This is a genomic window from Geodermatophilus sp. SYSU D01119, assembly GCF_054049975.1.
The window spans coordinates 1-57,671 of sequence record NZ_JBJGYL010000015.1 but is presented as its reverse complement, the minus strand read 5'-3'; the positions used below and the strand labels follow the sequence as shown (position 1 = coordinate 57,671).

The window sequence follows — 57,671 nt, the reverse complement described above, 5'->3', positions numbered from 1 at the left end:
TCACCGAGACCTACGCCGCCGTCCGCCTCGGCGTGGAGACCCGCCGCTGGGCGGGCGTCCCGTTCTACCTGCGCACCGGCAAGCGGCTGCCGCGCCGGGTCACCGAGATCGCGCTGGTGTTCAAGCGGGCGCCGCACCTGCCCTTCGCCGACACCGACACCGAGGAGCTGGGCAACAACCAGCTCGTCGTGCGCGTGCAGCCCGACGAGGGCGTGACCCTCAAGTTCGGGTCGAAGGTGCCCGGCAGCGTGATGGAGGTCCGGGACGTGTCCATGGACTTCCTCTACGGCGAGCAGTTCACCGAGACCAGCCCCGAGGCCTACGAGCGGCTGCTGCTCGACGTCCTGCTGGGCGACGCCACGCTGTTCCCGCGCAACGCCGAGGTCGAGGCCTCCTGGGCGGTCATCGACCCGCTCGAGGAGTTCTGGGCCGGGACCACGCCGGAGCCCTACCGGGCCGGTGAGTGGGGGCCGCGCGCGGCCGACGACATGCTCGCCGCCGAGGGCCGCCGGTGGCGGCGTCCGTGAGCGGCACCCGACAGGAGGGAACCCCGTGACGACCCTGTGGGACACCACCGGCTCGGCCGTGGTCAAGGAGCTGGCCGCCCAGCGGCGGACCGGCGGCGCGGTGCTCTCCGGCGTCGCGCTGACCCTGGTCGTCGTCGCCGACGAGGCACGGGTCGCCGAGGCCGAGGAGGCCGCGGCCAACGCGTCCGAGCAGCACCCCTGCCGGATCCTGGTCGTGGTGCGCCGGCAGATCGACGCGCCGGTCCCCCGCCTGGACGCCGAGGTGACCATCGGCGGGCGGCTCGGCCCCGGCGAGGCCGTGGTCATGCGCATGTACGGCCGGCTCGCCCTGCACGCCGAGTCGGTGGTGCTGCCGCTGCTGGCCGCCGACGCCCCCGTCGTCACCTGGTGGCACACCGACCCGCCGTCGCGGCTGACCACCGACGCGCTCGCGGTCATCGCCGACCGGCGGATCACCGACAGCGGCTCGGCCACCGACCAGATCGCCGCGCTGCGCACCCGCGCGCACGACTACGCGCCCGGTGACACCGACCTGGCCTGGACCCGCGCCACCGGCTGGCGGGCGACGCTCACCTCGGCGCTGGACTCCGTCCACGGCCGCCGCAGCGACGCCGTCCGCGTGCTCGGCGGCCGGATCGAGGGCGACCCGGGTGCCGCCACCGCCCAGCTGCTGGCCGGGTGGATCGAGTCGCGCTCGGGCGCCCGGCTGGAGGTCGTGCAGTCCGCCCGCCACGCCGGCCCGAGCGGCGTCGACTCGGTGGTGCTGCAGCTCGACCAGGACGAGGAGGTGCGGGTGCACGCCGACCGCCGCGGCGGCGCGGTGATCAGCCAGCCCTACCGGCCCGACGCCACCATGGCCCTGCCCGAGCGTTCCCTGGGCGACCTGCTCGGCGAGGAGCTGCGGCGACTGGACCCGGACGAGCCCTACGCGGAGGCGCTGGAGGTCACCACGGGGGTCACCGGCCTGGCCGGCCGCGCCTCGGTGCGCTCGCACGTCTGGGTCGACCCGGCGGAGCCGCACGGCACCGCGGCGGCCACGGCGGACGTGGGCGCGGGCAGCCCGCACGGCGAGGCACCGACCGTCCCCGCCGACTCCGAGGGCGCCGACGAGGTGGCCGAGCACGGGGAGCACGACACCCCGGACCCGACCGCGCCGGAGAGCCAGCCGGAGCAGCCGGAGGCCGAGTCCGAGGCGGTCCGGTGACGCTCACCCCCGGCGACCGGATCGTCGAGCGGCTCGCGCAGACCACCGACGGCCCGGTGCCCGACGTCGTGGTGGAGCGCGATGCCGAGATGCTGGCGCGGGCCGCGGCGTCGGCGCTGGTGGCCCGGCTGGCCGCCGCCCAGGCGGTGCACGGGACGGCGTCGGTGGTGCTCACCGGCGGCGGCGTGGGAACCGCGGTGCTGCGGCACGTCGCGGAGCTGGCGCAGGAGCCCGCGCCCGGCCAGGACGTCGACTGGACCGCCGTCGACGTGTGGTGGGGCGACGAGCGCTTCGTCCCCGCCGACGACGACGAGCGCAACGAGAAGGGCGCCCGCGACGCGCTGCTCGACCGGGTCGGCGTGCCGGCCGGCCGGGTGCACGCGATGCCCGCCTCCGACGCCGGCTTCGCCGAGCCCGAGGAAGCGGCCGAGTGGTACGCCGGGACGCTGGCCGACGCCGCCCGGGACGCCGGCACCGACGGCCCGCTCCCCCGCTTCGACGTGCTGCTGCTGGGGATGGGGCCCGAGGGCCACGTGGCCTCGATCTTCCCCGGCTCCCCCGCCGCCTCCGACGAGCGGACGGTGGTGGCGGTGCGCGACTGCCCGAAGCCGCCGCCGACCCGGGTGAGCCTCGGCTTCCCCGCGATCACCGCGGCCGAGGAGGTCTGGCTCCTGGTGTCCGGGGAGGGCAAGGCCGGGGCGGTGGCGCGGGCGCTGGGCGGCGCCGACCGCAGCGAGGTCCCGGCCGCCGGGGCGCGCGGCCGGCAGGCCACCCGGTGGCTGCTCGACGCGGCCGCCGCCGGGCAGCTGCCCGGCGCCGGGGACTGACGGCACGGGCCCGGCACCGCCCGTGGGCGGTGCCGGGCCCGGGAGCTCAGGCGCCCCGGCGGGCCCGGAGCTTGGCGAGGGCCTCCTCGAGGAGGGCGTCGCCGTCGGCGTCGCTGCGCCGCTCGCGCACGTACGCGAGGTGGGTCTTGTAGGGCTCGGTGCGCGGCGCCGGGGGCGGCGACGCCGCGTCCTGGCCGGCCGGCAGGCCGCAACGCGGGCAGTCCCACAGCTCGGGCACCTCGGCGTCGGCGGCGAAGGCCACCCGCGTCTCGTGGCCCTGGCTGCACCAGTAGCCGATGCGGTGCCGCGGCGCTGCCTCGCCGCGCTCGGCCTCTCCCATCGGACCCGCACCGACCCGCGTACCCCGGATCGCGTTCCCACCAGCCACGAGCGCCCCCCTCAGGACCCAGCTGCACGCGGTGCGGGACGCACCGCCCGGGCAGTCTATGGCCTCGCGGGTGTTCTCTCGATCACGATTTCGCGGCGGGCGGGCAGGGGCCCGGGCTCACACCTTGAGCAGGATCCCCAGGGTCACGATGCAGACCACCCAGATGACACCGGTGAAGACCGTCAGGCGGTTGAGGTTCTTCTCGACCACCGAGGAGCCGGCCAGCTGGGAGGAGACGGCGCCGCCGAACATCGAGGACAGGCCGCCGCCCTTGCCCCGGTGCAGCAGGATCAGCACCACGAGCAGCACGCTGGTGAGGACCAGCAGCACGTTGAGGACGAGCTCGACCATGGCACCAGCGTAACCGGTGGCCTCCCGGCCTCCGGTCAGCGCACGCCGGCGGTGGCCAGGTCGTAGCCCACGTAGGGGCGCATGACGACGGCGTTGCGCAGCCGCTGGCCGGCCAGGAGCTGCACGCGGGACTCCACGAGCGGCACGTAGGCGCCGGTGGCGCGGGCGGCGGTGGCGACGTCGCGCCAGGCCGGAGCGGCCGCCGAGGGGTCGGCGGCGGAGCGGGCGGCGTCGACGGCGGCCGACAGCGCCGGGTCGGTGAGCCGCGCGTAGTTGGTGTTGCCGACCAGGCTCACCGAGCGGCCGTCGACCAGCGGCACGAGGAACGAGCCGGGGGTCGGGAAGTCGGCGGTCCAGGTGGCCAGCACGATGCCGAAGCCGTTGCGCGCCACGTTGTCGGGGCTGCCGACGTCGGTGGCGTAGAAGCTCGCCGCCGGCAGCGGGCGCACCTCGGCGGTGATGCCGACCTCGGCCAGCTGCGCCGAGACGGCCTCGGCCACCGCCACGCTCGCCTCCGCGTCGGGCACGGCGAGCACGGTGCTGAAGCCCTCGGGCTGACCGCAGGCGGCCAGCGCCTCGCGCGCGGCGTCCGGGTCGGGGCCCGGGTCCTCCTCCTCGGGGCCGTCGGGCAGCGCGGCCGGCCACAGCCGGGAGGTGCGCACGGTGCGCTCGGGGCCGCCGGCGACCTCCTGCACGGCGGTGCGGTCGACCGCGGCGGCCACTGCGGCCCGGCAGTTCGGGTCGTTCATGGGCACGACGTCGGTGGGCAGGGCCAGCAGCCGGACCGCGCCGCTGGTGACGTCGTCGACCCGGTCGGCGAGGGGGACCTCTCCCCCGGCCCCCTCGGCGAGCCGGGCGCCGGTGGCCGGGTGCACGCCGGAGCCGGAGACGTCGAGGTCCGCGGAGCCGGCGAGCAGCGCCTGGTCGCGCTCCAGGCTCGACAGCCCCGTGCGGACCACGACGCGGTCGGGCAGCGCGGTGCGCACCTCGTCGGTGGCCGGGTCCCACTGCGGGTTGCGGTCGAGCACGATGCCGGTCTCGGCGTCGACCGTGGTGATCGCGTACGGGCCGGAGGACACCGGGTCGGCGCCGTAGGCCGCGCCGGTGTCGTTCTCGATCGGCACCGGGCTGCTCGAGGGCAGCGCCAGCACGTACGGGAAGTCGGGGCGGGCGGTGCGCAGCCGGAAGACGATGGTGGCGTCGTCGGGGGTCTCGATCGCGGCCAGCGACAGCTTCGCCGGGTCCTCGTCCTGGTAGGGCCCGGCGTAGGGGTTCGCGGGGTCGTCGAGCAGCTCGACGGTGTAGGTGGGCCCGCCGACGATCACGTCGGAGGCGAAGGACCGCTCGATGCCGTACTTGACGTCGCGGGAGGTGATGGCCCGGCCGTTCTCGAACCGCGCGCCCTGCCGCAGGGTGAACGTCCAGGTCAGCCCGCCGTCGGGGGTGCTGCCGAGGTCGGTGGCGAGGTCGGGGGCGAGGTCGCCGGTGGCGCCGGGCTCGGAGGAGTAGGTGACCAGCGTGCGGGCGTAGAGCCGCATCAGGTTCCACACGCCCGGCCGGTAGGAGCGCTGCGGGTCGAGGCTGTCGATCTCCCCCGCGACCACGCGCAGGGTGCCGCCGCTCTCGTCCGACGGCGAGCGCACGTCCTGCACGCCGGCGTCGGGCCCGTCACCGAGGACGGGCACGCCGGTGTCGCCGTCGTCGCCCCGGCTGCAGCTGACGGCGATCGCGACCACGAGGGCGACGACCAGCGCCAGGCCGAGGACGCGGCCGGCGGTGCCGGTGAGCCACCCCGGCAGCCGGGAGGACCGGGGCGGTCGCTGCAGCGTGCTGCCCACCCACCCCACCCCCGCTCGGCCGCCGGGGCTGCTGCTCAGCTGCTCCCGGCGGCGGTCCGACAGATCCGCGCGAACTCGTCGGCGTCGAGGCTCGCGCCCCCGACGAGTGCACCGTCGACGTCCGGCCCGGCCAGGATCCCGGCCGTGTTGGCGGCCTTCACCGACCCGCCGTAGAGGATACGGACGACGGCGGCCGTGGCCGCTCCGAAACGCCCGTCGAGGCGCGACCGGAGTGCGCCGCACACCTCCTGGGCGTCGTCCGGGGTGGCGACCTCGCCGGTGCCGATGGCCCACACGGGCTCGTAGGCGACGACGACCCGCTCGACCTGCTCGGCGGTGAGCCCCTCGAGGGCCGCGTCGAGCTGGGCGGTGGTGTGCGGGACGTGCTGCCCGGCGCGGCGGACGTCGAGGCCCTCCCCCACGCACAGGATCGGCGTGAGGCCGTGCCGCAGCGCGGCCTGCACCTTGGCGGCCACCGCGGCGTCGTCCTCGCCGTGCAGCGCGCGCCGCTCGGAGTGGCCGACGACGACGAAGCCGCAGGCCAGCGCCGCGAGCATCGCGCCGCTGACCTCGCCGGTGTAGGCGCCGGAGTCGTGCGCCGAGAGGTCCTGCGCGCCGTAGCCGACCGCGAGCTGGTCGCCGTTGACCAGCGTCTGCACGCTGCGCAGCGCGGTGAACGGCGGGAGCACGACGACCTCGGCGTCGTCGAGCTCCTTCTCGGTGAGGCTGAAGACGAGCTTCTGCACCAGGCCGATGGCCTCCAGGTGCGTCATGTGCATCTTCCAGTTGCCCGCGATGAGCGGGCGGCGGCCCTCCCGGCGCGGGGCCGGCTGCTGCCGACGCGCCATCAGCCCTCGCCCCGGTCGGCGAGCACCGTGAGGCCCGGGAGCTCCCGGCCCTCGAGGTACTCCAGGGACGCGCCGCCGCCGGTGCTGATGTGCCCGTAGGCGGACTCGTCGAGGCCGAGCTGCCGGACGGCGGCCGCGGAGTCCCCGCCGCCGACCACCGACAGGCCGTCGACGGCGGCCACGGCCTCGGCCACGCCGCGTGTGCCGGCCTGGAAGGGCGCCAGCTCGAACACGCCCATGGGGCCGTTCCAGAACACCGTGCGGGCGTCGGCGAGCTCGCGGCCGAACGCCTCGACCGTGCGCGGGCCGACGTCGAGGCCCATCCGGTCGTCGGGGATGGCGTCCACCTCGACGACGGAGGTCTCGGCGTCGGCGCTGAACGCGCTGGCCGCGACGACGTCGACCGGCAGCACGATCCGGTCGCCGGCCTCGGCGAGCAGCCGCCGGCAGGTGTCGATCTGGTCGGCCTCCAGCAGCGAGGTGCCGACGCCGTGGCCCTGCGCGGCGAGGAAGGTGAAGCACATCCCGCCGCCGACGAGCAGCCGGTCGACCTTCGGCAGCAGCGCCTCGATGACCGCGAGCTTGTCGCTGACCTTGGAGCCGCCGAGCACGACCACGTAGGGCCGCTCGGGGTCGGTGGTCAGGCGGGTGAGCACCTCGAGCTCGGCGGCGACGAGCCGGCCGGCGACGTGCGGCAGCCGCAGCGCCACGTCGTACACCGACGCGTGCTTGCGGTGCACCGCGCCGAACGCGTCGTCGACGTAGACGTCGGCCAGGGCGGCGAGCCGGTCGGCCAGCGCGCCGCGCTCGGCGTCGTCCTTCGAGGTCTCCGCTGCCTCGAAGCGCACGTTCTCCAGCAGCAGGACGTCGCCGTCGCCGAGGGCGCCGGCGCGCGCGACGGCGTCGTCGCCGGCGACGTCGGCGGCCAGCGGGACCTCGGTGCCGAGCAGCTCGCCGAGCCGCGCGGCCACGGGGGCCAGCGAGTACTGCGGGTCGGGCGCGCCCTTGGGCCGGCCGAGGTGCGCCGCGACGACGACGCGGGCGCCGCCGTCGCGCAGCGCCTGCAGCGTCGGCAGGCTGGCCCGGATCCGCCCGTCGTCGGTGATCGCCCGGGTCTGCTTGTCGAGGGGCACGTTCAGGTCGGCGCGCACGAGCACGCGCCGACCCGAGACCCCCTCGGCGAGCAGGTCGTCGAGGGAGCGTGCCATCAGAGGGAGCGGCCCACGAGCTCGACGGAGTCGACCAGGCGGTTGGAGTAGCCCCACTCGTTGTCGTACCAGCCGAGCACCTTGGCCATCGGGCCGAAGACCTTGGTCAGCTTGCTGTCGTAGATGCAGCTGGCCGGGTCGGTGACGATGTCGGAGGAGACGATCGGCGCGTCGGTGTACTTGAGGATGCCGGCGAGCGGGCCCGCGGCGGCCTCGCGGTAGGCGGCGTCGATCTCGTCGGCCGGCACCTCGCGGGACAGCTGCACGGTGAGGTCGGTGGCCGAGCCGGTGGGCACCGGGACGCGGACGGCGTAGCCGTCGAGCTTGCCCTGCAGCTCCGGCAGCACCAGGCCGATGGCCTTCGCGGCGCCGGTGCTGGTGGGCACCATGTTGAGGGCGGCGGCGCGGGCGCGGCGCAGGTCCTTGTGCGGGCCGTCCTGCAGGTTCTGGTCGGCGGTGTAGGCGTGGATCGTGGTCATCAGGCCGCGCTCGATGCCGAAGCTGTCGTTGAGCACCTTGGCCAGCGGGGCCAGGCAGTTCGTGGTGCACGACGCGTTGCTGATGATCGTCTGGCTGCCGTCGTACTTCTCGTGGTTGACGCCCATGACGATGGTCAGGTCGTCGCCGGTGGCCGGTGCCGAGATCACGACCTTCTTCGCCCCGCCGGCGTCGACGTGCTTGCGCGCGTCGGCGGCCTTGGTGAAGAAGCCGGTGGACTCGACGACGACGTCGACGCCCAGGTCGCCCCAGGGCAGGTCGGCCGGGTCGCGCTCGGAGAGCACCTTCATGGTGCTGCCGCCGATCTTGATGCCCTCGCCGTCGGCGGCGACGTCCTCGCCGAGGACGCCCAGGATGCTGTCGTACTTGAGGAGGTGGGCCAGGACCTCGTTGCTGGTCAGGTCGTTGACCGCCACGATCTCGATGTCCTTGCCGCTGGCGGCCGCAGCCCGCCAGAAGTTGCGGCCGATCCGGCCGAACCCGTTGATCCCCACCCGTACCGTCACTGCTGACCTCCACGGATCCGCGGTGCCGTCCGGCACCGTCGCGTGCGTCGGCCGCGCGGCGCGCGGCTCCGTCGGCGACGACCCTATCGGCCGCGGCACGCAGGTGTCCGGACGAGTCTCAGCCTCCGGGAACGAGCTGCGCCCCGTCGTCCTGCGGGGTGGCGGGCGCGGGGACGAACGCGGCCGGGCCTGCGGCGACGACGCGGTCGCGGCCGGTGGCCTTGGCGGTGTACAGCGCCCGGTCGGCGGCCTCGAGCAGCGCGGCGGCACTCGCCCCGTCGGCGGGGCAGACGGCGACGCCGATGCTCACCGTGACGGTCAGCGGCCCGCCGTCGACGTCGTGCCGGGTCGCGGCCACCGTGCGGCGGATCCGCTCGGCGCGGGCGAGCGCCTGCTCCCGGCCGGCGCCGGGCAGCACGAGCACGAACTCCTCACCGCCGAGGCGGGCGGCGGTGTCGCCCTCGCGGACGGCGCCGGCGAGGATGCCGGCGAGGGCGGTGAGGACGACGTCGCCGGCGGCGTGGCCGAGGCGGTCGTTGACCCGCTTGAAGTGGTCGACGTCGACGACGAGGACCGACAGCTCGCCGGTGCGCGGGCGGGCGGCGAGCCCGGCGCCGAGCGCGCGATCGAGGTGGCGGCGGTTGTGCAGCCCGGTGAGCGGGTCGCGGACGGCCTCCTCGGCCAGCTCCGCGCGCAGCCGCTCGATGACCTCGACCTGCTCGGCGAGCCGCTGGTTGAGCCGCTCGACGGCGGCCTGGCGCTCCTGCTGCTCGCTGACGTCGCGGACGACGAGGATGCGGCCGAGCGGGCGCCCGCGCGGGTCGCTGACGGCGGAGTCGCGGACGTCGAGCCACACGCCCGGGCGGACCTCGGCGACGCGGTGGCCGTCGCGGCGCTCGGTGCTGTCCAGCACGGCGACCGTGGCGGGGCCGGCGACGGCGCCGAGCTCGAGCCCGATCACCTCGCCGGCGAGGTGGGGGCGCAGCAGGCGCAGCATGCGGTCGGCGGCCGGGTTGACGTCGATGAGCACCCCGGCGGGGTCGACCACGAGCACCGCGTCGGGGACCGTGTCGACGACCTGGTCGCGGGCGACGGGAACCAGGCGCAGCAGGCCGCCGCGGAAGATGGCCCAGCAGTCGACGAGCCCGGTGACCAGGAAGAACAGCGGGGTGACGTCGGTGCCGACGCCGTCGAGCTGCGAGCCGACGGCCACCACGTTGCCGACGGTGGACAGGACGGCCGAGCCGAGCAGGATGGCGACCTGACGCCTCAGGACCCCGGTGACGCGGCGGAAACAGCGGACCAGGTGTGTGTAGGCGACGGCGACGAGGACGTAGGAGTAGGCGGTGTGGGCCAGGAACAGCGGCCCGAAGGTCACCCGGGACTCGCCGGCGCCGTCGCCCGCGCCCAGGTCGGCCATCACGAGGTCCCGGGTGTCGGGCAGCGCCGCGGCGACGACCAGGCACAGCGGCTCGACGGCGAGCAGCAGCGCCGTGCGGCGGGCCGGCCGCCAGGAGGGATCGGCGACGGTCCGGGCGAGCACCCAGGTGCCGACGACGACCAGGCCGACGGAGGCCAGCAGGACCGGCGGGTAGAGGCGCTGGGCGGTCTCGGTGCCGAGCGAGTAGACCAGCGCGTCGGCGGTCGACCAGGTGGCGACCCCGGACATCGTGACCGCGAGCGCGGTGGCCGCAGGTGTGCGGGAGCGCCGGCGCCAGGCCAGCAGACCGGTGCACGTGGCGACCAGCGCCGCGCAGGCGAAGACCAGCGCCCACCACTCCGCCGTCATCACGCGCTCCTCGTCCCGCAGGCGGGCGTGGGTCGCCTGCCGCTGGTCCGGGCATCGGCGCGGGACCCCTGGAACTGGAGGAGCCCCCCACCCGGACGGGTGAGGGGCTCCTCCGGTGCGCTGCCGGTGGGCCGGCCGCTGCGCTACTGGGCGAGCATGTCGTCGGTGACGACCGACTCCGTGTCGGGGATGCCGAGGTCCTTGGCCCGCTTGTCGGCCATCGCCAGCAGGCGCCGGATGCGGCCCGCGACGGCGTCCTTGGTCATCGGCGGGTCGGCCCGCTGGCCGAGCTCCTCGAGCGAGGCCTGGCCGTGCTCGAGGCGCAGCCGGCCCGCGACCAGCAGGTGCTCGGGGGCGTCGTCGGCGAGGATCTCCAGCGCCCGCTCGACCCGCGCGCTGGCCGCGACCGCCGCCCGCGCCGAGCGGCGCAGGTTGGCGTCGTCGAAGTTGGCCAGCCGGTTGGCGGTGGCCCGGACCTCGCGGCGCATCCGCCGCTCCTCCCAGGCCAGCACCGCGTCGTGGGCGCCCATGCGGGTGAGCAGCGCGCTGATCGCGTCGCCGTCGCGGACGACGACCCGGTCGGCCCCGCGGACCTCGCGGGCCTTGGCGGCGATGCCGAGCCGGCGGGCGGCGCCGACCAGCGCCATCGCGGCCTCCGGGCCGGGGCAGGTGACCTCGAGCGAGGACGAGCGCCCCGGCTCGGTGAGCGAGCCGTGCGCGAGGAACGCGCCGCGCCAGGCGGCCTCGGCGTCGTTGATGCTGCCCGACACCACCGACGGCGGCAGGCCGCGCACCGGCCGGCCGCGCTGGTCGACCAGCCCGGTCTGGCGGGCCAGGCCCTCGCCGTGCTTGGCGATGCGGACCAGGTAGCGCACCCCGCGGCGGATGTTGCCGCCGGCGAGCACGCTGACCCCGCTGGTGTAGCCGTACACCTCGCTGATGTCGCGGCGCAGGCGGCGGGCGACCGAGCCGGTGTCCAGCTCCGCCTCGATCACCACCCGGCCGCCCACGATGTGCAGCCCCCCGGAGAAGCGCAGCAGGGCCGTCACCTCGGCCTTGCGCTCGGAGGTGCGCGTGCACTCCACCCGCGACAGCTCGTCCTTGACCATGGCCGTCATCGCCATGACGACCACCCCCTCTGCTGCGGCGCCATCCTCGGCGTCACCTCTCCCCCTCGAACGGTCCGGGTCCATCCGGTCCCGGCGCACCGGCCGGGACCCCTACCCCGTCCCCCGCGACGACCACCGGTGCCAGCGCTGCCGCCAGCCGTGCGGGGTCGTGGCGGGGTGCGCCGCCGGGCTCGGCGACCGGGGCCAGCACGAGCTCGGCGCCGCACGCGCGCGCCGCAGACAGGAGACCACAGCGGTCAACCACCGAGTCAACATCCGCGATCACGGTGTGCAGCGCCACTCCGCCGAGATGCGCCTGCAGCACGCGCAGGTGCTCCTCCGGCGAGAAGCCGTCGGTCTCCCCCACCTGCGGCTCCAGGTTGAGCACGACCACCACGCGGGCGCTGCTGGCCGCCAGGGCGGCCCGCAGCCGCGGCACGAGCAGGTGCGGCAGCACGGAGGTGTACCAGGAGCCGGGGCCCAGCGACACGACGTCGGCCGCGGCGATGGCGGCGAGCACGTCGGGGTGCACCGGCGGGTCGGGCGGGGAGACGAGGATGTCGCGCACCCGGCCCGGCGTGCCGGCGATCGCCGCCTGCCCGCGGATGGTGCGGGTGCGCGCGGGGTCGTCGGGGTCGACGGTCTCCACCCGCGCGACGAGGTCCAGCGGCACGTCGGCCATCGGCAGCACCCGCCCGCGGGCGCCGAGCAGCTCGCAGACGGTGTCGAGGGCGCGCACGGTGTCGCCGCCGTGCAGCTCGACCAGGCCGGTGAGCACGAGGTTGCCGACGGGGTGGCCGGCGAGCACGCCGGTGCCGCCGAGGCGGTGCTGCAGCAGCCGGGCCATCTCGGCGCGGTCGTCGTCGGCCAGGGCCGCCAGCGCCATGCGCAGGTCGCCGGGCGGCAGCACGGGCATCTCGCGGCGGATGCGGCCGGAGGAGCCGCCGTCGTCGGCGACGGTCACGACGGCGGTGAGCTCGGGGGTGATCCGGCGCCAGGCGGCGAGCGCCGCCGCCAGGCCGTGGCCGCCGCCGAAGGCGACGACCCGGGGGCCGCCGGGCCCGGGCGCCGTGTCGCCGGCGCCCACTACTCGCGGCCCAGGTCGCGGTGGCGCGCGACCGCGTCGATGCCGTCGGCGGCCAGCCGGCGGGCGAACTCCTCGGCGATGGCGACGCTGCGGTGCTTGCCGCCGGTACAGCCGACCGCCAGCGTCAGGTAGCGCTTGCCCTCGCGCCGGTAGCCGGGGATGAGCAGGCGCAGCACCTCGGTGTAGCGGTCGAGGAACGGCCCGGCGTCGGACTGGCCGAGCACGTAGTCGCGCACGTCCGCGTCCTGGCCGGTGTGCGGGCGCAGCTCGGGCAGCCAGTGCGGGTTGGGCAGGAAGCGGGCGTCGACGACGAGGTCGGCGTCCAGCGGCAGGCCGTACTTGAAGCCGAAGCTCAGCACGGTCGCCGTCAGCGGCGGGGTGCGGCCCTCGCGGGCGAAGGCGTTCTCCAGCGTGGCCCGCAGCTGGTGGACGTTGAGGTCGCTGGTGTCCACCCACAGGTCGGCCTCGCCGGCGATGCCGGCGACCAGCGCCCGCTCGGCGGTGATGCCGTCGAGGATGCGGCCCGAGCCCTGCAGCGGGTGCTCGCGCCGGTTGGACTCGTAGCGCCGCACGAGCACCTCGTCGCGGGCGTGCACGTAGACCACGCGCGGCCGGTGGCCGGCCTCGGCGAGCACCCGGATGGCCTCCAGCAGGTCGCTGGAGAACGCCCGGCTGCGCACGTCGACGACGGCGGCGAAGCGACGGACGTCGCCGCGCGCGCCGAGCTCCACCATCGGCAGCAGCAGCGCGGGCGGCAGGTTGTCGACGACGTACCAGCCGAGGTCCTCCAGCACCCGGCCGGCGCTGTTCTTGCCGGCGCCGGACAGGCCGGTGACGACGACGACCTCGACCGGCGGCGTCTCGGTGCTCGCGGCGTCGAGGCCGGCGGGGACGTCGGCCTGCGGGCCGGCCTGGCCCTCGCGCGCCGCGGTATCGGCGGTGGGCGCCGAGGCGTCCGCCCCGGTCAGCTGCTCCTCGCTCACGAGGCGACCCGGCCCACCTCGGCGGTGGCGCCGGCCCCCGGGCCGGGGGTGCCCCGCTCCGCCGGGCCGGCCGGCGCCGTGGTGCTCTCCACGACGTCCTCGGCCGGCGCGGCGCCGTCGGCCCCCGCCCGGTCCCCCGCGGGCTCCGCCACCGCCGCGAGCACCGCCTCGGCGGTGCGCCGGCCGATGCCGGGCACGGCCATGAGCTCGTCGACCGTGGCCGCGCGCAGCCGCTTGAGCGACCCGAACTGCTTCATCAGCGCCTTCCGCCGCGTCTCCCCGAGACCCGGGACGTCGTCCAACAGCGAGACCAGCATGCTGACGGACCGCTTCTGCCGGTGGTAGGTGATCGCGAACCGGTGGGCCTCGTCGCGCACCCGCTGGAGCAGGTACAGCGCCTCGGAGGTGCGCGGCAGGATGACCGGGTCGGACTCGCCCGGCAGCCACACCTCCTCCATCCGCTTGGCCAGCCCGCACACGGCGACGTCGACGATGCCCAGCTCGTCCAGGGAGCGGGCCGCGGCGGCCACCTGCGGGGCGCCGCCGTCGACGACGAGCAGGTTGGGCGGGTAGGCGAACCGGCGCGGCCGGCCCTCCTCGGCGGCGACGCCCTGCTCGTCGCGGCGGTCGGCCTCCTCCTCGAGGTGCCGGGCGAAGCGGCGGCGGACCACCTCGGCCATGGCCGCGGTGTCGTCGGTGCCGTGCTTGACGGAGAACCGCCGGTAGTCGGACTTCTTCGCCAGCCCGTCCTCGAACACGACCATCGAGGCGACGACGTTGGTCTGCTGGACGTGGCTGACGTCGATGCACTCGATGCGCAGCGGCGCCTCGGGCAGCTCGAGTGCCTCCTGCAGCTCGCTGAGGGCGAGGGACCGCGCGGTGAGGTCGCTGGAGCGCTTGACCCGGTGCCGGGCGAAGGCCTCCTTCGCGTTGCGCTCGACGGTCTCGAGCAGGCTGCGCTTGTCGCCGCGCTGGGGCACCCGCAGCGACACCCGCGAGCCGCGCAGCTCGGTGAGCAGCTCCTCGTAGACGTCGGCGTCGTCGGGCAGCTCGGGCACGAGCACCTCCCGGGGCACCGACTCGCCGGCCTCGGTGGAGCCGGTCTGCTCGTCGACGCCGCCGTAGACCTGCAGGAGGAACTGCTCCACCAGCTCGCCGGTGGTGACCTCCTCGACCTTGTCGATGATCCAGCCGCGCTGGCCGCGCACCCGGCCGCCGCGGACGTGGAAGACCTGGACGGCGGCCTCGAGCTCGTCCTGGGCGAAGGCGACGACGTCGGCGTCGGTGCCGTCGCCGAGGACGACGGCCTGCTTCTCCATGGCCCGCTTGAGCGCGCCGAGGTCGTCGCGCAGCCGGGCGGCCCGCTCGTACTCCATCGCCTCGGCGGCCTCGGCCATCTCGCGCTCGAGGCGCTTGACCATGAGGTCGGTGCGGCCGGCCATGAAGTCGCAGAAGTCGTCGACGATCGCGCGGTGCTCCTCGGCGCTGACCCGGCCCACGCAGGGGGCGGCGCACTTGCCGATGTAGCCGAGCAGGCAGGGCCGGCCGATCTGCCCGGCGCGCTTGAAGACGCCGTTGGAGCAGGTGCGGGCGGGGAAGACGCGGGTGAGCGTGTCGAGGGTCTCGCGGATGGCCCAGGCGTGGGCGTAGGGGCCGAAGTAGCGGACGCCCTTCTTCTTCGGCCCGCGCATCACCTGCAGGCGCGGGTACTCCTCGTTCAGCGTCACGGCCAGCGACGGGTAGCTCTTGTCGTCGCGGTAGCGGACGTTGAAGCGGGGGTCGAACTCCTTGATCCAGTTGTACTCGAGCTGGAGGGCCTCGACCTCGGTGCCGACGACGGTCCACTCCACGCCGGCCGCCGTCGTGACCATCTGCCGGGTGCGCGGGTGCAGCCCGGCGACGTCGGCGAAGTAGCTGTTCAGCCGTTGCCGCAGGCTCTTGGCCTTGCCGACGTAGATGACCCGCCCGGTGGGGTCGCGGAACTTGTAGACCCCCGGGCTCTCCGGGATCGAGCCGACCGCCGGTCGGTAGGTGGACGGGTCGGGCACACCTCCACACTAGGTGGACACGCCGACGGTCTGCCGGGGAACTCCACCGGTGTGATTCGGCTCCTCCCGCTCAGGACACGCGGGCCTCGAGCCAGGCGAGCAGGTCGGCGGTCACCTCGTCGCGGTTGGTCTCGTTGAACACCTCGTGCCGGGCGTCGGGGTAGACGCGCAGGTCCACGGGCAGCCCGCGGTCGCGCAGCAGGCCGGCGAGCGCGACCACCTGGGCGGCGTCCTCGCCGCCCACCGGGTCGCGCTGCCCGGCCAGCAGCAGCACCGGCAGGCCGGCGGGCAGCTCGGCCACGGCCTCCTCGCTCGCCGCCCGGGCGGCCAGGGCGAACATCGCGGCGCCGTAGGCGTACGTGGGCGGCACGTCGTCGCCGCACAGCGGGTCGGCGAGGTAGGCGTCCACCTCGGCCGGGTCGCGGGTGAGCCAGTCGTAGGGGGTGCGGGCGGGCTCGAACGGCGCGTTGAAGGCGCCGAGGGCGTCCATCGGCTGCTCCCCCATCCCGGCGGCGACGGCGGCCTCGAGCTGCTCGGCCGCCGCGGCGAGGTGCGGTGCGACGCCGATCGGGCCACTGAGCACCAGGCCGTCGAGCTCCTCCTGCTCGCCGTCCTGCTCGGCCGAGGCCAGCGCCACGACCGACCCCAGCGAGTGGCCGAGCAGGAACCGCGGGACGCCCGGGTGGTCGGCGGCCAGCCGGCGGCCGAGGTCGCGGACGTCGTCGAGGACGGCGGCGCTGGTGGCCCCGGGCCCGAAGCCGCCCTTCCCGGTGGAGGCGGCGGTGAGCCCGTGGCCGCGCTGGTCGAGCGCGCCGACGGCGATGCCCCGGGCGGTGAGGGCGGCGGCGAGGCGCTCGTAGCGGCCGGCGTGCTCGGACAGGCCGTGGACGACCTGCAGCACGGCGCGGACCTCGCCGTCGGGGGTCCAGCGGCGCTCGGCGAGCCGGACGCCGTCGGCCGCCTCGACGTGGGTGGGTGCGGTCACGCACCGCACCCTGCCGCCCGGGCGGGCCGGGCGCCAGGGGACGGGTCAGCCGACGGGGCGTGACCGGTGCAGCGCGGGCAGGCGCACGGCGGCGACGGCGCGCTGTCCGAGGCGGACGACCCGTGCGGTGAGCGCGACCGCCGCCATCGCCCCGACACCGCCGGCCAGGACGGCCACCACGCCGGGCACCGCCCCGCCGGTGACGGCGAGGGCGCCGAGGGTCACCAGGCCGACGAGGACGAGCGTGGACGTCAGGCCGTGCCCGGACCGTGGCTGGCCGCAGTGCGCGAGGTCGGGGTCGCAGTCGGGCGTGAGCGCGCTCATGGGCGTCTCCCTCGTCGAGGCACCGCCACGCCGGACCGACGGCGTGACGTCCGTCACACGGACGATACGGCGCGGGGCCGGTTCCGCTCAAGTGGTGGTCGCGGGCGGGCCCTTCACGGCGAGGACCGGGCAGTCGACGGTGAGCAGGATCCGCTGCGCGGCGCTGCCCATGAGCAGCTTCCCGACGGCGCTGCGCCGGCGCAGCCCGATGACCAGCACCTCCGCGGCGGTCTCGGCGACGGCGTCGGCGAGCTCCTCGGCGACGTCGCGGCCGATCGGCTGGCGCAGCTCGAACGGGACGCCGGAGACGGTGAGCTCGTCGTGCAGCCGGCGCAGTGGGTCGCCCTGCAGGTACTCCTCGTCGACGAGGGCGTCGCCGCGGCTGCTGTTGACCACCACCAGCCGCGCGCCGCGCCGCTCCGCCTCGGCGAGGGCGTGGTCGAGCGCGGCCCGCCCGCGCGGGGTGGGGACGTGGCCCACCACGACCACCGGCTGCTGCTGGGTCACCGTTCCTCCTCACCGGGGCCCGCGCCGACGCTCTCGCGGTGACGCAGGCCCTCCCCCGCCTGGACCTCCTCCGGGGTGGCCCGCCGGCCGCGCACCGCCCGCAGCACGATCGGCACGACGAGGGCCACCAGCGACAGGCCGAGCACGATGCGGCTGAACCAGGTGTCGAGCAGCACGCCCAGGTCGCCGCTGCTGATGGCCAGCGCGCGCCGCAGGTTCGTCTCGGCGACCGGGCCGAGGATCAGCCCGACGATCGCCGGCGCGACCGGCCACCCGTAGCGGCGCATGGCGAAGCCGAGCAGGCCGAGCACCAGCAGCAGCACCAGGTCGAGCGGGTCGGCGTTGACCGCGTAGCAGCCGAGCGAGGCGAACAGCAGGATCCCGGCGTAGAGGTAGGGCCGCGGGACGCGCAGCAGCTGCACCCACACCCGCGCGAGCGGCAGGTTGAGCACCAGCAGCATGAGGTTGCCGACGAGCAGCGCGGCGATGAGCGTCCAGACGAGGGTGGACTCGGTGGACAGCAGCGTGGGCCCCGGCTGGATGCCGTAGCTCTGGAACGCGACCAGGATGATCGCCGCGGTGGCCGAGGTGGGCAGGCCGAGGGTGAGCAGCGGCACCAGCACGCCCGCGGCCGCGGCGTTGTTGGCCGCCTCCGGCCCGGCGACGCCCTCGATGGCGCCGCGGCCGAACTCCTCGGGGTGCTTGGTGAGCTTCCGCTCGGTGGCGTAGGAGAGGAACGTCGGGATCTCGGCGCCGCCGGCGGGCAGCGCGCCCAGCGGGAAGCCCAGCGCCGTGCCGCGCAGCCACGGGCCCACCGAGCGGCGCAGGTCGCGGCGGGTGAACCACGGCCCGGAGGCGGCCATCACCTGCACCGGCCCGCGGCGCAGCCGGGACGCCACGTACAGCGCCTCCCCCACGGCGAACAGCGCGACGGCGACCACGACGACGTCGATGCCGTCTGCGAGTTGCGGGATGCCGAGGGTGAACCGCTCCTGCCCGGTGAGCACGTCGGTGCCGACGAGGCCGAGGTACAGGCCGACGCCGAGGGAGGCCAGCCCGCGCAGCGGCGAGGAGCCGAGCACGGTGGCCACCGCGACGAAGGCCAGCACGGTGAGGGCGAAGTAGTCGGCGGCGGTGATGCCGATGACCAGGTCGACGACGGTCGGCGCGACGAGGGCCAGCAGCAGCGTGGCGATCGTGCCGGCGACGAACGAGCCGAGTGCGGCGGTGGCCAGCGCCGCGGCCCCGCGGCCGGACTTGGCCATCGCGTTGCCCTCGAGCGCGGTCATGATCGAGCTGGACTCGCCGGGGGTGTTGAGCAGGATCGACGTCGTCGACCCGCCGTACATGCCGCCGTAGTAGATGCCGGCGAACAGGATGAGCGCCGCCGTCGGCTCGAGCGCGTAGGTGATCGGCAGCAGCAGCGCGACGGTCATGGCCGGGCCGATGCCGGGGAGCACGCCGACCGCCGTCCCGAGCACCACGCCCAGGAGGGCGAAGAGCAGGTTGACCGGGGCGAGGGCGTCGGCGAGACCGCCGGCCAGGTCGCCGAGGGCCCCCATCAGAACCAGTCCGTCGCGAGCTCGAGGAGGATCCCGCCGGGGAGCGCGACGTCGAGCGCCTTGACGAACACGAGCCAGACGACGACCGACAGCACCCCGCCGGTGAGCAGCGGCCGGACGACGCCGCGGGCACCGAGCGCCCAGGCCACCAGCGCGAACATCAGCGTCACCGCGAGCGGCCAGCCGATGACGTTGATGAGCAGCGCGTGGGCGAGGAAGGCGACGGCGACGACGCCGACGTTCGCCCACGACGTCGGGGCGTCGGGGTCGACGTCCTCGCTCTCGTCGGAGGGCCCGCGGTCGCCGCGCAGGACCCGGAACCCGAGGGCCAGCGCGGTGGCCAGCACGACGCAGCCGACCAGGTAGGGGAAGAAGCGCGGGCCGATGGTGTTCGCCGAGCCCGGGACGGCGATGTTCGCGGCGTCGAGCAGCAGGTAGAGACCCAGGGCGCCGAGCAGCACCACCATGGCCAGCTCGCCGCGGCTGATCCCGGTGCGCGGGCGCGGCGGGTGCCGGTGCTCGGCCGCGGCGTGCGAGCCGGTGGCGTCGGTGGTCGAGACGTCCGGGTCGGGCGACACACTCACCGGACCAGCCCGATCTCGCGCAGGATCGCCAGCACCCGCTGCTCCTCCTCGGCGAGGAACTCGCCGTACTCGTCGCCGGTCAGCAGCAGGTCCTCCCAGCCGTTGTCCTCCAGCGCCTGCGCCCACTCCTCGGTGTCGTGGGTGTCCTGGACGAGGGCGATGAGGTCCTCGCGGGCGCCCGCGGACATGCCGGGCCGGGCCATGAGGCCGCGCCAGTTGTCGACCTCGACGTCGAAGCCGGACTCGACCAGCGTGGGGACGTCGGGCACCTGCTGGGAGCGCTCGGCCGTCGACACCGCGAGGCCGACCAGGTCGCCGTTGCGCACCTGCTCGCCGTAGTCGGCGGTGCCGGAGATGCCGGCGGCCACCTGCCCGCCGAGGAGGGCGGCCAGCGACTCGCCGCCGCCGGAGTAGGCGATGTAGTTGACCTGGGCGGGGTCGATGCCGGCGGCCCGGGCCAGCAGGCCGGCGAGGATCTGGTCGGTGCCGCCGGCCGAGCCGCCGGCGATCGGGGTGCCGGCCGGGTCGGCCGCCCAGGCCTCCACGAAGCCCTGGATGTCGGTGTAGGGCGCGTCGGGCGGCGCCACGATCAGCTCGGTCTCGCCGATGAGCCGGGCGATCGGCGTGACGTCGGTGAGGCGGGTGGCGGAGTCGTTGGTGTCGACGGCGCCCACCATGACCAGGCCCATCATCATGAGCAGCGCGTCGTCGGTCTCCCGTGACAGCTGCCCGAGGCCGATGGTCCCGCCTGCGCCCTCCACGTTGAACACCTGCACGTTGCGGGCCAGGCCGCTGCTCTGGATGACCCGCTGCAGCACGCGGGCGGTGGTGTCCCAGCCGCCGCCGGGGCTGGCCGGCGCCATGAGCCGCAGCCGGGACAGGTCACCGGGCTGCACCACCGTGCCCGCGCAGCCGCCCAGCGCCCCGGTGGCCGCCGCCAGCGCCGGGGCGGCCACCGCCCCGGCGAGGAACGACCTCCGGCTGAGCGGCACGGCGGCCTCCCCTCGGGGCGGTGGCGTCGGTCACACCGGACGCTAGACCCGGCCGAACTCCCGGTCCAACGCGAGGTTGAGCGCGAGGACGCGCACGTGCGGCGCCCCGATGACGCCCAGGTCGCGGCCGGCGGTGGCGTCGTCGACCAGCGCCCGCACCTCCTCCTCCGGGACGCCGCGCGCCTCGGCGACCCGCCGCACCTGGATCGCGGCGTACTCCGGCGAGATGTCGGGGTCGAGGCCGGAGGCGGAGGCGGTCAGGGCGTCGGGCGGCACGTCGGCCGGGTCGACGCCCTCGAACGCGGCCACCGCGGCGCGCCGCTCCCGCACCTGCGCGACCAGCTCGGGCGCGTTCGGGCCGAGGTTGGACCCGCCGGAGGCGGCGCCGTCGTACCCGGACGCCGAGGGACGGGTCCGGAAGTACTGCGGCAGCGGGTCGCCGTCGGCGTCGGTGGTCGCCTGCCCCACGAGCGCGGAGCCGACGACCTCGCCGTCGACGGTCACGAGCGACCCGCCGGCGCGGCCGGGGGCGACCAGCTGCGCGAGGCCGGTGACGAGCAGGGGGTAGGCCAGGCCGAGGACGACCGTGGCGACGAGCAGGGCACGGACGGCGGCCAGCAGCTGGCGGCCGGAGCGGAGCCGGGAGACGGAGCGGGCGGACATCAGGCGATCCCGGGGAGGAGGGAGACGAGCAGGTCGACGAGCTTGATCCCGGCGAACGGGGCGACCACGCCGCCGACGCCGTAGACCAGCAGGTTGCGGCGCAGGACCGCCTCGGCCGAGGCCGGCCGGTACCGGACGCCGCGCAGCGCCAGCGGCACGAGCGCGACGATGACGAGCGCGTTGAACACGACGGCGGAGAGGATCGCCGACTCCGGCGAGGCCAGCCGCATGACGTTGAGCGCGTCGAGGCCCGGGAAGGTCCCCGCGAACATCGCCGGGATGATCGCGAAGTACTTCGCCAGGTCGTTGGCGATGGAGAACGTGGTCAGCGAGCCGCGGGTGATGAGCAGCTGCTTGCCGATCTCGACGATCTCGACGAGCTTCGTCGGGTCGGAGTCGAGGTCGACCATGTTGCCGGCCTCCTTGGCCGCCGTCGTCCCGGTGTTCATCGCGACGCCGACGTCGGCCTGGGCGAGCGCGGGGGCGTCGTTGGTGCCGTCGCCGGTCATCGCGACCAGCCGGCCGCCCTCCTGCTCCCGCTTGATCAGGGCCAGCTTGTCCTCGGGGGTGGCCTCGGCGAGGACGTCGTCGATGCCGGCCTCCTCGGCGATCGCCCGGGCGGTGCGCTCGTTGTCGCCGGTGACCATCACCGTGCGGATCCCCATCCGGCGCAGCTCGGCGAACCGCTCGCGCATGCCGTCCTTGACGACGTCCTTGAGGTGGATGACGCCGAGCACGCGGGCGCCGCCGGGGCGGTCCTCGGCCAGGACGAGCGGGGTGCCGCCGGAGGCGGAGACGCCGTCGACGACCTCGCCGACCTCGGGCGGCACGACGCCGCCGAGCGCGCGCACCCACCCGGTCACCGCGCCGGCCGCGCCCTTGCGCAGCTGCCGGCCGCCGGGGAGGTCCACGCCGCTCATCCGGGTCTGCGCGGTGAACGGCACGAACACCGCGCCCGGCAGGTCGTCGCGGCCGGGCAGCCCGTACCGGGTCCCTGCCAGGAGGGGCGCCGCCAGGACGACGACGCTGCGGCCCTCGGGGGTCTCGTCGGCCAGCGAGGCGAGCCGGGCGGCGTCGGCCATGTCCTGCTCGGACACCCCGCGCACGGGGACGAACTCCGCCGCCTGCCGGTTGCCGAGCGTGATGGTGCCGGTCTTGTCGAGCAGCAGGGTGTTCACGTCGCCGGCGGCCTCGACCGCGCGCCCGCTCATCGCCAGCACGTTGCGCTGCACCAGCCGGTCCATGCCGGCGATGCCGATGGCCGACAGCAGCGCCCCGATCGTCGTCGGGATCAGGCAGACGACGAGCGCGATGAGCACCGTGACCGACTGCCCGGCGCCGGACCACAGCGCCAGCGGCTGCAGGGTGACGACGGCGAGCAGGAAGGCGATGGTCAGCGCGCTGAGCAGGACGTCGAGCGCGATCTCGTTCGGCGTCCGCTGCCGCTGCGCGCCCTCGACCAGGGCGATCATCCGGTCGACGAAGGTCTCCCCCGGCCGGCTGGTGATCTCCACGACGATCCGGTCCGACAGCACCGTGGTGCCGCCGGTGACCGCCGAGCGGTCGCCGCCGGACTCGCGGATGACCGGCGCGGACTCGCCGGTGATGGCCGACTCGTCGACGCTGGCGATCCCCTCGACGACGTCGCCGTCGCCGGGGACGACCTGCCCCGCGGTGACGACCACGCGCATGCCGGGACGCAGGTCGGCCGCGGCCACCTCCGTGCCGTCGAGCAGGTGCGCGACGGCGGTGGTGCGGGCCCGGCGCAGCGTGGCCGCCTGGGCCTTGCCGCGGCCCTCGGCGACCGCCTCGGCGCCGTTGGCGAACAGCACGGTGAGCCACAGCCACGCGGCGACCAGCCAGCCGAACACCGAGGGGTCGGCGACGGCCAGGACGGTGGAGAACACCGAGCCGACCCACACGACGAACACGACGGGCTGGCGCACGAGGGCCCGCGGGTCCAGCTTGCGCAGCGCCCCGGCCAGGGCGGGTCCCCACGCGATCCGGGAGCGCCGCGGCGGCCGCGGGCCGGGGGGCGAGACCGGCGCGCGGTCCGGTGCGGTGTCCGTGAGTGCGCCGGTCATGACAGTCCTTCTGCGAGGGGCCCCAGGGACAGGGCGGGGAAGTAGGTGAGGCCCACGACCACGAGCACGGTGACGGCGAGCAGGCCGACGAACAGCGGTTTGTGCGTCGGCAGCGTCCCGGCGGTGACCGGGGTGCGGCCCTGGGCGGCGAGCCGGCCGGCCAGCGCGAGGACGAGGAGGATCGGCAGGAAGCGGCCGAACGCCATCGCCAGGCCCAGGGCGGTGTCGTAGAAGGGCGTGTTCGCCGACAGCCCGGCGAACGCCGAGCCGTTGTTGTTGCCGGCCGAGGTGAAGGCGTAGAGGACCTCGGTGAGGCCGTGCGGCCCGGTGTTGAGCATCCCGGCGCGGCCGGCGTCGGCGCCCATGGCGACGGCGGTGCCGACGAGCACGACCGCCGGCGTGACGAGGACGTGGAGCGAGGCGAGGGTCATCTCGCGGCGGCCGAGCTCCTTGCCGAGGTACTCCGGCGTGCGCCCGACCATGAGCCCGGCGACGAACACCGCGACGACGGCGAGCACGAGCATGCCGTAGAGGCCCGAACCGACCCCGCCGGGCGCGATCTCGCCCAGCATCATGTTGAACAGCACCAGCCCGCCGCCGGCCGGCGTGTACGAGTCGTGCATCGAGTTGACCGCGCCGGTGGAGGTCAGCGTGGTGGCCGCGCCGAACAGCGCGGACAGCGGCCCGCCGAAGCGCACCTCCTGCCCCTCGGCGGCGGCACCCGCCAGCTGCAGGGCCGCGCCACCCGCTCGGGCCTGCGCCCAGCTGGTGAGGGCGACCGAGGTGGCGGCGAGCCCGCCCATGACGCCCAGGATCGCGAGCCCCTGCCTGCGGTCGCCGACCATCCGGCCGAAGGTGCGCGGCAGCGCGAAGGGGATCAGCAGGATCAGGAACACCTGGAAGTGGGAGATCCAGGCGCTCGGGCCCTCGAAGGGGTGCGCGGAGTTGGCGTTGTAGAAGCCGCCACCGTTGGTGCCGAGCTCCTTGATGACCTCCTGGGAGGCGACCGGGCCGCCGGGGAGGTACTGGGTCGCGCCGGCGAGCGTCGTCGCCTCGGTGCCCGCCGACAGGTTCTGCACGACCCCGCCGAGCACGAGCACCAGCGCGCCCACCACCGACAGGGGCAGCAGCACGCGGCCGATCGCGCGGGTGATGTCGACCCAGGCGTTGCCGAGCCGGTCGGTGCGGGTGCGGGCGAAGCCGCGGACCAGGGCGACCGCGACGGCGATGCCCACGGCGGCCGACACGAAGTTCTGCACCGCCAGCCCGGCCATCTGGACCAGATGGCCCATGGTCGACTCGCCGGAGTAGCCCTGCCAGTTCGTGTTGGTCACGAAGCTGACCGCGGTGTTCCACGCCGACGACGGCTCGACCGCCGCTCTCCCGTTGTCCAGCGGGAGCAGCGCCTGCAGCCGCTGCAGGCCGTAGAGGAGGAGCACGCCCACGGCGGAGAAGGTCAGCACGCTGCGCGCGTACACGGGCCAGCGCTGCTCGCCGGCGGGGTCCACCCCCACCGCCCGGTACACCAGCCGCTCGGCCCGCCCGTGCGTCTCGCTGGTGAACGCCCGGGCCATCCAGTCGCCCAGGGGCCGGTACGTCACCGCCAGGGCCGCGACCAGCAGCGCCACCTGCAGCCAGCCGGCCGCCGTGTCCCCGAGGAGCGGAGCGCTCATCAGAACCGCTCCGGGAAGAGCAGGGCGGCGAGCAGGTAGAGGACCAGCCCGGCCGCCACGGCCAGGCCGATCCAGACCTCCACCCCGGCCCCGGTCACCTGCGCTCCAGTCCGCGCAGCGTCAGCGCCAGCAGGCCGAAGACGGCCAGTGTCAGCGCGATGTAGAGCACGTCGCCCACGACGTCGATCCCTCGATCCGGTCCGAGCGGACGACCCGTCGTCGTCCGCACCGGGCGGCGACGCTAGGAGCGCGCCGGAGGGGGACCGCCGTTCCTTGACGGCTCCTTGACGGCCGGGCCCGCGGACCTTGACGGGTTCCTGACGGGCCCGGCCGGCGGGCCTCAGGCGCCGGGCGGCGGCGTCATCTGCGCGATGCGCACGGAGTTGCCGAACGGGTCGCGCAGGCCGAAGTCGATGCCGTACGGCTGCACCACCGGCTCCTCGGGCAGGTCGACGCCCCGCTCCTTGAGCGTGGCGTGGGTCTTGTGCGCGTCGTCGGTGGTGAAGAACAGGTGCCCGCCGCCGGCGCCCTTGGTGACCAGGTCGCGCACGGTCTCGGCGATCTCCGGGCTGACCGACGGCGGGGCGGGCAGCTCGAGCAGCACGGCGTGGCCGGGGTCGCTGGGCAGCGCGACGGTGAGGAAGCGCATCGGCCCGAACCGCTGGTCGGTCTGCACCTGGAAGCCGAGCTTGCCGACGTAGAAGTCCAGCGCCTGGTCCTGGTCGAGGACGTAGAGGGAGGTGATCGAGATGGTGTTCAGCATGCGCGAGACGCTAGGGGCGGGCGTCGTCGCCGGGCTTCTCCGGAACTGCTGTCCTCTCGCTCGGCTTCCCGCTCGGGCGCAGCCAGCGCATGCCGAAGCAGCTCGGCACCGGCGCCAGCGGGCCGCGCCGCCGGTACACGCTCGGCGGCTCCCCCACGACCTCCGCGAACACCCGGCTGAACGTGCCGAGGCTGGCGAAGCCGACGGCCATGCAGACGTCGGTGACGCTGCGGTCGGTGGTGCGCAGCAGGAACATCGCCCGCTCGACGCGGCGCCGCTGCAGGTAGCGGTTGGGCGTCTCGCCGAAGGTGGCCTTGAACGTGCGGATGAAGTGCGCCTCGGTCACGTGCGCGATCCGCGCCAGGGTGGGGACGTCGAGCGGTTCGGCGTAGCAGCGGTCCATCTCGTCGCGCGCCCGCAGCATCCGCCGGTTGGAGTCCTCGCTCGCCCGGGTCACGCGGGGCAGCATCCCAGGGTCTTGACGCGTTCCTGACGCCGCGCGGCGCCACCCGGCGCCCGAGGAGGGTGATCATGGGCGGCGTGGGTCGCGGGACGTTGCGGGTCTACCTCGGCGCGGCGCCCGGCGTGGGCAAGACCTTCGCCGTGCTCGGCGAGGCGCACCGCCGGGCCGCGCGCGGTGCCGACGTCGTCGTCGGGCTGGTCGAGACGCACGGCCGGCCGCGCACCGCCGAGCAGCTCGAGGGGCTGGAGGTGCTGCCCCGGCGGCAGGTGGCACACCGCGGCGTCGTGCTCGAGGAGCTCGACGTCGACGCGGTGCTCGCCCGCCGTCCGGGGGTGGTCGTCGTCGACGAGCTGGCGCACACCAACGCGCCCGGCTCGCGGCACGAGAAGCGCTGGCAGGACGTCGAGGAGCTGCTGGCCGCCGGGATCGGCGTGCTGAGCACGGTGAACGTGCAGCACCTGGAGAGCCTCACCGACGTCGTCGCGTCCATCACCGGCGTCGTGCAGCAGGAGACGGTGCCCGACGAGGTGGTGCGCCGGGCCGACCAGGTGGAGCTGGTCGACATGTCCCCGGAGGCGCTGCGGCGGCGCATGGCGCACGGCAACGTCTACCCGGCCGAGCGGGTCGACGCGGCGCTCGGCAACTACTTCCGGGTCGGCAACCTGACGGCGCTGCGGGAGCTCGCGCTGCTCTGGCTGGCTGACCGGGTCGACGAGGGCCTGCGCCGCTACCGCGCCGAGCACGCCATCGACGCCGTGTGGGAGGCCCGCGAGCGGGTCGTCGTCGCGCTCACCGGCGGGCCGGAGAGCGAGACGCTGGTGCGCCGGGCCGCGCGGGTGGCGCGCCGCTCGGGCGGGGAGCTGCTCGCCGTGCACGTCGTCGCCACCGACGGGCTCGCCGGCGCCTCCCCGACGGCGCTGCGCGGGCTGCGGGAGCTCACCGAGAGCCTCGGCGGCAGCTGGCACCAGGTGGTCGGCGACGACGTGGCGGCGGCGCTGCTGGAGTTCGCCCGCGGTGCCGACGCCACGCAGCTCGTCGTCGGCACCTCGCGGCGCTCGCGGTGGGCGCGGGCGCTGCGCCGCGGCATCGGCGGGTCGGTGGTCACCGACGCCGGCGACATCGACGTCCACATCGTCCCCCACGCCGCCGCCGGGTCCCGCGGCTGGCGACTGCCGCCGTTGACCGGGGCGCTCACCGCGCGCCGCCGGTGGCTGGGCGCGGCGCTGGCCCTGCTGGGCGTGCCGGCCCTGACCGCGCTGTGCCTGGCCGCCGGGGCCGCGGTGTCCCTGCCGCTGGTGCTGCTCGCCTTCCTGCTGCTGGTGCTGGCGGTGGCCCTGGTCGGCGGGCTGTGGCCGGCCCTGGCCGCGGCGGTGCTCGGCGGGCTCGCGGAGAACTGGTTCTTCGTCTCCCCCACCGGCCGGCTGACCGTCTCCAGCCCCGACGACGTGCTCGCCCTCGGCGGCGGCCTCGTCGTCGCGGTCGCGGTGGCCACGGTCGTGGACCGCTCCGCGCGGCGGGCGACGGCGGCGGCGCGCTCCCGCGCGGAGACGGCGATGCTCGCGTCGCTGTCGCGGGCGGTGCTGGAGGGCGACGGCGACCTGCCCTCGCTGCTCGAGCGGATCCGCGAGGGCTTCGGGCTGGCGTCGGTGACGATGGTCGAGCGGGGCTCGGTGGTGGGCACCTGCGGCCGGCCGGAGGGGACCGCCGTCGACGAGGTCGCCGTCACCGACGGGCTCGTGCTGCGCTGGTGCGGGCGGGTACTGCCCGCGGCCGACCGGCGGCTGCTGGTCGCCGTCGCCGAGCAGGCGGCGGTGGCGCTGCAGCAGGGCCGGCTCGCCGCGCAGGCGGCCGAGGCCGACCGGCTGGCAGCGGGCGACGGGATGCGCCGGGCGCTGCTCACCGCGGTGAGCCACGACCTGCGGACGCCGCTCGCGGGGATCAAGGCGGCGTCGTCGGCGCTGCGCAGCGGGCTGGCGCTCACCGACGACGACCGCGCGGAGCTGGTGGAGACGGTGGACGAGTCGGCCGACCGGCTGACCGCGCTCGTCGACGACCTGCTCGACATGAGCCGCCTGCAGGCCGGCGTGGTGAGCCCGGCGCTCTCGCCGACCGACCTGCCCGCCGTCGTCGCCCGCGCGCTGGACGAGCTGGAGGACCGGTCTCGGGTGACCTGCGGGTGGCCGGCCGACCTGCCGCCCGCGCTCGCCGACCCCGGGCTGCTCGAGCGGGTGGTGGCCAACCTGGCCGGGAACGCGGTGCGGCACGCCCCGACCGGGCCGGTGACCCTGCGCGCCGACGCGCTCGGCGACCGGGTGGAGCTGCGCGTCGCCGACCGCGGGCCCGGCGTGCCGGCGGCCGACCGGGAGCGGGTGTTCGCGCCGTTCCAGCGACTGGGCGACTCCCCGCGCGGGCAGGGCGTGGGCCTCGGCCTCGCCGTCGCCCGGGGGCTGACCGAGGCGATGGGCGGCACGCTGGTCGCCGAGGACACCCCCGGCGGCGGGCTGACGATGGTGGTGTCGCTGCCGGCGGCTGCCGTCCCCCTGCCGGCGCCGGTCCCCGCGTGAGCCGCGTGCTCGTCGTCGACGACGACCCCCAGCTCGCGCGCGCCCTGCGGATCACCCTGCGCGCGGCCGGCCACGAGGTGGTGCTGGCCTCCGACGGCGCGGCGGCGCTGCGGGAGGCGGCGTCGGTGCACCCCGACGTCGTCGTGCTGGACCTGGGGCTGCCCGACCTCGACGGCACCGAGGTGCTGGCCGGCCTGCGGCCGTGGTTCGCCGGGCCGGTGCTGGTGCTCTCGGCGCGGGCGGACAGCACCGACAAGGTGCGCGCGCTCGACGCCGGCGCCGACGACTACGTGACCAAGCCCTTCGACATGGGCGAGCTGCTGGCCCGGCTGCGGGCGCTGCTGCGGCGCGGGTCCGCGGGGCCTGACGAGCCGGTCGTCGTCACCGACGCCTTCACCGTCGACCTCGCGGCGAAGCAGGTCACGGTGGACGGCGTCCCGGTGCGGCTCACGCCGACGGAGTGGGCGCTGCTGGCCGAGCTGGTGCGCTCACCCGGGCGGCTGGTGGGCCAGCGGCAGCTGCTGCAGTCGGTGTGGGGGCCGGCGTACGAGCGGGAGACGCACTACCTGCGGGTCTACCTCAACCAGCTGCGCCGCAAGCTCGAACCGGACCCGTCGGCGCCGCGCTACCTGCGCACGGAGCCGGGGATGGGGTACCGCTTCACCCCGTGAGGCGGTCGCACTCCGGGCAGCGCTCGGCGGTGTCCGGCGGCCACGGCTCGTCGTGGACGGCGACGATGACGCCGCACAGCGCCACCTCGGGCTCGCCGAGCAGCTCCTCGGAGCTGCGGTGCACCTCGACGGCGTGCAGGGCGTCGGCGGCGGCGTCGGGGTGCATCCGACGCGGCCAGCAGGACCGCGGCCGGCCGCAGACGAGACGGGTACCGGCCGCGATGGCTGTTCGGTCCGGGGTCACGTCCTCAGGGTGCACCGGATCCGTCCGTTCCGCGGCTCCGGTGACGCGACCGTGACGGTCCACCCGGGTGGGTGACCTCCCGCCGCGTCACCTGATCGGGTGACGGTCCACCGCTTCTGACCTGCGGTTCCTGTCGGTGGTGGCCCGTAGGTTGCGGGGTGTGGACGACGTGCTGACCGCCGCGGCGCCCGCGCCGCCGGTCGGGTGGGCGCGGGGTCCGCTGGGGCTGGTGCAGGCCGCCGATCGTGAGGTGTCGCGGCAGTCGGCGCTGCGCTACCGGGCGGTGGCGGCGTTCGCGCTGTCGCGTCCGGCGTCGGCCGATCGGCCGCAGGGCACGCGGGGTGCGATGGCGGCCGAGCGGTGGGCGGTGCGGCCGGAGCTGCTGCGGTCGGTGAGCGAGTGGGCCGCCCAGGAGCTGTGCGTGGCGCTGTCGCTGACCGCGACCGCGGCCGAGGCGCTGCTGGTGCGGTCGCTGACCCTGGTGCACCGGCTGCCGGCCACCCTCGCCGCGCTGGAGACCGGGGCGGTGCACGCCGGTCACGTGAGCGCGCTGGTCGACCACGTCGCCCCGGTCGCCGACGACACCGTGCGGGCCGCGCTGGAGCGGGACCTGCTGGCCTGGGCGTCTCGGCGGGGGACGGTGTGCACGCCGGCGCAGCTGCGGGACAAGGCCCGCCGCGAGGTGCTCGAGCGGAAGGCCCGCTCCGCGGCCGACGACCTGGCGCGGGCGGTCACGCGGCGCGGGCTGTCCTGCCGCCCCGACAGCTGCGACGGGATGGCCGTGGTCACCGCGCTGCTGACCACCCCGGAGGCCGCCGCGCTGATGGCCGCGCTCGGCGCGTACGCCGACGCGCTGCCCGACGACGGGCGCACCCGCGGGCAGAAGATGGCCGACGCGCTGCTCGACCTGGTGCTGCGGCCCGGGCAGAACGGGCTGTCCCCGGTCCAGGTGGTGCTCACCGTCGTGGCGCCGGTCGGGGCGCTGCTCGGTGGGGACCAGCCGTGCGAGATCGACGGCCAGGTCGTCCCCGCCGAAGTGGTGCGCGCCCTGCTCGCCGCCCTCACCGGCGTCCGCGTCACGGTCACCGAGGAGACCGCCGCCGAGGACAGCACGGCATCCGCCGGGGGCACCGCAACCGATGAGGCCGCGACCGACGGCACCGCGACCGGCGAGGCCGCAACCGCCGGCACCGCGACCGCCAGCACCGCCGCCGAGGACGCCGCCCCCTCCGACACCGCGCCTGCCGGCGCCGGGACAACCGGCGCGGACACCAAACGGGACGCCGTCACTCCCGCTGACGACACCGCACCCCAGGAGCCGACGACCGCCGGCACCGGCACTTCCGGCACCGCGATCCCTGGCACCGCCGGCGTCAGCCTCGTCAAGGGCGAGGACCCGCTGCGCGGCCTGAGCGACGCCGCCATCGCCCAGCACGTCACCGAGATGGAGGCCGATGCCGCCTGGTGGGCGCAGATCGAGCGCCGCGTCGCCACCGGTGAGCTCTACGCCGGCCTCGACCCGGCCTTCGACGACGACCCCTGGCCACCGCCCGGCTGGTCACCACCGTGCGGCGACCTCGACCTCGACCTCGGCGACCCGGCCGGTCCCCGGCCCGGCACCCCGCCGGCACCCCAACCCGTGCCCGACGGGTGGTGGGCGCGCGCTGACGACGCGGTGACCGCCGCCGGCACCGCCCTGCTCACCGCCGAGCAGGCGGTCGGCCACGCCCGCCGCCTGGTGGCCACCGCCGAGCGCGCCGACGCGAGCGATGAGGGCGCCTGGGCGGACGGTCCGGCCGGCCGCGTGACCGCGGCGGCCGACGCCCTGGACGCACTGGCAGCGGCCACCGACGACACCCGCCTGGACCTGGCGGACCTCCTCGATCGCACCACGGGCGGCGGGCTCGCCGACCGGCCGCGGATCGCGGTCACCGACGCTCTCACCGGCGCCCTGCTCAGCCTCACCGACCTGCCGGAGCTGCGCCGCACCGCCCGCGCCGGCACCGGCCTCGCCGCACCCGGGGAGACCGACGGCTACCGGCCCGGCGCCGCTCTCGACCGGCACGTCCGCGCCCGCGACCGCCGCTGCCGCCTTCCCAGCTGCCGCCGCCCCGTGCCGAGAAAGGGCGAACTCGACCACGGCACCCCCTGGCCGCTCGGCGCCACCTCCGCCGCCAACCTCACCGGCTTCTGCACCGGCCACCACCGCGGCAAGCACCAGGCCCCCGGCTGGACCCACACGTTGCAGCCCGACGGCACCCTCACCGTCACCACCCCCAGCGGACTCACCGCGAGCACGGATCCGCCGCCCTTCTGAGGCAGCACGGGAACCCCGGGGGCGCCGCGGACGACCAAGGACGTGACGCCTGCAGACCTGGAGATCCCGTGCCACCGCTCGCCGCCCGTCCCGCTCCCGTGCTCCCGCGGCTGGCCGCCGTCCTGCTGCTCGGGCTCGGGCTGCTGCTGCTCGCGCCCGGCACCGCCTCCGCGCACACGGGTCTACGGACCACCGACTCCGCCGCCGACAGCACCGTCAGCACCACGCCGCAGGCGGTCACCCTGACGTTCAACGCGAGCGTCCTCGGCGGCGACGTGACCGTCACCGGGCCCGACGGCTCCCCGGTCGGCACCGGACCGGTCGCCCACGACGGCGCCGTCCTCACCGCACCGGTCACGCTCACCGCGGCCGGGCGGCACACCGTCACCTGGTCGGCCGTGTCCGACGACGGCCACGCCCTCGACGGCACCTTCGCCTTCGAGCACGCGCCACCGGTGGCGGTGACGCCCTCGCCCACCCCGGCGCCGGCCCCGACCGGCACCACGCCGACTCCCGGGAGCGCCGAGCCGAGCGCGGCCACGCCTCCCGCGGAGCGGACGGAGGCGGCCGACCGAGCGGCCGACGAGGCAGCCGAGGACGGCGGCACCCCCGGCTGGCTGCTGCCCGGCGTCGGAGCGGTCGCCGTCGCCGGTGCGGTGGCGGGCGGCGTCGTCATCAGCCGCCGGAGGAGCTGACCGGGCGGGGCGTCAGCCGGCCGGCGTCCACCGCCGCTCGGCGTCGACCCGGCCCTCCGCGAGCAGCGGGAAGTGCGCGCCCACGCCCGCGGTCCGCGGGCCGGCCAACGCCTGCCACAGCCGCTGCCGGGTACGCGCCGCGACGCCGGGGTCGACGTCCCCCATCGAGCGCCACCCCGGCTCGGCGAGCTGCACGGGGCAGGTGATGGCGTCGCCGAGGAGCAGCAGCCGGTCGTCGCCGGCGGTCACCGCGACGGACAGGTGGCCCGGCGTGTGCCCCGGCGTCAGCAGGGCCGAGACACCCGGTGCGACGGCGGCGTCCTCGGACAGCTCACGGAGCCGCGGCGTCCCGGCCCACCGCCGGAAACCGTCGCGGACGTGCCCGGCCATCTCCCCCGGGCCGTCGACGAAGTGCGCCCGGTCGCCGGCGCCGGACCAGATCGTCGCGCCGCCGAAGACCGGCTCGGCGTCGAGCCCGAACAGCCAGCCGACGTGGTCGGCGTGCAGGTGCGTGCACACCACGTCGGTGACGTCGCCGGGCCGCACGCCGAGCGCCCGCAGGCCGGTGAGGAGTTGCCCGCCGGCGAGCAGCATCCGGTCGGGCAGCTGCTGCACCTCCGGCCCGAGCCCGGCGTCGACCAGGACCACCCGGCTCCCGGTGCGCACCACGAAGCAGCCGATCGGCAGCCACGCGGCGCCGTCGCGGTCGAAGACCTCGGGGTGCGCACCGGCCGGCACGTCGGCACCGAAGTAGCTCGGGCGGGCGACGAACGTCCCGTCCGCGACGGCGTCGACCCGCACCTCGCCGATGCGCATCCCCGGGGCTCCGGTCAGCTGGCGCGCTTGCGCGTGGCCCGCTTCTTCGGCCCGGCCGCCGCGGCCTCGATCGCCGCCGCGTCGAGCATCGGCACCAGGTAGCGGCCGGTGTGCGACTCGGGGATCGACGCCACGAACTCCGGCGGCCCCTCGGCCACCACCGTGCCGCCGCGGAACCCGCCCTCGGGACCCATGTCGATCAGCCAGTCGGCGCTCTTGATGACGTCGAGGTTGTGCTCGATGACGATCACCGAGTTGCCCTTGTCGACCAGGCCCTGCAGCACCATCAGCAGCTTGCGGATGTCCTCGAAGTGCAGACCGGTGGTCGGCTCGTCGAGCACGTACACGCTGCGGCCGTTGGACCGCTTCTGCAGCTCGCTGGCGAGCTTCACGCGCTGCGCCTCGCCGCCGGACAGCGTGGTGGCCGGCTGGCCGAGCCGCACGTAGCCCAGGCCGACGTCGGTCAGCGTGCGCAGGTACCGCGCGATCGACGGGATCGCCGCGAAGAAGTCGGCGGCCTCCTCGATCGGCATGTCGAGCACCTCGGCGACCGTCCTGCCCTTGTAGTGCACCTCGAGCGTCTCCCGGTTGAACCGGGCGCCCTTGCACACCTCGCACGGGACGTACACGTCCGGCAGGAAGTTCATCTCGATCTTCAGCGTGCCGTCGCCGGAGCACGCCTCGCAGCGCCCGCCCTTGACGTTGAAGGAGAAGCGGCCCGGCTGGTAGCCGCGGATCTTCGCCTCCGATGTCTGCGCGAACAGCTTGCGGATCTGGTCCCACACGCCGGTGTAGGTGGCCGGGTTCGACCGCGGGGTGCGGCCGATCGGCGACTGGTCGACGTGCACGACCTTGTCGAGGTGCTCGAGCCCGGTGACCGTCCGGTGCCGGCCCGGCACCATCCGCGCCCGGTTCAGCTCGTTGGCCAGCACCGTGTAGAGGATGTCGTTGACCAGGCTGGACTTGCCCGAGCCGGACACCCCGGTGACGGCGACGAGCATGCCCAGCGGGAACGTCACGTCGACGCCCTTGAGGTTGTGCTCGCGGGCGCCCTTGACGACCAGCTCGCGGCCGGGCTGCGGCTGCCGGCGCACCTTCGGGACGGTGATCTCCATCCGGCCCGACAGGTACTGCCCGGTCAGCGACCGCTCGCTGGCCAGCAGCTCGTCGACCGTGCCGCTGACGATCACCTCGCCGCCGTGCTCACCGGCACCGGGGCCGATGTCGACCACCCAGTCGGCGGTCTTGATCGTGTCCTCGTCGTGCTCGACGACGATCAGCGTGTTGCCCATGTCGCGCAGCCGCACGAGCGTCTCGATCAGCCGCGTGTTGTCGCGCTGGTGCAGCCCGATCGACGGCTCGTCGAGGACGTAGAGCACGCCCACCAGGCCCGAGCCGATCTGCGTGGCCAGCCGGATCCGCTGCGCCTCGCCACCGGCGAGCGTCGCCGCCGGCCGGTCGAGGGACAGGTAGTCCAGGCCGACGTCGACCAGGAAGGACAGCCGCGCCTGGATCTCCTTGAGCACGCGGTCGGCGATGGCCCGCTCGCGCTCGCCCAGCTCGAGGGCGCCCAGCCAGTCGGCGGCCTCGCCGATCGACAGGCCGGTGACCTCGGCGATCGAGCGCCCGCTGAGCTTGACGGCGAGGATCTCCGGCTTGAGCCGGGTGCCGTGGCAGACGGGACAGGGCACGTCGCGCATGTAGCCCTCGTACTTGTCCCGCATGTAGTCGCTGTCGGTGTCCTCGTGCCGCCGCTCGAGGAAGGGCAGCACGCCCTCGAACGCCGCGTAGTAGCTGCGCTCGCGGCCGTAGCGGTTCTTGTAGCGCACGTGCACCTGGTCGGGCGCGCCGTGCAGGACGGCCTTGTGCACCTTGGCGGGCAGCTTCTCCCACGGGGTGTCCATGGAGAAGCCCATCTGGTCGGCCAGGCCCGACAGCAGCCGCTGGAAGTACTCGTTGCTCATCGAGCCGGCCCACGGGGCGACGGCGCCCTGCGCCAGGCTCTTCTCCGGGTCGGGCACGACGAGGTCGGGGTCGACCTCCTTGCGGGTGCCGATGCCGGTGCACTCGGGGCAGGCGCCGAACGGCGAGTTGAACGAGAAGCTGCGCGGCTCGAGCGCCTCGAAGGACAGGCCGTCGTCGACGCAGGCGAGGTGCTCGGAGAAGGTGCGCTCGCGCTCCGGGTCGCCCTCGGGGAGGTCGACGAAGTCGAGGACGACGAGGCCGCCGGCCAGGCCCAGCGCGGTCTCCACCGAGTCGGTGAGCCGGCGCTTGGCGCTCTCCTTGACGGTCAGCCGGTCGACGATCACCTCGATCGTGTGCTTCTCCTGCTTCTTGAGCTTCGGCGGCTCGGTCAGCGGGTGCACGGTGCCGTCGACCCGGACGCGGGAGAAGCCCTGGGTCTGCAGGGAGCTGAAGAGGTCGACGTACTCGCCCTTGCGCGCGCGCACGACCGGCGCGAGCACCTGGAAGCGGGTGCCCTCCTCCATGGCGAGCACCTGGTCGACGATCTGCTGCGGCGTCTGCCGGGCGATCGGCTTGCCGCAGTTGGGGCAGTGCGGCTGGCCGGCGCGGGCGTAGAGCAGCCGGAGGTAGTCGTAGACCTCGGTGATCGTGCCGACGGTCGACCGCGGGTTGCGGTTGGTCGACTTCTGGTCGATCGACACCGCGGGCGAGAGGCCCTCGATGAAGTCGACGTCGGGCTTGTCCATCTGGCCGAGGAACTGGCGGGCGTAGGCCGACAGCGACTCGACGTAGCGCCGCTGGCCCTCGGCGAAGATGGTGTCGAAGGCGAGGCTCGACTTGCCCGACCCCGACAGCCCGGTGAAGACGATCAGGGCGTCGCGGGGCAGGTCGAGGTGGACGTCCTTGAGGTTGTGCTCACGGGCGCCGCGGACGACGAGACGGTCCAATGTGATCCCTGTCGGTCAGCCGGGCCGGCCGGTCTCGCCGGGCCCTGCGGGGTGGTGTCGAGATGTCGATACGGGCAACGCCGTGTCCGCCCGTGCGCAATCCGTGACGGTGGCGACGTTGCCGCCGGGAACAGCAGCTCAGACGGGAGCCGGGGACGGTGCTCCGGCGGGGTCGAAGACCGGCGCGTGACGGCGCCAGGGCTGCCGGCGTTCCAGCTCCCCGGCCAGCCAGAGTAGTCGCGTCTCGCTGCCCGGGGGGCCCACGAGCTGGACCGCCAGCGGGTGCCCCTCGGGGCGCGTCCCCGCAGGCAGCACGACCGCCGGGACACCGGCCAGGTTCCACGGCGCGGCCCACGGCGCCCAGCGGGAGTTGGCCGTGACGTTGGCCAGGAACCCGCGCTCGTGCCAGGGCCGGGCGGGCAGCGGCGGGCCGTTGGTGATCGGCGTGAGCAGCACGTCGAGGTCGTCGTCGGCGAAGAACGCCGCCGTCCGCTCGCGGAACCGCTCGGCCGTCCGCGGCCGCACCAGCCCGGCCCGCCGCACCAGCCGGCCCAGCCGGGCGTGCGTGCGGCTGCGCGGCTGCAGGGCCGCGCGGTCGAGGCCCAGGAAGGCGGCGTCGTCCTCTGCGCCGGCCAGCCAGCGGGCGATGCCGCCCAGTGCGGCCCCGGGCGGGATCACCGGGTCCCGCTCGACGACGACGTGGCCGGCGCCGCGCAGCAGCCGGGCCGTCCGCTCGACCGCCGCCCGCGCGGGCCCGTCGGGGCGTGCGCCGGGCACCGGGGAGCGCCGCGCGACGGCGATCCGCAGCGGCCGGCCCGGGTCGGACGGCCCCGTCCAGTCGAGCGCCGAGGTCTCCCCCGCCAGGACGGCCGTGCCCAGCGCGACGTCGTCGACCGTGGTGGCGAGGACCCCGTTGACGGCCATGCCCGACCAGTCGTCGGCGCCGATCCCGCCGGGCAGCACGCCACGGCCGGGCTTGAGCGTCACCAGGCCGCACGCCGCGGCGGGCAGCCGCAGCGAGCCCATGCCGTCGTTGCCGTGCGCCAGCGGGACGACGCCCGCGGCGACCGCGGCGGCGGCGCCCCCGGAGCTGCCGGCCGGCGAGCGGGCGGTGTCCCACGGGTTGCGGGTGACCGTGCCCGGGCCGTCGGTGGCGGCGTAGAGGCACAGCTCGGGGACGCGGGTGATCCCGACGACGACGGCGCCCGCGGCGCGCAGCCGGGCGACGACCTCGTGGTCGGCGGCGGCCGGGCCGGCGGAGGTGGCGGCGCAGCCGTCGGTGGCCACCTCGCCGGCCACCGCGACGTTGTCCTTCACCGCGACCGGGACGCCGGCCAGGGGCAGCGTGCCCCGGCGCGGGTGGGCGTCGACCGCGACCGCCTCGGCGAGCGCCGCCTCCGCGCGGACCACGCGGAACGCGCCGATCCGGGGCTCGGCGTCGGCGAGGTGGACGAGGTGGGCGCGCACCACGTCGACGGCGGACAGCTGCCCGGAGCGCACGCCCGCGGCGAGAACGGAGGCGGGCAGGCCGACGAGCCGGGCGCCGCCCGGAGCTCCGCTAGCGTCCATGGGGCGACCGTATCCGCGGTCGCCGACACTTCTCGAACGGAGGCCCGATGAGCTACACCGGCGACGTCGAGGTGGGCGGCCCGGCCGACGTGCGGGAGCTGCCCGGCCTGACCATCAGCAAGGTCGCGGTCAGCGAGATGGCCAACAACGCCTACCTGCTGCAGGACACCGCCACGGGGCAGGCGCTGCTCGTCGACGCCGCCGCCGAGCCGGAGACGCTGCGCGCGCTGATCGGCGACGCCGACCTGCGCACCGTCGTCACCACCCACGGGCACTGGGACCACCACCGCGCGCTGCCCGACGTCGTCGCCGCCACCAGGGCGACGACGGTGGCGCACGCCGCCGACGCCGGCGACCTGCCGGTGGCCGTCGACCGGACGGTCGCGCACGGCGACACCGTGGCGGTCGGCGAGCAGGTGCTCGAGGTGGTGCACCTGCGCGGGCACACGCCGGGCAGCATCGCGCTCGTCTGGCGCGGCGGGGACGCGGGCACGCACGTGTTCACCGGCGACAGCCTGTTCCCGGGCGGCGTCGGCAACACCCAGCAGGACCCGGAGCGGTTCGCCAGCCTGATCGACGACGTCGAGCAGCGGCTGTTCGCCGTCCTGCCCGACGACACGTGGGTCTACCCCGGCCACGGCAGCGACACGACGCTGGGCGCCGAGCGCCCCTCGCTGCCGGAGTGGCGCGCCCGCGGCTGGTGAACCGGTCGCCCCCGGGATGTTCCTCGTCCTCCGGGGGTCCCGCAGGACCCCCGGAGGACGGGAACGGCCCCAGGAGCGGGGCCTCAGCGGCTCACTTGCGGCCGGGCGTCCAGTCCATGCCCCAGCCGTAGGTGCGGTCGAGCACGTCCTGGCCGCCGTGCACGTAGCGCACCTCGCGGTTGACGACGAGCTCCCCGCCCCGGTTCTCCAGCATCGCGATCGCGCAGATGCGGGCGCGCGGGTCGTGCTCGTCGAGGCGCACCTCGATCTGCGGCCCGTTGGCCGGGAACATCGTGACGACGGCGTCGGCCTGACCCCAGTTCGGCACGCCCTCGTAGATGAGCGCGAACACGAGGATCCGGCGGATCAGCTGCGTGTGCTGCAGGTTGACCAGCAGGTTCTCGCCGCCGCTGTTGGAGCCGGAGCGGTCGTCGCCGTCGAGCCAGACGATCGACTCGCCGTTGCCCATCGTGTGCTGCCCGCGGAAGGCGTTGCCGAGGGCCTGGATGACGCCCTTCGAGCCGTCGGCGTACTCGTAGAGGCAGCCGAGGTCGAGGTCGATCGCCCCGCCGCCGGCCGCCGAGGCGAGCCGCTTGAGGAAGCCGCCGCCCCCGCCGCCGCCCCCGGGCCTGGAGTTCCAGTTGAGGTTGACGCGCAGGATGCCCGTGGTGCCGGCCGTCTTGGTGAGCGAGACCGACGGCGCCGACTTCGTCAGCGACACCTTGTTCATGTTCACCCCGCCCGGCTGGGCCGGGGGCTGCTGGCCCTGCTGCGGGGGCGGGTAGCCCTGCTGCTGCCCGTACGGGTCCTGCGGCGGCGGGTACCCCTGCGGCGGCCCGTAGCCGGGCTGCGGCGGCGGGTAGCCCCCCTGCGGGTGGCCCTGCGGCGGCGGGTAGCCACCGGGCGGCGGCCCGTAGCCGGGCTGCGGCGGTTGGCCGTACGGGGGCTGGCCCTGCGGCGGGTACGGGGGCTGCCCCTGGTACGGCGGCTGGCCCTGCGGCTGACCCCCGTACGGCGGCTGGCCCTGCGGCGGGGGCTGGTGCGGCGGCGGCTGCGGCGGCGCCGGAGGGGTCTCCGGCTGCGGCGGCTGCGCCTTCGGGCGCTTCGTGTAGTCGACCAAGGGAGGCCTCCCCGCAGGTCGCCCGACCGGGCGGACCCGCGCTCTGAGCGGCGGACACGTCCCCTGCGACCCTAGGGGGCGCCACTATCCTGCGGACCGTGCCCCGCGGTGCCCGTCTGCCCTCGCCCACCGTCCACGGCATCGACCTCGGCACCACCTACAGCTGCCTCGCCCAGGTGGGCGAGGACGGCGCCGCCGAGGTCGTCCCCCTCCTCGACGGCGAGCGCACCCTGCCCAGCGTCGTCCTGTTCGTCGGCCCCGACGACTACGTCACCGGCGAGCGGGCCCGCGTCCTGGCCCGCGCCCAGCCCGACGACGTCTGCACGCTGGTCAAGCGGCGGATGGGCGACAGCTCCTGGCGCTTCGTCAGCCACGGCCGCTCCTGGTCGGCGCCGGCGGTCAGCAGCCTGGTGCTCAAGGCCCTGGTCAGCGAGACCGCCTTCTCCACGGCGGGCCCGGTGCAGGACGTCGTCATCACCGTCCCGGCCTACTTCGGCGACGAGGAGCGGCGCGCCACCCGGCTGGCCGGCGAGTACGCCGGGCTCACCGTCCTCGACGTCATCAACGAGCCGACGGCGGCCGCGCTGGCCTACGGCTTCGCCCGCCTCGACGGCGCGGGCCCGGCCGACTCCCTCGAGGAGGTCGCGCTCGTCTACGACCTCGGCGGCGGCACGGTCGACGTCGCGGTGGTCGAGCTGGCCGACCGGCGGCTGGCCGTCGTGGCCACCGACGGCGACCACGAGCTCGGCGGCGCCGACTGGGACGAGAAGCTCGCCGTCCACCTCTCCCGCGCCTTCCTCGCCGCCCACCCCGACGCCGAGGACCCGCTCGACGACAGCGCCGGCGGGCAGGCCCTGGTCCTGGCCGCCGAGCGGGCCAAGCGCGAGCTCAGCTCCCGCGAGAGCGTCGTCGTCCCGGTCGAGCACGACGGGCGGCGCGCCGACGTGCCGGTCACCCGCGCCGAGTTCGAGCGGCTCACCGCCGGCCTGCTCGACCGCACGGTGGAGCTCACCCGCGCCGCCGTGGCCGCCGCCCGCGCGCGGGGTGTCGACCGCATCGACCGGGTGCTGCTCGTCGGCGGTTCCACCCGCATGCCCGCCGTCACCGCGCGGCTCACCGCCGAGCTCGGCGTGCCGGCCGAGGTGCACGACCCCGACCTCGCCGTCGCCAAGGGCGCCGCCGTCTACGGCCGCAAGAAGCAGCTCGAGCGGCTGCTCACCGCCGACCTGGTCACCCGCGGCGCGCTCGGCCCGGGCACGCCGCTGGAGTACGCGGCCGACGCCGACGTCGACGCCGCCTGCGCCCGCCTCGGGAACGCCGTCGGGCTCACCGCGGCCCAGGTGCGGCGCACCGTGGAGATCCAGGTGCTCAACACCGTCTCGCGCGGCTTCGGCGTCCTCGCGCTCGACCGCTTCGGCGAGCCGGCCACCGTCTTCCTGGTGCACCGCAACGACCGGCTGCCCATCGCCGTCCGCCGCTCGTTCGGCACCGTCCACGACGACCAGCGGGTGGTCACCATCCGGGTGGTCGAGCAGGGCGGCGGCGCGGAGTCGCCGCGGCCGGAGGACGCCAAGCTGCTCGCCGAGGCCTCCATCGAGGACATCCCGCCCGGGTACCCCGCCGGCACGGAGATCCAGGTGGTGCTGCGGATGGGCTTCGACGGGATCCTCGAGCTCACCGCCCTGCACGAGGGCCTCACCGACCGGCCGCTCACCGTGCGCGTGGAGACCGGCGCCGCGCTCAGCCAGGCCGACGTCGCCCGGGAGCGGGCGCAGGTCGGCCGGGTCCGCCACCGGCAGGACTGACGCGTGCTGCCTCCTTTCGACGGCAACGGCTACCGCAAGCGGGTCCTCGCCGCGATCGAGGCCCGCGGCGGTGCGGACACCACCGACCCGTTCGAGGTCTACGACCTCCCCCTCGACGCCGCCGGGCAGCTGACCGACGACGAGGTCGCCCGGCAGGTCGACGCCGTCTGGGCGTTCTGGCAGAAGCAGCGCGACCACCCCAAGTACCGGGGCCTGGTCACCGCACTGCTCGGCTCGCACGACGCCCTCGCCGCGCAGCTGCGCACCGCCGGCGGGCGGCAGTGGCTGGCCGGGCAGACCCGCGCCGAGCGGGCCCGCCGCGACGCCGCCCGGTACACCGAGCTGGACGCCGCGCTGCAGCGACTCGTCGAGCGCTTCGGCGGGGTGCCCGCCGACAAGGTCGCCGGCCTGCGCGCGATGGCGGCCGCGGCCGGGCTCGACGACGCCGCCTTCGAGGCCCGGCTGCGCGGGCACCGGCTGCTCGGCGCCGAGGTCCCGCCGGCACCGGAGGCCGCGGCAGGCGCCGCGGTGGTGCTGCGGCAGGTCCGCGACGGCCTGGAGGAGCTCGGCCGGATCGAGGGTGCCCGGGTGCCCAGCCTGCACGCCCTGCTCGAGCTGCCCCCGACCGCCGATCGCGAGACCGTCCGCCGGCGCCGCGACGCCCTGCTCGTGGTCAACCGGCAGCGCCGCCCCGACCGGCGGCGGGCGCTCGTCGACGACCTGCTCGCCGCCGCCGGCACGCTGCTCGTCGACGGCGACCCCGCCGTCTACCTCGACGCCCTGGCCGACGACGTCCGCGCGGCGCTGCGGCCCCGGGTCGCTGCGGCCGTGCTCGTCGAGGACCGGCTCACCCCCGCCGACGCGTACCTGCTCGTGCAGGAGGCGCAGGCCGCCGGCCTCGACCCGCAGCGCGCGACCGACGTGGTCACCGGGCTGGCGCGCGAGGCGGGCGCCACGGTGGACCTGCCCGCGCCGCCGCCGGCGCGCGTGCCCGGCCGCGCCGACTGGCAGGCCGAGGTGTCCGCGGCCCGTGCGGCGCTGCGGGAGGGTCGGGCCGCCGCCGCGCGCCAGCACGCCGACGCCGCGCTGGCCGCGGCCGGCGAGCTGCTCCCGCCGATCCGGGCCGTGCGCGACGAGGCGGCCGAGGCCACCGCCCGCGCGGAGGCCGCGTGGCGCGCGGTCGGGCCGGCGCTGGCCGCCCGGCGGCACGCCGCCGCCGCGACGGCGCTCGAGCAGCTGGTCGCCACCGCCGCCGACGTCCCCGGGCCGCGCGGGCAGGACGCCGCCGAGCTGCTCCGGCGCTCGCGGGAGGCGCTGGCGATGGCCGACGCCGTCCTCGCCCCGCCCTGCACCGGCCGGGACCGGGAGGACGCGCTGCTGGCCGCCCTCGACGCCGTCGCCGACCACCCGGCCGCCCGGGCCGAGCTCGCCGCGCTCCCCGTCGCCCCGCCCACCGGTGTGCACACCGTCCCCGCGCCCGGCGGCGCCCGCGAGGTGCGGTGGACGCGCTCGACCTCAGGCGGCCCGGTCGAGTACCGGGTCCTCCGCGTGCGGCCCGACGGCGGCCGCCAGGTGGTCGGCTCGACGACCGGCACGTCCCTGGAGGACGGCGGGTACGGCCCGGTCACCGGCCACGTCGTCGTCGCCTCACGGTTCGGGGTCGCCTCCGCGGAGGCGGCCACCGGCGCGGCCCCCGCGGAGGCGACCACGGGCGGGGTCCCCGCTCCTGCGCCCCGGCCGGCCCCGGTGGTCGAGGCGCCCCCGGCCGGCTCGCTCACCGCCCTCCCCCACGGCCGCCGACTGCGGCTGGTCCACGACGTCCCCGCCGCCGAGGTGCGCCGGCTGCCCGCGGGCGCCACCCCGCCCGCGCCGGGCACCGCCGTCGCCGACCCCGACGCCCTCGGCGCCCTGGTGCCGGCCGTGGGCCCGGGGCTGGCGGTCGACGCGCGGCCCTCGGCGCCGGTCACCGAGTACGTGCTGCTCGTGCGCACCGGCACGGCCGCCGTCGCGGGGCCCAGCGCCGCCTGGGTGGTGCTGCCGCCGGTGTCCGGGGCGGCGGTCGAGGGCGACCGGCTGCGCTGGACCTGGCCCGAGGGCTGCACCGAGGTGGTCGCGGTGGTCCGCCGGGACGCCCCGCCCGAGAGCCCCGGGGACGGCACCCGGCGCAAGGTCACCAACACCCGCTACGAGATCGACGGCGGCCTGCCGCTGCCCGACGAGACGGGGCACGTGGCGCTGTTCCCGTGCACGCGGGTGGGTGGGCGGCTGCTCGTGGGCGGCGAGGCGCCGGCGGACGCGCGGGTGCGGCTGGGCTGACTCAGCCCGGGCCCGCGGGGAGCCAGCGGTCCCACCAGGCGAGCAGGTGCTCGAACCGGGCCATCCGGTGCCGCGGCCGGCCCGAGCGGGTGAGCTCGTGCCCCTCGCCGGGGAACAGCAGCAGCGCGGTGGGCACCCCGCGCCGCTGCAGCGCGACGAACAGCCGCCGCCCCTGCTCGAGGGGGCAGCGCTCGTCGTCCTCGGAGTGCACGACCAGGGTGGGCGTGCGGATGGCGTCGGCGGCGGCCAGCGGGCTCGCCGGCTGCTCGCCGAGGTGGGCGCCGGCGAACCACCAGCCGATGTCGCTGGTGCCGGCGAAGGAGACCGGGTCGGTGAGCGCCCGCTCGACGACGGCCGCGGCGAACCGGTCGGTGCGGGTGAGCAGCAGGGCGGTGAGGTAGCCGCCGTAGGAGCCGCCGGCGATGCCCACCCGCTCGGCGTCGAGAGCGGGGTCGGCCAGCGCCGCGTCGAGGAAGGCCAGCACGTCGTCGGCGTCCAGCCCGCCCCACGCCCCGACGATCGCCCGCCCGTGCGCCTCGCCGTAGCCCGACGAGCCGCGCGGGTTGCACTGCACCACCGCGTAGCCCGCCGAGACGTACACCTGCACCTCGTCGAGCAGCGACCACCCCCACTGGGTGTGCGGCCCGCCGTGCACGAGCAGCAGCACCGGGTGCGGGCCCTCCCCCGCCGGCACGGTGACCCAGCCGTGCACCGGCGTCCCGTCGGGGGCGACGGCGGTGCGCTCGGTGGCGCGGTGCAGCCGGCCGGTGGCGCCCAGCGCCGACCCGAAGCCGGTGAGCAGCCGGCGGCGCCCGGGGGTGAGGGCCACCAGCTCGCCGGCCGAGCGGTCGTGGGCCACGGTGGCGACGACGACCCCGCCGGCCGCGGCGAACCCGCGCACGGTGAACGGGCCGTCGACGAGCGTCTCAGGCCGGCCGCCGTCCAGCGGCACCCGCAGCAGCTCCACCCCGCCGCGCCGCTCGACGCCGACCAGCGCGGCACCGCCGGACAGCACCGTCGCCGGCGTCTCGTCGCCGCGGCCGTCCTCGGCGGGGTCGAGGACCGGCTCGAGCTCCCCGCCGCCGAAGGAGACCCGGCACAGGGTGAAGGAGCGGGCGGCGACGTCGAGCCCGTCGGGGCCGAGGTCGGGGCGGGCGGTGACGTAGACGGTGGTGCCGGCCGCGTCGAACGCCGGCAGCCGGCACTCGCCGCGGCTGCGCGTGACCCGCCGCGGCCGGCCGCCGGTCACCGGGACGACGAACACGTCGCGCACGCAGTCGCGGTCGGCGCCGGGGTGACGGGCGGAGACGAAGGCCAGCAGCTCGCCGTCGGGCGACCAGGCGACGTCGGCGTCCTCCCCGGACCCGTCGGTCAGCCGGCGCGGCGGCGGGACGTCGTCGGCCAGCGGGTCGGCGGGCAGGTCGAGCACGAACACGCAGGAGGGCCGGTCGGCGGTGTACCCGACGTCGTCCAAGCGCGACCGCAGCCGGGTGACCAGCCGCGGTGGCTCGGCCTCCGGCGGCACCACGCGGCCCTCGGCGTCCGGGGTGCCGTAGCGGCCCTCCTCGGGGACGCGGGCCACCCAGGCGAGCCGGCGGGAGTCCGGCGACCACACCGGGGCGCCGGCGCCGAGCGGGGCGTCGGTGAGCCGGCGCGGCGCGCCCCCGGCGGTGGGCAGCAGGTGCACCTGCGGCCGGCCGCCGGCCCCGGCGGAGAGGTAGGCGATCCAGCGGCCGTCCGGGGAGAACGACGGCGCGGAGTCGCGGGCGCCGGAGGTGAGCGGGCGGGCCGGCGCCGAGCCGTCGGTGGGCACCGCCCACAACTGCCCGCGGTACTCGTCGGCGTCGACGTCGGGGCGGGTCACGGCCACCACTGCCATCCGCCCGTCGGGCGAGACGGTGGGCGCACCCGGCGTGCGCAGCAGGGCGAGGTCGGCGGGCCGCATGGCCTACCGAGCGTAGTGCAGCGCTCACCCCGGCCGGGTCCGCGCGGGACCCGGCCGGGGCGCGCTCACTGCTGCTGCGCGCGGGCGATCAGCCGCTGCCCGAGCGAGCCGGCCTGGCTGTTGGTGAGCAGCTGGGTCTGCGACTCGACCAGCCGCAGCACCGCCGGGTCCTCGCGGGCGATCTCCGACGACTGCAGCAGGATCGTGCCCTGGCCGGTGAAGTCGTACTGCCGTTCCTCGCCGGAGGCCCGGCCCAGCGCGCCCGAGATCATCCCGCGGATGTTCTGGGTCATCCACTGCGCGTCGTGGTGCACCGACGGCGACGGGCAGTCGGCCCAGCCGAGCAGCGCGTCGGGGTCGGCCCGGAACGGCGGCTCGACGAAGATCACCGGCCCGTTGGACGAGGCGATGAACTTGCCCGTGCCGATGAGGGTGACGAACCCCGGCACGATCGACTGCTTGAGCTCCAGCTGCTTGGAGAACGCGCAGAGGTTGCTCGCCTTGATCGTCAGGTTGCCGTCGTCGAGGTCGTAGGCGTTGAGGTCGAAGCCGCGGTCGCCGATGAGCACCTTGCCGTGGCCCTGGGCGACCACCCAGTCCTGGATGTAGACCGGGCTGGAGAAGCGGTTGGCCACCCACGCCTGCACCGAGGAGTACTCGCTCACGGCGTCGAACTGGACGTTGCCGTAGTACGCCAGCATCGCGCCCTTGCTCATGAACCACTCGCCGTCGAGCGCGATGCAGAACACGTAGGGGTTGACGTTGTCGTCGTCGGGCAGCGACTGCGGGTTCAGCGTGGCCGGCACGCCGCTGGGCGCGCCCTGCGGCGGCGGGCCGCCGTACGGCGGCTGCCCGTAGCCGGGCGGCGGGGGCTGGCCGTACCCCGGCTGCGGCGGCTGGCCGTAGCCGGGGTGCGGCTGGCCGTACCCCGGCTGGGGCTGCCCGTAGCCGGGCTGGGGCTGGCCGTAGGGGTTGCCCGGGGGCTGGCCGTGGCCGGGCTGCGGCTGGCCGCCGTAGGGGTTGCCGCCGCCGTAGGGGTTGCCGGGTGGGTAGGTCATCGTCGCCGCCTCAGAACTTCTGCTCGCTGGCCTGGACGTACACGGTGCCGTGGCCGCTGATCCGCAACTGGAACGCCTCCCCGGACCCGCGGCCGACGACGTCGCGGAAGCCCACCTTGGCGGCGAGGTCCACCGACAGCTGGCCGACGTGGCCGACGTAGGCCTGCGGGTCGACGCCGACCTGCTGACCGTTGAGCTGGAGCGGGAACGCCCCGCCGTGCGAGAGCACCGCGACCGCGCCGCGGCCGTGCACGTTCGTGGTGAACAGGCCCTGCCCGGTCATCGCGCCGCTGATCGCCTGCTTGACGCCGCCGGAGCCGAGGAACTGCACGCTGGTCTGCAGGTTCGCGTCGTGGGCGAGCAGCCGGTCGGCCTCGCAGACCAGCGGCGCGCCGCCGTCGAGCTCGAGGACGGTCACGTACAGGCCCTTGTAGCCGTAGAGCACCTGGCCGGTGCCCTCGGTGGCCATCATCGCGTTGGACTCCCCCGACATGGCCGCGCCGACCATGCCGCCGATGCCGCGGCCCTGCCCGTGCACTGGGCGGAAGGTGACCTGCCCGGAGTAGCCGAGCATCGCGCCGCGGCGGGCCAGCACCGGCGCGGCCGGGCTGACGTGGGCGCGCACGACCTTGCTGTTGACGGTCTCGAAGCTCACGGGTCAGCGCTCCGCGGACTGGACGAGCACCAGGCCGTGCCCGGTGAAGCGGAGGGAGAAGGGCTCGCCGGAGCCCTCGCCCACGAGGGACTTCCAGGAGACGCCGGAGACCAGGTTCATCGACAGCTGGCCGCGGGAGCCGACGTAGGCGTCGGGGTCGACGACGAGGTCGGCGCCGGGCGCGACCTCCAGCGCCATGACGGGCCCCTCGGACACCAGCGCGACCTGGCCGTGGCCGGAGACCGTCGTCGTCGCCAGGCCCTGCCCGCTGGTGACGCCGCGCAGCCCGGAGAACTGGACGTCGAGGCGCAGCTGCTCGGTGTGGGCGAGGATGTGCTCGCTCTCCACGGTCAGCGTGTCACCGGCCAGGTCGACGACGAGGACGTCCATCGCGTCCAGCGCGAGGTACACCCGGCCGGAGCCGGAGCAGTCCATGAGCGAGATGCTCTCGCCGGCGACGGCGCGCTTGAGCGCCGCCCGCATGCCGCCGCCCCCGCCCATGCCGGAGCTCTTGAAGTCGACGTTGCCCTCGAAGGCGACCATCGAGCCGCTGGCGGCCCGGATGCGGTCGCCGTGGAGGTCGGCGTGCAGGACGCGTTTGTGGGCGGTGAGCTGAGCCACGGATGCCTCTCGGGACGGGTGCGGGGACCGGCCGGACCGTATCCGCCCCCTCCGGACCGGCGGTAGGTCTCCCGCCCCGCCGTCCCCGGACGCACCAGCGGCCCCGGGGCGGGTGCCCCGGGGCCGCTGGCGACCGGTGCGTCAGCTCCGGCCAGCGGTCACCTCGTCGCGCCGCTCGGCGGTGCCGGAGGGCACCCCGGTGGCCTCGCGGCGGCTGGCCACGATGCTGCTGATCACCGCGGCGACGATGAAGAGCAGGCCGGTCAGGCCGGTCACGTACTCGCTGATGTGGAACCGCAGCTCGAGGATCATGATCACGGCCAGGAAGCCGATGGCCCACATGGCGCCGTGCTCGAGGTAGCGGTACTCGTCGAGGGTGCCCTTGTCGACCATGTAGATGGTCAGCGACCGCACCCAGAAGGCGCCGATGCCCAGGCCCAGCGCGATGATGAAGATGTCGCTGCTGATGGCGAACGCGCCGATGACGCCGTCGAAGGAGAACGACGCGTCGAGCACCTCGAGGTAGAGGAACGCGGCGAAGCCGGCGCCCGCGACCGCCTTGGTGGCGGTGCCGGCGGCGTTGCCGCTCCCGTTGCCGCCGGCCGCGGTCTCGCCGGTGGCGCTCACGTCGTCGTCCTCGTCGGCGCCCTCGGGGGCCTCGAGCATCTCGTTGAGCCCGCCGATGAGCAGGTAGGTGAACAGGCCGGCGAGGCCGGCGGCGAGGACGGTGGCGTACTTGTCGTCGTCGGCGATCTGCGAGCCGAGGTAGATGACCGCCAGCGCGATGACGATCGCCAGGTAGGGCAGCTTGCCGGCCTTGGCCAGCGGGCGCTCCAGCCACGACAGCCAGTGGATCTCCCGGTCCTCGTCGAAGAGGAAGTTCAGGAAGATCATCAGCAGGAAGATGCCGCCGAAGGTGTAGATGGCCTCGGCCGCGGACTCGACGTTCTCGCCGTAGGCCTCCTGGTCGGTCAGGGCCAGGTCCCACACCTCGGGGATCGACAGGCCGGCGGTGATCGAGACGAGCACGATCGGCAGCAGCAGGCGCATCCCGAACACGGCGATGAAGATGCCGACGTAGAGGAACAGCTTCCGCCACAGCGGGCTCATCCGGCGCAGGACCTTGGCGTTGACCACGGCGTTGTCGAACGAGAGGCAGACCTCGAGGACGCCGAGGACCGCGACGGCCAGCAGGGCCGCGGGCCCGCCGAACACCACCGCGGTGACGAGCGCGGCCACCGTCAGACCGACGGAGAAGCCGAAGTAGCGGAGCATCAGGTTTCCTTTCCGACGCCTGGTGGACCAGGCGGCGACGACGGGCCGGCGCTCACCGGGCCGGATCGGCCGGGACGCGGGCCCCGGTTACCAACGGGAGGGGTCCGGTTGCGGTTCCCGCCGCCCTCCGGCGGGCGACGGGCGGGACGGGCTCAGCCGACCGGGCGGTCGGCGCCGCCCGTCCGGGGGCGGCCGGTCCCGACGTGGTAGGCAGACCGCGCCGGGGCGCGACCGCCCCGGGGGCGCGGGAGGAGGCGGACGTGAGCGGGCTCGGTGGTGCACCCGCTCCCCGCTGGTGGCGCCGCGACCGCGACGCCGGCCTGCGGGAGGCCGCGGCCGCGCGCGAGGCGGCGGCCGCCGCCATGCTCGACCTCGACGCCGCCCTGGCGGACCTGCCCGACGCCGTGGCCGCGGCCGAGGAGGCCGGCGCGGTCCCGGCACCGGGGACGGGCGGACGACGGGCTCAGCACCGCATCCCCGCTCCCGACTCGTTGGCCCGCGACTGGCGGGATCTCTCGGCCCACGCCGACGCGGTCATTGGACACTATCTGCAGGCGCTTTCCAACAACGCCGCCGACGGGCCCGGCGCGTCCGACCCCGCCCGCGCCGCCGCCGACCTGGGCGCCGCCGCGACCGCGCTGCGCGAGGTGCACGCGCAGGTGCTGCGCTTCCGCGAGCAGTACGGCGCGGTGCTCGCGGCCGCCGCGCGCACGCGGGCCGCGGCCGCGGCCGAGGTGACGGCGGCGCGGGAGGCCCGGACGGCGGCCGTCGCCGCGCTGTCCGGCGCGGCCGGGGGCGCGCTCACCGACGGCGGGGTCGAACCGCTCCTCGCGGAGTCCGCCGCCGCGCTCGCCGGCGCGGAGTCGGCGCTGGCCGAGCGCCGCGCCGCCGACGCCGCGGCGGCCGCCGCCCGCGCCCGCCGGGCCGCCGACGCCGCCGTCGAGCGGCTGCGCGGGCTGGCGGGCCGGGCCGAGGCGGTGCGCCGGGGCGCGGCGTCGGTGCGCACCCGCCGGGAGGCGCTGGGCACCCGCCACGAGCGGCTGGCGCCGGTGATGAGCGAGCTGCGCCGGCGCTACCCGCTCTCGGCGTGGTCCGACGTCGAGCGGGCCCCGCAGCGGGCGGCCGGGGCGCTGGCCGAGGCCGACGCGGCGCTGGAGGCGCTGACCGCGGCGCTGCGCGAGCCGCTCCTGGACGTGCCGGCGGCGGAGGCACTGCTCGCCCGGGTCCGCGCCGCGGCCGGCCGGGTCGACGACGAGGTGCGCGCCGCGACCGCCCGGCTGTCCCGCCTCGACGCCGTCGCCGCCGACCCGGGGTCGCTGCTCGGTGAGGTGCAGCGCGCCGTCGTCGACGCGCGGCGCTTCCTCGGCGGGTTGCCCGAGGAGCGCGCCCGCCGGTTCCGCCGCACCTTCGAGGAGCTGGCCCGCCGGCTGCCGCCGCTGGAGTCCGCGGCCCGCGGCGAGCGACCGGACTGGGGCGCGGTGCTGCGCGAGGCGGAGTCGATCGAGCAGGGCCTGGCCGCGCTGGTGCGCACCGCCCGCGCGGACTAGCCGCCGGAGCCGACGGGGAGGCGGGCGGAGAGCCAGGCGCCGCGCTCCTCCCGGGCCGCGCGGGCCAGCGCCGTCGGGTGGCCGGTGAAGCCGTGCGGCTGCCCCGGGTAGACGCGGACGTCGACGTCGACGCCCGCGGCGGCGAGCCGGGCGGCCATGACCAGGTCGTCCTCCAGCAGCACGTCGTCCTCGCCGACGACGAGCAGGACCGGCGGCAGCCCGCGCAGGTCGCCGAAGAGGGGCGAGACGTCGGGCAGCGTGCGGTCGGCGACCGCCCCGGCGTAGGCGGTGAGGAACCACTCGCCGGCGATCCGGCGTCCGGCGGGGGTGGTGCCGCTGAGGTCGAAGGTGCCGTACTCGAGGACGGCGCCGGCGACGGCGTCCCCCAGGCCCGCGTCGCGGAGCCGGAGCAGCGTCGTCGCCGCGAGGGTGGCCCCGGCGGAGCTGCCGGTGACCGCCAGGGCGGGGGTGCCGGACCGGGCCGGGGCGTGCCCGAGCAGCCAGCGGGCGGCGGCCTCGCAGTCGTCGGGCGCGGCGGGCCAGGGGTGCTCGGGCGCGAGCCGGTACCCGGGCACCACCACGACGACGCCGAGGGTCCGCGCCGTCTCCGCGGCCCGTTCCAGCCCGGCCGCCGTCGGCCCGAGGGTGAAGCCGCCGCCCGGCAGGTCGAGGACCGCGCCGCGCGCCGCGCCGGGCGGTTCGTGCACCCACAGCGGGACCTCGCCGGCGTGCGCGTCGGGCGGCCGCACCGGGGGCAGCTGCGCCCGCACCGCGCGCAGCTCCGCCAGGGACGCCGGCCCGCGCCGCGCGCCGCGCGCGGCGTGAAGGCCCGGGCCTCCGGCACGAGCGGGGCGAGGTCGGCCCGGACCGGGTCCAGGCGCACGGGTCAGGCCCGCGCCAGCAGCCAGCGCACGATCTCCTCGCCGGCCGCGGCGCCGGTGGCGCCGGTGACGGCGACCCGCGCGCCGGTCCAGCCCTGCTCGTGCAGCTCGCCGTGCGCGGGGCGGACGGCGGCGTCGGCGGCCAGCAGCATCGGCGCGTCGAGCAGGCTGTCGCCGGCGCACAGCAGCCGCGGCGCAGGCCCCTCCCCCGCGAGCAGCCGGCGCAGCCGCAGCAGCCCGGCGGCCTTCGACAGCCCCGCGGGGACGACGTACACCTTGCGGCCCTGCACGCTCAGCGTGGCGCCCGCGGCGGTGGCGGCGTCGGTGGTGGCGGCCAGCCAGTCCTCGGGGATGCCGTCGCGGGTGTGCGCGACGAGGTAGCCGAACAGGCCCTCGGCGGACCGCACGGTGCGCACCCACGGCTCGCCGGCCACCGCCTCCAGGGGCGCGAGCAGCTCGGGCAGCGGCGCGGCCTCGGCGGCGGTCGCGGCCGCCCAGGCGTCCCAGCCCGGGTCGCGGACGCCGTCGGCGAGCAGCACGCCGCCGTTGCCGCACAGCGCGTAGCGGGGCACGACCGGCAGCCGCACCCGCCCGTACTGGGCCTCGGTGCGGGTGGTCACCGGCACCAGGACGGCGCGGCGGGACAGCTCGGCCAGCAGCTCCCAGGACGCCGGCGTCGCGTGGCTGAGCGGAGCGCCGTCGAGGTGCTCGACCACCTGCAGGCCCTCGGTCGTCCCGGCGGCGGACGCCGAGTAGATGAGGGTGCGGTCGAGGTCCACGGCGGCCACGGTCGTGAGCACGGTGGCAGGCAGGACGGCGGTCACCGGCCCACCGGCCGGATCAGCCCGACGCACGAGTACGGCAGGTCGGGCACCTCCACCAGCGGCACCCCGCGGGCGCGGGCCAGCGCGGCGACGTGCCGCAGGTCCTCGGCGCGGTCGGGGCGCACCAGCACCTGCCAGGGCACCCGGCGCAGCAGCACCCGCGTCGTCTCCCCCACCCCGGGCTTGACCAGGTTGACGTCGGCGATGCCGTGCTCCGCCGCGATCGCCTCGACGGCGGCCCAGCCGGCCCACGTCGGGCGGCGCGCGGCGGCCGGGACGTCGTCGGCGGGCGCGGTCGCCGGGAACGCCGCCGCGACGGTGTCGACGAACAGCGCGGACACGTCGGCGCCGGCGAGCTCGGCGTAGTACTTCGCGCCGTGGAACATGCCGGGGCCGATGAGGTCCTCGCGCAGCACCGTGCGGCTGACCAACCCGGACACCGTGCTGTTGAGGCAGGCGCTGGGGATGAGGAAGTCGTCGCGGGTGCCGTACAGCTCGGTGCAGACGCCGGGATCGGCGAGGACGGCGAGCCGGTCGTCGAGGGCGGCGTCCCCGGGGTGCTCGGCCACCCAGCCGGCCACCGCCTCGGTGAGCTGACGCTGGATGGCGCCCTTGCCGGTCCAGCCGTCGACGAAGCGCACCGCCGACGCCGGGTGCCGCGCGAGCACGTGCGCCACGGCGACCCGGTCGATGCCGCGGCCACGGATGATCGAGACGGTGTAGTGCGGCACCTCGACGCCGCGCGAGGCCAGGAACCAGCGGCGCAGCATCACCCCGATCGGCGTGCCGGCGCGGGCGAGGGAGACGAGCACCGGCGTCTGCCCGTGCGCGGCCGCGGCGTCCCAGACCAGCTCGCCGACCCGCGCGACGGCGTCGGCCAGGCGCTGCGCGGAGGCCTCCAGTGCGGCGGTGAACAGCGCCAGGTACGCCTCGTCGGGCTGGTACTCGACCGGCAGCATCTCCGAGTAGTGGGTGCCCGACTGGATCGCCTCCTCACGGTCCTCGGTGCCGCGCTCGAGCGCGACCGACGACAGGTCGGTGAGCAGCCAGGTCACCTCCTCGGGCGCGTACGAGCCGAACCGGCCGGGCACGGCGGGCGCGAGGCCCGGCTGCAGCGCGGTCACGGGGTGGGCTCCGAGAGCGGGACGGTCACCAGGTGCACGGCGCGGGCGGCGAACGGGCGCAGCGCCTCGGCCAGCGGGGCGGCGTCGGCGGCCGGGGCGTCGACCACGACCACGACGTCGTCGGCGCGCAGGTCCGACCAGCGCCCGGCCGGGACGGCGGCCGGGTCGGCGAGGTTGTGCACCAGGGAGCCGCGCGAGGGCTCGTCGGGCGCGGGGAAGGCCAGGCTGCGGCGCAGGGCGTAGCCGGGGTCGTCGGCGGCGTGCACGGGGCTCCGGGTGGTCGACTGGGTGGTGACGGGGACGCCGCCGAGCCGGCCGGCCAGGGCGGCGGCGAGCGCGGCGGGCGCGTACATGAGCTCCTCGGTGCCGAGCACGAGGACGCCGCGGCTGCCGGCGAGCGCGGGGGCGAGCGCCTCGGCGGCCTCCTCCGCGCCGCGCCGGAGCGCGGCGGTGCCGGTGGCGGGGAGGCCGTGCCGGGCGGAGGTGGGCGCGTCGGCCGGCCACAGCCCGGCGTGCACGCGCACCGCGCCCGGCGCCCCGGACGGCGGCGGCGCGGGGGCGGGCAGCGCGGCCCGGGCGGCGGCGGCCCGCGACAGCACGTCGTCGGGCAGGTCGAGGGCGGTGGTGAGCACGGCGGCGACGTCGACCCGCACGCCCAGCGCCGCGGCGCGCTCGGCGAACGCGGCCCGCGCGGCCGGCGGGCGGGCGTCGAGCAGCGTGGCGACGACGTAGCGCTCGCGCGGCCAGCGGGCCTGCAGCTCGGCGACGGTGTTGAGCACGGTGCGGCCGCTGGTCAGCTCGTCGTCGACGAGGACCAGCGGGCCCGGGGCGTCCAGCGACACCGCGCCGGAGGGCTGCAGCGCGTGCGCGACGGCGTGCGAGTGCTCCTCCTCGAACGCCGCGGCCACCGGCACGCCGGGGTGCACGCGGCGGGTGGTCGACAGCGCCGGAGCGCCGAGCCGGGCGGCGACGCCGTGCCCGAGGCCGGTGGCGGTCTCGCAGTAGCCGATCACCAGCCCGGGGGCCTCGCCGCCGAGCAGGGCGGCCACCGCGTCGCCGAGCGCGTCGGCGGCGCCGAGGACGTCGGCCGGCGGGACCGGCACGTGCTTGCCGAGCACCCGGGAGACGACGAGGTGCGCGCGGCGCGGGTTGTCGCGCAGCCCGAGGCCGCACAGCGCGGCGAAGCCCTCGGGGTCGGCGGGCCGGACGTCGAGCAGGCGGGAGACGGTGCCGCCGATCCCCGCGGCGACGACGTCCCCGCCGGGTCCTGCGGCACCGGTGAGGGTGGCGGTCACGCGCGCCGGGCCCCCCTCGCCCCGAACACCTCGGCCAGCCGCCGGCTGCCCGCCGCGAGGAGCTCGACCAGCGCGGCCTCGTCGGCGACGACGCCGTACACCGCGGCGCGGCGGCTGATCAGCTCCGCCCACAGCGCGTGCGGGCCGATCTCGTTCATCCGCCCGTGCTCCGACACCGCGATGCCGCCCCGCCCGCGGGCGGTGAGGATCTCCAGGGCGTCGTCGTACTCGGTGCGGGAGACGGTGAGCAGCGCGTTGACCACCGACACGTGCGCCGGGTGGATGACGGTCTTGCCCAGCACGCCGTTGGCCTTGTCGAGCGCCACCTCGCGGACCAGGCCGTCGAGGTCGCCGGCGATGAGCTGCTGGCGCAGCCGGCCCTCGTCCTGCTCGGTGAACGGCGACTGGCGCAGCTGCGGCTTGAACAGCCGCTGCCCGGGGATGTGCTCCCACACCGCGCCGGTGACCACGTGCTCGCCGCCCCGGGTGAACCGGTTGACGACGTCGGCCAGGCAGTCGCGGACGACGGCGACGTCCCAGATGGTGGTGTCGCGGTCGCGGCGCAGGCCGAACAGCCCCGAGAGGTCGGTGCCGCCCACCCGCAGGCACAGCACGATCTCCCGGTGCGCCTCGACGACGGCGGCGAGCGCGGCCAGCGCCTCCGCGCGGGTCTCCCGCCAGGCGAGGTCGGGCGTCTCGAGGATCGGCATGCCGTAGAGCGGGAGGCCGGTGGCGGCGCCCACCTCGGCGATCGCCTCGAGCATCGGTCCGAGGGTGGCGCCGGTGGCCTTGGGCAGGCTGAACCCGGTGAGCCGGGCCAGCGCCGGGCCGGCGGCCAGCGCGATCGAGCGGATCTGCTCGGGCGTGCGCACCCGCACGAACACCAGCGGCAGCGGGGCCGGGTCGCCGTCGGCCACCCGCCGGTCGAGGCGCTGCAGCGCGGTGACGACGTTGGCCTCGGCCTCGCCGACCGCGGCGTGCGGGATGGCGTCCTCCAGGCACCAGACGGTGCTCGTGGCACCGACACCGGCGGCCCGGAGGGCGTCCTCGTCCAGGGCCGGCCGGGTGCCGGGGCTGTAGAGGGTGGCGCCGAGGGCCAGCGCGAGCTGGGCGCGGGGCGTCGCGGGGCCGATGTCCCCCGGCGGGACCGCGAACAGCTGCGCGCGCTCGTCGTCGGTCAGGTAGGCGAAGTGGCGCACGGACGATCCCTCTCACCCTCTGCTGGATGCGGGCTGGACGGCGCCGGAACGCCGGGTGTCGGTCTGGGGACGGTCAGGGGTCAGGGGCGCAGCAGGCCCTGGGCGCGCGCCCGCTGGAGCCAGCCGGGGTACTCCGTCATGAGCCGGTCGAACAGCGCGTCGTCGCTGATCGGCCGGCGGCCCATGAGGTCGTCCTGGTCGACGGCGAAGAAGTCGGCGTTGTCGGTGTAGCGGCCGTCGAGGTCGTCGAGCCGCTGCAGGTAGGAGAACTGCCGCTCGGGGCCGATGCCCATGAACTGCCAGAACACCGGCTCGAAGGACGCCGCCTTGATCTGCCGGGTGGCCACCGACTTGTCGCTCGGGGCGCCGTCGGTGAGGAACATGACGTAGACGGGCACCTGCGCCGGCTGCGGCTCGACCCGCTCGCGGCTGTCGCCGAAGTAGGCCTGCCGGACGGCGGCCATCGCCGCGCCGTAGCGGGTGTCGTACTCCAGCGGGTACTGCCGGGTGAGGTCGGCGATGTACTGCTGGTGGCCCTCCAGGCGCAGGCCGGGCTCGGGCCGGTGCACGTCCTTGCCGAACAGGAACACGTCGACGACGCCGTCGTCGTCGAACCGCAGGCCGAGAGCCAGCACCCGCTCGGCGAGCCGCTGGACGGCGCCGGCGCGGTAGAGCGCGGCCATCGAGCCGGAGATGTCGAGCACCAGCGCGACCCGGGCGGTGTGCTCGCCGAGGCCGCGCTTCTCCAGGCTGACGCCGGCGGTCTTGACCAGGCTGAGCATCTGCGGCGCGGAGGTGGCGAGCTTCTTCTCGAGGTCGACCAGCCGGCGCTTCTCCATGCTGACCGGGGGGCCTGCGGGAGGGGCGGCGGGCGCGGACGGCGCAGCCGGGGCGGCCGCGGCGGGGGCAGCGGCGGGGGCAGCGGCGGGGGCAGCGGCGGCGGGCTCGTCGTCGACGCTCACGCCGACGTCGGTGGCCATGCCGGCCAGGCCGTTGGTGTAGCCCTGCCCGACGGCGCGGACCTTCCACTCGGCGCCGCGGCGGTACACCTCGGCGAACACGAGCGCGGTCTCGGGACCGGCGGCCAGCTCGCAGCGCACCGCGGCCGGGGCGCCGCCCTCGGTGCCCACCTCGACGGCGAGCCCGCGCAGCGCGCCGAAGGTGCCGGCGCCGTCGAGGGAGGCGCCGATGACGACCTTCTCGACGTCGGCCGGCAGCGCGGCGGGGTCGATGCGCACCTGGTCGACGGTGGCGCCGCCGCGGGCGGACTTGCCGAGGTGGCGCACCGCGCCGCCGGCGCCCGCGGGCTGGTTGTAGAAGACGAAGTCGTCGTCGCTGCGGACCCTGCCGGCGCCGGTGGTGAGGAACGCCGAGAGGTCGGCGTCGACCCCGGGCGCGGGGTTCCAGGTGAGGGTGACGACGACGGGGCCGGTCAGGCCGGCCTGGGCGAGGCCGACGTTGCCGCCCCGGGTGAGGACGTGGACCACCGGGCGGCTCAGGCGGGGGGCGCCGGGCGGCGGCGGGCGGGTGCGGACACGGCGGGTCCTCCGGGTCTCGGGGGGCTCGGGGTGTGGCCGGCGGGGTCGCCGCCGGCCGGGGCGGCGGCCCCCGCCGCCGGGGGGGGGCGGGCCCGCGGGGGGGGGGGGCGGGGCGCCGGTCGGTCGCCCACCATGATGGCAGGGTGAGCGCCGAACCCCGTCATG

At 76.3% G+C, this 57,671-nt stretch carries 51 protein-coding genes (1 of these 51 running past the window's edge); 11 read left to right on the top strand and 40 right to left on the bottom strand.

Features of this window, described 5'->3' with window-relative positions; translation table 11 throughout:
• The 3 genes in view from zwf to pgl are tightly spaced (at most 25 nt apart) and all read left to right on the top strand, a layout consistent with a single transcriptional unit that may run on beyond the window.
• A protein-coding gene (gene zwf / locus ACI79X_RS13405; RefSeq protein WP_457025899.1) for a glucose-6-phosphate dehydrogenase crosses the window boundary here: on the top strand, window positions 1-527 show its 3' portion. It extends 991 nt beyond the left edge of the window; the window shows 527 of its 1,518 coding nt (coding positions 992-1,518); its start codon lies beyond the left edge, outside the window; it ends in the stop codon at window positions 525-527.
• Between the two features lie 25 nt (window positions 528-552).
• The gene (locus ACI79X_RS13400; protein WP_457025898.1) at window positions 553-1,731 is read left to right on the top strand and encodes a glucose-6-phosphate dehydrogenase assembly protein OpcA; all 1,179 of its coding nucleotides are present in this window, start codon (window positions 553-555) and stop codon (window positions 1,729-1,731) included.
• Window positions 1,728-2,558: a 6-phosphogluconolactonase gene (gene pgl, locus ACI79X_RS13395; RefSeq protein ID WP_457025897.1), complete on the top strand. Its 831-nt coding sequence runs from the start codon at window positions 1,728-1,730 to the stop codon at window positions 2,556-2,558. Before ACI79X_RS13400 ends, pgl begins: the two co-directional genes overlap by 4 nt.
• Before the next feature lie 46 nt (window positions 2,559-2,604).
• Here pgl and ACI79X_RS13390 read toward each other — a convergent pair whose 3' ends face one another.
• The 24 genes from ACI79X_RS13390 to ACI79X_RS13275 all read right to left on the bottom strand — a co-directional run bounded on the left by ACI79X_RS13390 (window position 2,605) and on the right by ACI79X_RS13275 (window position 25,805).
• Window positions 2,605-2,946 (bottom strand): RNA polymerase-binding protein RbpA, encoded by a 342-nt coding sequence (locus ACI79X_RS13390; RefSeq protein WP_457025896.1) that lies wholly within the window; start codon window positions 2,944-2,946, stop codon window positions 2,605-2,607.
• Between the two features lie 117 nt (window positions 2,947-3,063).
• Window positions 3,064-3,297, bottom strand: coding sequence for a preprotein translocase subunit SecG (gene secG, locus ACI79X_RS13385; RefSeq protein WP_073420278.1), 234 nt, complete (start codon window positions 3,295-3,297; stop codon window positions 3,064-3,066).
• Between the two features lie 35 nt (window positions 3,298-3,332).
• Window positions 3,333-5,135 carry an ABC transporter substrate-binding protein gene (locus ACI79X_RS13380; protein WP_457025895.1) on the bottom strand — a complete coding sequence of 601 codons (1,803 nt, stop codon included), beginning with the start codon at window positions 5,133-5,135 and terminating at the stop codon, window positions 3,333-3,335.
• A gap of 35 nt (window positions 5,136-5,170) precedes the next feature.
• A complete protein-coding gene (gene tpiA, locus ACI79X_RS13375) occupies window positions 5,171-5,983 on the bottom strand; it encodes a triose-phosphate isomerase (RefSeq protein WP_457025894.1) in 813 nt (270 codons plus the stop codon).
• Complete coding sequence (locus tag ACI79X_RS13370; protein ID WP_457025893.1) at window positions 5,983-7,191, bottom strand: phosphoglycerate kinase; 1,209 nt, start codon at window positions 7,189-7,191, stop codon at window positions 5,983-5,985. The genes tpiA and ACI79X_RS13370 overlap by 1 nt, the downstream gene beginning before the upstream one ends.
• The gene (gene gap / locus ACI79X_RS13365; protein ID WP_457025892.1) at window positions 7,191-8,195 is read right to left on the bottom strand and encodes a type I glyceraldehyde-3-phosphate dehydrogenase; all 1,005 of its coding nucleotides are present in this window, start codon (window positions 8,193-8,195) and stop codon (window positions 7,191-7,193) included. Before gap ends, ACI79X_RS13370 begins: the two co-directional genes overlap by 1 nt.
• 118 nt (window positions 8,196-8,313) lie before the next feature.
• A complete protein-coding gene (locus tag ACI79X_RS13360) occupies window positions 8,314-9,984 on the bottom strand; it encodes a histidine kinase N-terminal 7TM domain-containing diguanylate cyclase (RefSeq protein ID WP_457025891.1) in 1,671 nt (556 codons plus the stop codon).
• Window positions 9,985-10,127: 143 nt separating this feature from the next.
• Entirely contained in the window at window positions 10,128-11,108 is a 981-nt protein-coding gene (gene whiA / locus ACI79X_RS13355; RefSeq protein ID WP_457025890.1) for a DNA-binding protein WhiA, read from the bottom strand.
• Window positions 11,109-11,145: 37 nt separating this feature from the next.
• Window positions 11,146-12,180: a gluconeogenesis factor YvcK family protein gene (locus ACI79X_RS13350; RefSeq protein ID WP_457025889.1), complete on the bottom strand. Its 1,035-nt coding sequence runs from the start codon at window positions 12,178-12,180 to the stop codon at window positions 11,146-11,148.
• Window positions 12,180-13,163 carry an RNase adapter RapZ gene (gene rapZ, locus ACI79X_RS13345; RefSeq protein WP_457025888.1) on the bottom strand — a complete coding sequence of 328 codons (984 nt, stop codon included), beginning with the start codon at window positions 13,161-13,163 and terminating at the stop codon, window positions 12,180-12,182. Before rapZ ends, ACI79X_RS13350 begins: the two co-directional genes overlap by 1 nt.
• Window positions 13,160-15,211, bottom strand: coding sequence for an excinuclease ABC subunit UvrC (gene uvrC, locus ACI79X_RS13340; RefSeq protein ID WP_457025887.1), 2,052 nt, complete (start codon window positions 15,209-15,211; stop codon window positions 13,160-13,162). Before uvrC ends, rapZ begins: the two co-directional genes overlap by 4 nt.
• A gap of 70 nt (window positions 15,212-15,281) precedes the next feature.
• On the bottom strand, window positions 15,282-16,196 hold the full coding sequence (locus ACI79X_RS13335; RefSeq protein ID WP_457025886.1) for an alpha/beta fold hydrolase: 915 nt from the start codon (window positions 16,194-16,196) through the stop codon (window positions 15,282-15,284).
• 45 nt (window positions 16,197-16,241) lie between these two features.
• The gene (locus ACI79X_RS13330; protein WP_457025885.1) at window positions 16,242-16,520 is read right to left on the bottom strand and encodes a hypothetical protein; all 279 of its coding nucleotides are present in this window, start codon (window positions 16,518-16,520) and stop codon (window positions 16,242-16,244) included.
• A gap of 87 nt (window positions 16,521-16,607) precedes the next feature.
• Window positions 16,608-17,027: a universal stress protein gene (locus ACI79X_RS13325; RefSeq protein WP_457025884.1), complete on the bottom strand. Its 420-nt coding sequence runs from the start codon at window positions 17,025-17,027 to the stop codon at window positions 16,608-16,610.
• Window positions 17,024-18,589, bottom strand: coding sequence for a tripartite tricarboxylate transporter permease (locus ACI79X_RS13320; RefSeq protein ID WP_457025883.1), 1,566 nt, complete (start codon window positions 18,587-18,589; stop codon window positions 17,024-17,026). The genes ACI79X_RS13325 and ACI79X_RS13320 overlap by 4 nt, the downstream gene beginning before the upstream one ends.
• Window positions 18,589-19,173, bottom strand: a complete 585-nt coding sequence (locus tag ACI79X_RS13315; RefSeq protein ID WP_457025882.1) for a tripartite tricarboxylate transporter TctB family protein — start codon at window positions 19,171-19,173, stop codon at window positions 18,589-18,591. Before ACI79X_RS13315 ends, ACI79X_RS13320 begins: the two co-directional genes overlap by 1 nt.
• On the bottom strand, window positions 19,170-20,165 hold the full coding sequence (locus ACI79X_RS13310; protein WP_457025881.1) for a Bug family tripartite tricarboxylate transporter substrate binding protein: 996 nt from the start codon (window positions 20,163-20,165) through the stop codon (window positions 19,170-19,172). Before ACI79X_RS13310 ends, ACI79X_RS13315 begins: the two co-directional genes overlap by 4 nt.
• A gap of 42 nt (window positions 20,166-20,207) precedes the next feature.
• The gene (gene kdpC, locus ACI79X_RS13305) at window positions 20,208-20,828 is read right to left on the bottom strand and encodes a potassium-transporting ATPase subunit KdpC (RefSeq protein WP_457025880.1); all 621 of its coding nucleotides are present in this window, start codon (window positions 20,826-20,828) and stop codon (window positions 20,208-20,210) included.
• Complete coding sequence (kdpB, locus tag ACI79X_RS13300) at window positions 20,828-22,912, bottom strand: potassium-transporting ATPase subunit KdpB (RefSeq protein WP_457025879.1); 2,085 nt, start codon at window positions 22,910-22,912, stop codon at window positions 20,828-20,830. The genes kdpC and kdpB overlap by 1 nt, the downstream gene beginning before the upstream one ends.
• Window positions 22,909-24,585: a potassium-transporting ATPase subunit KdpA gene (gene kdpA / locus ACI79X_RS13295; protein WP_457025878.1), complete on the bottom strand. Its 1,677-nt coding sequence runs from the start codon at window positions 24,583-24,585 to the stop codon at window positions 22,909-22,911. The genes kdpB and kdpA overlap by 4 nt, the downstream gene beginning before the upstream one ends.
• Window positions 24,585-24,683, bottom strand: coding sequence for a K(+)-transporting ATPase subunit F (gene kdpF, locus ACI79X_RS13290; protein WP_457025877.1), 99 nt, complete (start codon window positions 24,681-24,683; stop codon window positions 24,585-24,587). The genes kdpA and kdpF overlap by 1 nt, the downstream gene beginning before the upstream one ends.
• A complete protein-coding gene (locus tag ACI79X_RS13285; protein ID WP_457025876.1) occupies window positions 24,680-24,814 on the bottom strand; it encodes a hypothetical protein in 135 nt (44 codons plus the stop codon). The genes kdpF and ACI79X_RS13285 overlap by 4 nt, the downstream gene beginning before the upstream one ends.
• 111 nt (window positions 24,815-24,925) lie before the next feature.
• Window positions 24,926-25,348 carry a VOC family protein gene (locus ACI79X_RS13280; protein ID WP_457025875.1) on the bottom strand — a complete coding sequence of 141 codons (423 nt, stop codon included), beginning with the start codon at window positions 25,346-25,348 and terminating at the stop codon, window positions 24,926-24,928.
• A gap of 10 nt (window positions 25,349-25,358) precedes the next feature.
• A complete protein-coding gene (locus ACI79X_RS13275) occupies window positions 25,359-25,805 on the bottom strand; it encodes a helix-turn-helix domain-containing protein (RefSeq protein WP_457025874.1) in 447 nt (148 codons plus the stop codon).
• Window positions 25,806-25,879: 74 nt separating this feature from the next.
• Between ACI79X_RS13275 and ACI79X_RS13270 the strand changes: the two genes are divergently transcribed.
• Window positions 25,880-28,375, top strand: a complete 2,496-nt coding sequence (locus ACI79X_RS13270; RefSeq protein ID WP_457025873.1) for an ATP-binding protein — start codon at window positions 25,880-25,882, stop codon at window positions 28,373-28,375.
• Window positions 28,372-29,046: a response regulator gene (locus tag ACI79X_RS13265; RefSeq protein WP_457025872.1), complete on the top strand. Its 675-nt coding sequence runs from the start codon at window positions 28,372-28,374 to the stop codon at window positions 29,044-29,046. Before ACI79X_RS13270 ends, ACI79X_RS13265 begins: the two co-directional genes overlap by 4 nt.
• On the opposite strand, the gene ACI79X_RS13260 is transcribed toward ACI79X_RS13265, so the two are convergent.
• Window positions 29,036-29,290 (bottom strand): hypothetical protein, encoded by a 255-nt coding sequence (locus ACI79X_RS13260; RefSeq protein WP_457025871.1) that lies wholly within the window; start codon window positions 29,288-29,290, stop codon window positions 29,036-29,038. The two genes, ACI79X_RS13265 and ACI79X_RS13260, sit on opposite strands and share 11 nt — an antisense overlap.
• 160 nt (window positions 29,291-29,450) lie before the next feature.
• On the opposite strand from ACI79X_RS13260, the gene ACI79X_RS13255 reads away from it, so the two are divergent.
• Both ACI79X_RS13255 and ACI79X_RS13250 read left to right on the top strand, forming a co-directional pair.
• Window positions 29,451-31,607: a DUF222 domain-containing protein gene (locus tag ACI79X_RS13255; protein ID WP_457025870.1), complete on the top strand. Its 2,157-nt coding sequence runs from the start codon at window positions 29,451-29,453 to the stop codon at window positions 31,605-31,607.
• 68 nt (window positions 31,608-31,675) lie between these two features.
• A complete protein-coding gene (locus tag ACI79X_RS13250; RefSeq protein ID WP_457025869.1) occupies window positions 31,676-32,302 on the top strand; it encodes a copper resistance CopC family protein in 627 nt (208 codons plus the stop codon).
• 12 nt (window positions 32,303-32,314) lie between these two features.
• Here the strand turns inward: ACI79X_RS13250 and ACI79X_RS13245 are convergent, their stop codons facing one another.
• The 3 genes from ACI79X_RS13245 to ACI79X_RS13235 form a co-directional block, all read right to left on the bottom strand.
• Complete coding sequence (locus ACI79X_RS13245) at window positions 32,315-33,118, bottom strand: MBL fold metallo-hydrolase (protein ID WP_457025868.1); 804 nt, start codon at window positions 33,116-33,118, stop codon at window positions 32,315-32,317.
• A gap of 14 nt (window positions 33,119-33,132) precedes the next feature.
• Window positions 33,133-36,030, bottom strand: a complete 2,898-nt coding sequence (uvrA, locus tag ACI79X_RS13240) for an excinuclease ABC subunit UvrA (RefSeq protein ID WP_457025867.1) — start codon at window positions 36,028-36,030, stop codon at window positions 33,133-33,135.
• 138 nt (window positions 36,031-36,168) lie between these two features.
• Window positions 36,169-37,599 carry an amidase gene (locus ACI79X_RS13235; protein WP_457025866.1) on the bottom strand — a complete coding sequence of 477 codons (1,431 nt, stop codon included), beginning with the start codon at window positions 37,597-37,599 and terminating at the stop codon, window positions 36,169-36,171.
• Between the two features lie 47 nt (window positions 37,600-37,646).
• Between ACI79X_RS13235 and ACI79X_RS13230 the strand changes: the two genes are divergently transcribed.
• The gene (locus ACI79X_RS13230; RefSeq protein ID WP_457025865.1) at window positions 37,647-38,303 is read left to right on the top strand and encodes an MBL fold metallo-hydrolase; all 657 of its coding nucleotides are present in this window, start codon (window positions 37,647-37,649) and stop codon (window positions 38,301-38,303) included.
• Window positions 38,304-38,394: 91 nt separating this feature from the next.
• Here the strand turns inward: ACI79X_RS13230 and ACI79X_RS13225 are convergent, their stop codons facing one another.
• Window positions 38,395-39,423 (bottom strand): TerD family protein, encoded by a 1,029-nt coding sequence (locus ACI79X_RS13225; protein ID WP_457025864.1) that lies wholly within the window; start codon window positions 39,421-39,423, stop codon window positions 38,395-38,397.
• 98 nt (window positions 39,424-39,521) lie between these two features.
• On the opposite strand from ACI79X_RS13225, the gene ACI79X_RS13220 reads away from it, so the two are divergent.
• Both ACI79X_RS13220 and ACI79X_RS13215 read left to right on the top strand, forming a co-directional pair.
• Window positions 39,522-41,228 (top strand): Hsp70 family protein, encoded by a 1,707-nt coding sequence (locus ACI79X_RS13220; RefSeq protein WP_457025863.1) that lies wholly within the window; start codon window positions 39,522-39,524, stop codon window positions 41,226-41,228.
• Between the two features lie 3 nt (window positions 41,229-41,231).
• Window positions 41,232-43,544: a hypothetical protein gene (locus ACI79X_RS13215; RefSeq protein ID WP_457025862.1), complete on the top strand. Its 2,313-nt coding sequence runs from the start codon at window positions 41,232-41,234 to the stop codon at window positions 43,542-43,544.
• A 1-nt stretch (window position 43,545) separates the two neighbouring features.
• On the opposite strand, the gene ACI79X_RS13210 is transcribed toward ACI79X_RS13215, so the two are convergent.
• The 5 genes from ACI79X_RS13210 to ACI79X_RS13190 form a co-directional block, all read right to left on the bottom strand.
• Entirely contained in the window at window positions 43,546-45,489 is a 1,944-nt protein-coding gene (locus ACI79X_RS13210; RefSeq protein ID WP_457025861.1) for a S9 family peptidase, read from the bottom strand.
• A 65-nt stretch (window positions 45,490-45,554) separates the two neighbouring features.
• The gene (locus ACI79X_RS13205; protein WP_457025860.1) at window positions 45,555-46,547 is read right to left on the bottom strand and encodes an AIM24 family protein; all 993 of its coding nucleotides are present in this window, start codon (window positions 46,545-46,547) and stop codon (window positions 45,555-45,557) included.
• 10 nt (window positions 46,548-46,557) lie between these two features.
• Window positions 46,558-47,202 (bottom strand): AIM24 family protein, encoded by a 645-nt coding sequence (locus ACI79X_RS13200; RefSeq protein ID WP_457025859.1) that lies wholly within the window; start codon window positions 47,200-47,202, stop codon window positions 46,558-46,560.
• A gap of 3 nt (window positions 47,203-47,205) precedes the next feature.
• On the bottom strand, window positions 47,206-47,823 hold the full coding sequence (locus ACI79X_RS13195) for an AIM24 family protein (RefSeq protein ID WP_457025858.1): 618 nt from the start codon (window positions 47,821-47,823) through the stop codon (window positions 47,206-47,208).
• 141 nt (window positions 47,824-47,964) lie between these two features.
• Window positions 47,965-49,098: a DUF475 domain-containing protein gene (locus ACI79X_RS13190; RefSeq protein WP_457025857.1), complete on the bottom strand. Its 1,134-nt coding sequence runs from the start codon at window positions 49,096-49,098 to the stop codon at window positions 47,965-47,967.
• Between the two features lie 260 nt (window positions 49,099-49,358).
• On the opposite strand from ACI79X_RS13190, the gene ACI79X_RS13185 reads away from it, so the two are divergent.
• A complete protein-coding gene (locus ACI79X_RS13185; protein WP_457025856.1) occupies window positions 49,359-50,645 on the top strand; it encodes a hypothetical protein in 1,287 nt (428 codons plus the stop codon).
• On the opposite strand, the gene ACI79X_RS13180 is transcribed toward ACI79X_RS13185, so the two are convergent.
• From ACI79X_RS13180 to ACI79X_RS13155, 6 genes are all read right to left on the bottom strand, one after another.
• On the bottom strand, window positions 50,642-51,415 hold the full coding sequence (locus ACI79X_RS13180) for an alpha/beta hydrolase (RefSeq protein ID WP_457025855.1): 774 nt from the start codon (window positions 51,413-51,415) through the stop codon (window positions 50,642-50,644). The genes ACI79X_RS13185 and ACI79X_RS13180 overlap by 4 nt on opposite strands.
• Before the next feature lie 116 nt (window positions 51,416-51,531).
• Window positions 51,532-52,350, bottom strand: coding sequence for a hypothetical protein (locus tag ACI79X_RS13175; RefSeq protein ID WP_457025854.1), 819 nt, complete (start codon window positions 52,348-52,350; stop codon window positions 51,532-51,534).
• Window positions 52,347-53,474, bottom strand: coding sequence for a cysteine protease StiP family protein (locus ACI79X_RS13170; RefSeq protein ID WP_457025853.1), 1,128 nt, complete (start codon window positions 53,472-53,474; stop codon window positions 52,347-52,349). The genes ACI79X_RS13175 and ACI79X_RS13170 overlap by 4 nt, the downstream gene beginning before the upstream one ends.
• On the bottom strand, window positions 53,471-54,769 hold the full coding sequence (locus ACI79X_RS13165) for a phosphoribosyltransferase domain-containing protein (protein WP_457025852.1): 1,299 nt from the start codon (window positions 54,767-54,769) through the stop codon (window positions 53,471-53,473). Before ACI79X_RS13165 ends, ACI79X_RS13170 begins: the two co-directional genes overlap by 4 nt.
• Complete coding sequence (locus ACI79X_RS13160) at window positions 54,766-55,968, bottom strand: HpcH/HpaI aldolase/citrate lyase family protein (RefSeq protein WP_457025851.1); 1,203 nt, start codon at window positions 55,966-55,968, stop codon at window positions 54,766-54,768. Before ACI79X_RS13160 ends, ACI79X_RS13165 begins: the two co-directional genes overlap by 4 nt.
• An 80-nt stretch (window positions 55,969-56,048) precedes the next feature.
• Window positions 56,049-57,455, bottom strand: a complete 1,407-nt coding sequence (locus ACI79X_RS13155; RefSeq protein ID WP_457025850.1) for a VWA domain-containing protein — start codon at window positions 57,453-57,455, stop codon at window positions 56,049-56,051.
• Window positions 57,456-57,671: the final 216 nt, after the last annotated feature.

Coding starts and splice junctions, on each gene's coding strand:
- secG (WP_073420278.1), bottom strand. CDS start 3,297: ATGGTCGAGCTCGTCCTCAACGTGCTGCTGGTCCTCACCAGCGTGCTG.
- tpiA (WP_457025894.1), bottom strand. CDS start 5,983: ATGGCGCGTCGGCAGCAGCCGGCCCCGCGCCGGGAGGGCCGCCGCCCG.
- ACI79X_RS13370 (WP_457025893.1), bottom strand. CDS start 7,191: ATGGCACGCTCCCTCGACGACCTGCTCGCCGAGGGGGTCTCGGGTCGG.
- ACI79X_RS13360 (WP_457025891.1), bottom strand. CDS start 9,984: ATGACGGCGGAGTGGTGGGCGCTGGTCTTCGCCTGCGCGGCGCTGGTC.
- whiA (WP_457025890.1), bottom strand. CDS start 11,108: ATGGCGATGACGGCCATGGTCAAGGACGAGCTGTCGCGGGTGGAGTGC.
- ACI79X_RS13330 (WP_457025885.1), bottom strand. CDS start 16,520: ATGAGCGCGCTCACGCCCGACTGCGACCCCGACCTCGCGCACTGCGGC.
- ACI79X_RS13320 (WP_457025883.1), bottom strand. CDS start 18,589: ATGGGGGCCCTCGGCGACCTGGCCGGCGGTCTCGCCGACGCCCTCGCC.
- kdpC (WP_457025880.1), bottom strand. CDS start 20,828: ATGTCCGCCCGCTCCGTCTCCCGGCTCCGCTCCGGCCGCCAGCTGCTG.
- kdpB (WP_457025879.1), bottom strand. CDS start 22,912: ATGACCGGCGCACTCACGGACACCGCACCGGACCGCGCGCCGGTCTCG.
- kdpA (WP_457025878.1), bottom strand. CDS start 24,585: ATGAGCGCTCCGCTCCTCGGGGACACGGCGGCCGGCTGGCTGCAGGTG.
- ACI79X_RS13280 (WP_457025875.1), bottom strand. CDS start 25,348: ATGCTGAACACCATCTCGATCACCTCCCTCTACGTCCTCGACCAGGAC.
- ACI79X_RS13270 (WP_457025873.1), top strand. CDS start 25,880: ATGGGCGGCGTGGGTCGCGGGACGTTGCGGGTCTACCTCGGCGCGGCG.
- ACI79X_RS13245 (WP_457025868.1), bottom strand. CDS start 33,118: ATGCGCATCGGCGAGGTGCGGGTCGACGCCGTCGCGGACGGGACGTTC.
- ACI79X_RS13235 (WP_457025866.1), bottom strand. CDS start 37,599: ATGGACGCTAGCGGAGCTCCGGGCGGCGCCCGGCTCGTCGGCCTGCCC.
- ACI79X_RS13230 (WP_457025865.1), top strand. CDS start 37,647: ATGAGCTACACCGGCGACGTCGAGGTGGGCGGCCCGGCCGACGTGCGG.
- ACI79X_RS13210 (WP_457025861.1), bottom strand. CDS start 45,489: ATGCGGCCCGCCGACCTCGCCCTGCTGCGCACGCCGGGTGCGCCCACC.
- ACI79X_RS13205 (WP_457025860.1), bottom strand. CDS start 46,547: ATGACCTACCCACCCGGCAACCCCTACGGCGGCGGCAACCCCTACGGC.
- ACI79X_RS13190 (WP_457025857.1), bottom strand. CDS start 49,098: ATGCTCCGCTACTTCGGCTTCTCCGTCGGTCTGACGGTGGCCGCGCTC.